Raw genomic sequence first — 57,671 nt, 5'->3', positions numbered from 1 at the left:
CCAACTACCCCGGCCAGGACGACCTGCGGGACCGCCAGGACCGCCTCGCGGAGTCCCTGCAGCAGATCTACGCCCTCCTCGACGAGGACCACCGCCTCGTGCTGGAGTACAAGTTCTTCGAACCCGCCTTCTACTCCACCGACGTCCCCGACTGGGGGACCTCGCTGCTGCACTGCCTCGCACTCGGCGAGAGGGCCAAGGTCGTCCTGGACACCGGGCACCACGCCCCCGGCACCAACATCGAGTTCATCGTCGTCCAGCTGCTGCGTCAGGGCCGCCTGGGCGCGTTCGACTTCAACTCCCGCTTCTACGCCGACGACGACCTCATGGCCGGCGCCGCGGACCCGTTCCAGCTGTTCCGGATCATGTACGAGATCGTCCGCTCCGACGCCCTGCGCCCTGACCCTGCCTGGGATCCCGCTGGTACGGGCGTGAACTTCATGCTCGACCAGTGCCACAACGTCGAGGACAAGATCCCCGGCCAGATCCGTTCCGTCACCAACGTCCAGCAGGCCACCGCCAAGGCCCTGCTCGTCGACCGCGACGCACTGCGCGCCGCCCAGCAGGCCGGCGACGTCCTCGGCGCCAACGACGTGTTCATGGACGCGTACCACACCGACGTCCGCCCCCTCCTCGCCGGACTGCGCGAGGAGATAGGCCTGGACCCGGACCCGATGGCCGCGTTCAAGGCCTCGGGCTACCTCGCACGGATCGCCGCCGAACGCGTCGGGGGCCAGCAGGCTGGATGGGGTGCTTAACCCACCCGCCTGACCCCTCAGGCCCTACCGCCAAGTCAGCACCCCAGCTCCACCCTGTACCCACGGCTTCCGTCGCCCCATTACCGGGCAGGGACGGCGGAAGCCGTGATCGTCATATGTACGTCCTGGCCACCTGTGTCCTGGCCACCTGTGTCCTGGCCACCTGTGTCCTGGCCACCCCGCACCCTCGCCACCCCGCGCTTTCGCTTGCCGCAGCCCTCGATCAAGGACGTGACCAGCCATGTCGAACGACGCCATCGACACCGTCTCAGCGCTCATCGCACGCTCGAACGCCCTGGGGGCCGACCCCCGGTTCACCAACTACGCCGGCGGGAACACCTCCGCCAAGGGCAGCGCCACCGACCCCGTCACCGGCACCGACGTGCAACTGCTGTGGGTGAAGGGCTCCGGCGGTGACCTCGGAACGCTCACCGAGCAGGGCCTCACCGTCCTGCGCCTGGACCGCGTCCGCGCCCTGAAGGACGTCTACCCCGGACTCGAGCGCGAGGACGAGATGGTCGCCGCGTTCGACTACTGCCTGCACGGCAAGGGCGGCGCCGCCCCCTCCATCGACACCGCGATGCACGCCCTGGTCGACGCCGCCCACGTCGACCACCTCCACCCCGACGCCGGCATCGCCCTGGCCTGCGCCACCGACGGGGAGAAGCTCACCGAACAGGTCTACGGCGACAAGGTCGTCTGGGTCCCGTGGCGCCGTCCGGGGTTCCAGCTCGGCCTCGACATCGCCACGATCAAGGACGCCAACCCCCAGGCCGTGGGCACGATCCTCGGCGGGCACGGCATCACCGCCTGGGGCGACACCTCCGCGCAGGCCGAGGCGAACTCCCGCTGGATCATCGAGACCGCTGAGACGTTCCTCGCCGCGAACTCGCGGGCGGAACCTTTTGGGCCGGTCCTGGACGGCTACGGCCCCCTGCCCGAGGCCGAGCGCCGGGCTCGCGCCGCGGCCCTGGCCCCCGTGATTCGCGGGATCGCCTCCCGCGACAAGCCTCAGGTCGGTCACTTCAGTGACGCCGACGTGGTCCTGGACTTCCTCTCCCGCACCGAGCACCCCCGCCTCGCCGCGCTCGGCACGTCCTGCCCGGACCACTTCCTGCGCACCAAGGTGAAACCCCTCCTCCTCGACCTGCCCCCGACCGCCGACCTCGAGACCACGATCACGCGGTTGCAGGAACTCCACGAGGACTACCGGGCCGACTACCAGGCCTACTACGACCGCCACGCCCGCCCGGACTCCCCCGCGATCCGCGGCGCGGACCCCCTCATCGTCCTCGTCCCGGGCGTGGGGATGTTCTCCTACGGCAAGGACGCCCAGACCGCCCGCGTCGCCGGCGAGTTCTACATCAACGCCATCAACGTCATGCGCGGCGCCGAAGGCGTCTCCAGCTACGTCCCCATCGACGAGGCGGAGAAGTTCCGCATCGAGTACTGGGCCCTGGAGGAGGCCAAGCTCCAGCGGATGCCGAGGCCGAAACCCCTGGCCACCCGGATCGCCCTGGTCACCGGTGCCGCCTCCGGCATCGGCAAGGCCATCGCCACCCGCCTGGCCGCCGAGGGCGCCTGCGTCGTCGTCGCCGACCTGGACCTGGCGAAGGCCCAGGCCGCCGCCGCCGAGATCGCGGGCTCCATGGGGACCGATGTCGCCGTGGGGGTCGCCGCCGACGTCTCCAACCCCGAGGCGGTACGCGCCGCGATCGATCAGGCCGTCCTCGCCTTCGGCGGACTCGACCTCGTCGTCAACAACGCCGGCCTCTCCATCTCCAAACCCCTGCTGGAGACCACGGAGAAGGACTGGGACCTGCAGCACGACGTCATGGCCAAGGGCTCCTTCCTCGTCTCCCAGGCCGCGGCCCGCGTGCTGATCGCCCAGGGCCTGGGCGGGGACATCGTCTACATCTCCTCCAAGAACTCCGTCTTCGCCGGTCCCAACAACATCGCTTACTCCGCAGTGAAGGCGGATCAGGCCCACCAGGTCCGCCTGCTGGCCGCCGAGCTCGGCGAGCACGGGGTCAAGGTCAACGGCATCAACCCCGACGGCGTCGTCCGCGGTTCCGGGATCTTCGCCGGCGGCTGGGGCGCGAAGCGCGCCGCGGTCTACGGGGTGCCGGAGGAGGAGCTCGGCGCCTACTACGCCCAGCGGACCCTGCTCAAGCGGGAGGTCCTGCCCGAGCACGTCGCCAACGCCGTCTTCGTCCTCACCGGCGGGGAGCTGTCCCACACCACCGGGCTGCACGTCCCCGTCGACGCCGGCGTCGCCGCCGCCTTCCTGCGATGAGCACCGACGCAGGGACCGCGAAGGGGCCAGGCCCAGCTGAGGCGCCGAAGTCAACAGCTCCCCAAGAAGTGGCCTCTCGGAAGGTAGCGGCCTCCAGCGCCCCGGCGCAGGACGTGTTCGCAGCGGTTGACCTCGGCGCTACCAGCGGACGCGTGATCCTCGGTCACCTCAGCGACCACGCCGAGGGCGTCAGGTTGGCGACGCGTCACGTCGCCCGCTTCGGCAACGGTCCGGTGCGCACCCGCGATGGTCTGCACTGGAACATCCTGGAGCTCTACCGGCAGATCCTGCTGGGCCTGGCCGCGGCGGAGCGGCTCACCCCCGGCCAGATCGCCAGCGTCGGGGTCGACTCCTGGGCGGTGGACTACGCCCTACTGGCCCGTGAGCGGCTCCTGGGGGTTCCTTTCCACTACCGCGACACTCGCACCGAGGCCGGAGTCACCGCCGTCCACGCCAAGATCAGCCCGGGCGAGCTGTATCAGCACAACGGGCTGCAGCACCTGTCCTTCAACACGATCTTCCAGCTCGCCACCGAGGGCGCACTGCTGGAGGTCGCCGACCGCTTCCTCCTCATCCCCGACCTCATCAACTTCTGGCTGACCGGGGTGGCGGTGGCGGAGCGCACCAACGCCTCCACCACCGGCCTGCTGGGCGCCGGCAGCCGAGACTGGAACATCTCCCTGGCCCGCACCCTCGGTATCCGTCCCCACCTGCTACCACCCCTAGTCGATCCCGGCGCCCGGCTAGGCCGGCTCACCCCTGACGTTGCCGACACCGTGGGCCAGACCCTGGACGTCGTCGCGGTGGGCTCGCACGACACCGCCTCCGCCGTGGTCGCCGTCCCCGCCACCGGTGAGGACTTCGCCTACATCTCCTGCGGCACGTGGGGCCTGGTCGGCCTCGAGCTGAAGGATCCAGTCCTCACCGAGGATGCCCGCCGCGCCGGCTTCACCAACGAAGGCGGGGTGGACGGGCGCACCCGTTTCCTGCACAACGTCATGGGCCTGTGGCTGCTGAGCGAGTCGCAGCGACACTGGGACCCCGCCTCCACCGACGCCCAACGCTCCAGCCGACTGTCCGACCTGCTGGACGAAGCCGGTCGAGTGCAGCAACCCGTCGGGATCTTCGACGTCGACGACCCGGCCTTCCTGTCCCCGGGTGACATCCCCACCCGCATCCGCAACTGGTGCCGCGCCCACGGCCAGCCCGTCCCGCAGACCCCGGCGGAAACCGTACGCAGCATCGTGGAAAGCCTCGCCGCGGCCTTCGCCACCGCCGTCGCCGACGCCGCCCGCCTGGCCGACCACGACGTCTCGGTCATCCACCTCGTCGGGGGCGGGTCGCTGAACACCCTGCTGTGCCAGCTCACCGCCGACGCCAGCGGGCTGCCGGTGCTAGCCGGACCGGTCGAGGCCACGGCGATGGGCAACCTACTTATCCAAGCCCGCGCCGCGGGCCAACTCGATCCCGATCTGGAGGACCTGCGCACCGTCGCCCGGCGCTCCTCCGTCATCACCCGCTACGAACCGCGATCCAGGAAGAGCTCATGACCCAGCCCGTGATCCCCTCCCCCCAGTCCCAAGCCCCCACCCCGGCGGCCTCCACGACCGCCTCATCAGTCCCCACCATCACCCCGACCATCACCCCGGCCAGGACGCACCGGGTGAAACGTCAGGTCCCCAACGCCCGCGAGATCCTGGAACTGGTGCAGTTCAAGAAGCCGGAACTCGACGGCCGCAAGCGCCGCCTCGAGTCCGCGCTCACCATCGAGGACCTGCGTCACATCGCCAAGCGCCGGACCCCCCGCGCCGCCTTCGACTACACCGACGGTTCCGCCGAGGGCGAGATCTCCCTCGCCCGCGCCCGCCAGGCGTTCTCCGACGTGGAGTTCCACCCCTCGATCCTGCACGACGTCTCCAGGGTCGACACCTCCACCACGATCTTCGGCGGCCCCTCGGCCCTGCCCTTCGGCATCGCCCCCACCGGCTTCACCCGTCTCATGCAGACCGAGGGCGAGACCGCCGGAGCCGGCGCCGCCGGGGCGGCCGGCATCCCCTTCACCCTCTCCACCCTGGGCACCACCTCCATCGAGCACGTGAAGGCGGCCAACCCCACGGGCCGCAACTGGTTCCAGCTCTACGTCATGCGCCAGCGCGAGATCTCCTACGGCCTCGTCGAACGCGCCGCGAAAGCCGGTTTCGACACCCTCATGTTCACCGTCGACACCCCCATCGCCGGAGCCCGCCTGCGCGACAAGCGCAACGGCTTCTCCATCCCGCCCCAGCTCACCGCCTCCACCATCCTCGACACCATGACCCGGCCCTGGTGGTGGTTCGACTTCCTCACCACCACCAAGCTCGAGTTCGCCTCCCTCACCGAGACCGGCGGCACCGTGGGGGAACTCCTCGACTACGCGATGGACCCCTCCATCGACTACGGCGACCTCGAGACCATCCGGGCCATGTGGCCCGGGAAGCTCGTCATCAAGGGCGTCCAGAACGTCGCGGACGCGAAGAAGCTCGTCGACCTCGGCGTGGACGGGATCATCCTGTCCAACCACGGAGGCCGCCAGCTCGACCGCGCCCCCATCCCCTTCCACCTCCTGCCCGAGGTGGTCCGCGAGGTCGGCCACCACACCGAGGTCGTCATCGACACCGGCATCATGAACGGAGCCGACGTCGTCGCCTCCCTCGCGATGGGCGCGAAGTTCACCCTCGTCGGGCGCGCCTACCTCTACGGCCTCATGGCCGGCGGACGTCAGGGCGTCGACCGCGCGATCCAGATCCTCACCGAGCAGGTCGTGCGGACGATGAAGCTGCTTGAAGTCTCTTCCCTGGAAGAGTTGACCCCCGCCCACGTCACCCAGTTGGAGCGGTTGGCGCCACGCGCGCGCCCTTAACAGCTCGTTCTACTGTGACGCCGAGGGTTTCCGGGAGTAGTTCAGGCTGCACGTCAACTGCAGCAACCCCAGGTGCAGGTCAGCATGGACTTTGTAGTGGATGCGCAGCCACTGGAATTGATGCAACCAAACGAAGATGCGTTCCACGACCCAGCGGGTACGACCCAGTCCTGAGCCGTGAACAACACCGTGTTGGGCGATACGCGAGGCGATGCCGCGCCCGCGCAGGGCGCGGCAGTACACGTCATAGTCGTATCCGCACCCGGTGGTGCCGGCTGACCCCTGCAACCATTCACCGCGGGCCCCTTCCCCTGGCCCTCTCCCTCCTCTCCCTTCCCTTCGTCGGCCGAGGAACGGTGGCGAGAACGAGAGGTCAGGTGACGATCACCTCACGCTCGCGGTCCCAGCTCCACGTCACATCCCCCACCACGGCGTGGACCACGCACAACCCCTCATGACCCCACGGACGGGGACACTGGACCCGGAACCCGTCCACACCGGCCCCGGTCTCCTCACTCAGCCAAGCCGCTTGCGTCCGGGCGGCAGTGGAGCCGTTCACCCCGCCGCGTTGGATGCTCGACTCCGGGAGAGCGTCGAAGGCGTTCAAGGTCCGCAGCGCACCCACGAGACCCGCGGTAGCGCTACCGGGCACGTCAGCGACCCAGCGGGTGGCACCGCACCCGGCGCCGCACCCGGCGTCGCTCCCAGCACCGACAGCTGTCTCGAGGAGGAGAACCGGATGACGGTCGGGAGCCAGATGGGTCGCCGTCACCGTCGTCCCCGCCGACCAGCCCCCGCGTGCTGAGCGCACGACCTCCTCGAAGGAACTCGCGGAGTCCAGGACCCGCCCGTGACGCAGCTTCACGTAGAAGCAGGGGTAGTCCTCGAAGCCGGCGACGTCAGCGGTCGAGGGGGCAGGCGGCCCCGCCGCAGCGATCCGTCGCTGCTGGCGGTTGTCTTGTTCTTGGAGCGGGTCCCAGCGACGCACGAGGCCAGGATGACCCACCTCAGCCGGAGGCAGGCGTCCACCCCAGGCATCCGGGTCTGCTGCACTGATCGGTGACAGGTGGAGCCGTGGTGGTCGGTAGCGTGATCGTCGATCATGGGGGTGGACGGGTTGAAGGAGCACGGCTTGTCACGACAGTGGCGGTCTCGAGTGCTGAGCGTGTCGGTCTCCGGAGTGCTGGCCGCCACATCGCTGGCCGCGTGCAGCTCAGGCGACGACGCGAAGGACTACCACGGGGTGTGTGTGGATGAGAGCACCCGCCAACGCGTCGATGATGACCGCTGCGACGAGAGCGGCACCCGCGTCGGCGGTGTCGGTGGTGTCGGCGGTCTGGGATGGCTCTACTACGGGACAGGGACTCGCGCCCCCGCAATCGGTGAACGGGTCAGCGGCGGCACCGCCACTCCTCCGCAAGGGTCAGCACTCACCCGCGGCGGAGTGCCCGGCGACGGAGCCAGCATCAGCCGCGGCGGCTTCGGTGGCGGCAGCGACACCAGCGTGGGGGGCTAGATGCGCCGCGAGACGTCCCCGGCGCGGGCCGGGTGGCGCGCCACCGTGGAAGCCCAGGGGTTGGCTTACGCCGTGGCCCGCGACGACGACCACGACGACGACAGCCACGACGACGGCGACCGCGGCGACGGAGGTAGCGGCGACGGAGGTAGCGAACGGCTGTACTGGGACGAGTCGGCCGCCTACGTGCTGGACACCCAGGAGGCCGGCGAACTGGAGCGGGTCAGCGAGGAACTGCACGAGATGTCGCTGACCGCGGCACGTCGGGTCCTCACCGATGACCGCTTGTGGGCGAGTCTGGGGCTGCCCGCCCACGCACGCCCGACGTTGCGCCGATCCCTGGACGCCGCGCCCGACGCCGGCCCTGCCGGCGGCTCGCTCTACGGCAGGTTGGACCTGGCCTTCGACGGCAGTGGTCCCCCGCTGCTGCTGGAGTACAACGCCGACACCCCCACCGCGCTGGTGGAGGCTTCGGTGGTGCAGTGGTACTGGCTGGAGGACCTGCACCCAGACTGCGACCAGGTGAACACCTTGCACGAGCGGCTGGTGGCGGCCTGGCAGCAGATGCTGCCGGAGCACGCCGGCGGCCTGGTCCACCTGGCCGCCGGGCAGAGCGAACCCACCGAGGACTGGGTCACTGTCGCCTACCTGCGTGACACCGTGCGCGAGGCCGGGTTCATCGACGTCGGCCTGCGGATGGAGGAGCTGGGCTGGTGGCAGGAGGGCGGGCGCTTCGTCGACCTGCAGAACCGGCCCGTCGACGTCTGCTACCGCCTCTACCCCTGGGACTGGATGTTCGCCGAACGCTTCGGCCCCCTGCTGGACCATCCTTCGGCCGCGGTGCGGTGGGTGGAACCACCGTGGAAGGTGCTGCTGGCGTCGAAGACCCTGCTGGTGGCCCTGTGGGAGGAGTTCGAAGGTCACCCGAACCTGCTGCCGGCGTGGTTGGAGGAACCTCGTCCGGGCAGCGCGGAGGCGCGCCGGGGGTATGTGTCCAAACCCGTCCACGGGTGGGAAGGAGCGGGTGTCCGCATCAGCGCGCCGGGGATCGATGTCCGTAGCGACCCCGCCCACACCGCTGGTCAGACCCTGGTGCACCAGGCGTTCACCGAACTGCCCGATCTTCAGGGCAACTACCCGGTGATCGGTAGCTGGCTGATCGCCGGTGAGTCCGCCGGGTTGGGGTTTCGCGAGTCGACGTCACTGATCACCGACACCGCTGCCCGCTTCGTCCCGCACCGCCTGGATGCGCCCCGCTCCACCCCGGAGCAGGTCCAGACCTGGCTGTCCGGTTGATCCACTGCCCCACCGCTCCACCGCTCCGGCTTCGGCTGAACCGCGACCCGCGACCCGCGACCCGCGACCCGCGACCCGCGACCCGATCTGAGCCGGCTGTCTGAGCGGCTGCGCAACCCCTCACCCGAACCGCCACCCAAACCATCGCCCAACCGTCGTCAAGGAGAAGAAGTGCTCGCTAGCTTGGGACACGCCACCGTCTATTCGCTGGTGGGGATGGCGCTGCTCGCCGTGGGATTCATCGTCCTGGACCTGCTCACTCCAGGGAAGCTGACCGAGCAGATCTGGGTGCACCGCTCCGCCAACGCCGCTGTCGTCGTCGCGTGCGGGTTTTTGGGGCTCGGTCTGGTGGTGTTCACCGCCATCTGGACGAACGGGGAAGCGAGCTTAGGCTCGGCGCTCGGTTGGACGGTGGCGTTCGGTCTGCTGGGGGTGTTCTTGCAGGCTTTGGCCGGTGCCGTACTGGAACTGTTGACCCCTGGACGGATGCGCGACGTGCTCGTCGAGCGGGACCTGCACCCTGCCAGTGTGGTGCTGGGAGCTGCGCAGCTGGCCGTGTCCCTCGTGGTCGTCGCCTCCATCTGGTGAAGGAAGACGATTAGGGAACCTGTCGTCGTGACCACCGGCTGTTCACACCGAGGCCGTGAACGGTCGATCCCGGTGCTGCTCAGGTACCAGCTCAAACACGGCCAAGGAACCTAACTGCTTACCGACTTCGACACTCGGCGCTCTCCTAAGAATTTCAGCAGATTTCGCGGGGGAATTCACGGTACTGCCGAAGAGAACATCACGTCGCAACATCGGCTGAGTACGGGTCGAAATAGTCGAACCCGACCTTACTGACGTTCGCATTCAGATCATTGGATATCTGCCATCATTTGATCCATGGCCAAGCGAACCACCACGCACGTGATCGATGATGTCGACGGTGCCAGTCCCGCGACCGAACGCATCGTCTTCGCCCTCGAGGGCGCCGGCTACGAGATCGACCTCAGTGCCGATCACGCCCACCAACTGCGCGCCGATCTCGACGTGTTCATCCAGCACGCCCGCCGCACCGGGAAGCAGACCATCGGACATCGCGACAACTACAAGCGCACCACTCTCACCCCTGATCACCGCATCATCCGTGCCTGGGCTCTGGACAACGGCCACCCCGTCCCTGGCACCGGCCGCATCAGCCCGGCCGTCCTGCGCGCCTACGAAGACGCCCACTGACCCCCACAGCGGCCCAGTCCTAGCGGGCCTCCGCCTGCGAGCGCCGAGGGTCGAGGGTTGACGGTCTAGGGGTTTGACGGCCCGGGGGCTGGAAGCGTGAAGCTGGCCGACCCGGGAGAGGAGGTGATGGTGACGAGCGGCCGGGCCTGTGGTCGCTACCTCGATCGATGGGCGTGATCGATGACCTGATCACTACGGGCGGACTTCGTCAGCGACGACACAATCGAGCACCTCAGACCGAAACCCATGAGCTCAGGCATTGGCCCCGCCCCCATAGCCCGTGCTCTCAGGGCCGTCGTGTGGCAGGCTCAGTCGACAGCAAAGGCGACAGCTCGCCGACCCCACCGGGTTCAACCCCAGGCCGGGGACACGTAGCTGGTACCGGGAGCAGGCAGGAGTCACGACGTGCCCCGCATCATCATCCGCGGCAGCCGCATCGATGCACGTCGCGCCACCACCGTTGGCCTGGCCTCCTTCGCCACCCTCAGCCTTGTACCGCTGCTCGCCCACGCCAAGCCCAGCGAACGCGTCGTCCTACTCCTGGCTGCGGTCCCCGCCGCCGCGTTCTTCGGCTACCTCGCCGGCTACGCCGCCGGATCGGCCACCCATCTCGAAGCTGCTGCACTACAGACTGCGCAGGTCACAGACCGGCAACTGAGTGTTGCTCAGCTCCAGGCTGCTCAGCCGTCTGCACCGGTCATCAGCATCGTCAGCGAATCCGTCCCCCACCCCGGGACCGGCTCCCCCGTAGGCAGCGGCCACCTCGCCGCTCTCGCCCGACCCCCCGCGAGTCGGCAACACGACGGACTCCACCTGGTGCCCACCCCCAGCCGTGGAACCTCCGCCACTCCTGAGGCTGCCGCAGAGGCTCCTTCGAGTGGACTCAGCGGGCGAGATCCGCGCCTCACCCTCATCGTCACCCAGCACCCCACCAGCTGACACTTCGGCTCAAGGCCAGACGGCACCTGAGCCGGCTCGATCACTGACCGCAGTAGACGCATCACCAGCCCGCCTCAGCGAAGACGCCACGTCCGGCAGGGCACCCAGGGCCCGCAAGCGCGAATCACGCCACTCGCGCGCCCCCACATTTCACCCCGCCCCCTTGGACTCCCTGCACCGGAGGACCCGCCATGACCCAGGCCAGCCACCAGCCCGCGAGCGCCGGTCACACAAACGGAGTCACTGCCCTACCCAACGCCACACCGGATGGTGAGGACCTCGCCACCCGCGCCGCCCGAACCCGCCAGACCAACGCCCACCGCGCCACCTACGCCGCCGAAGTACTGCACCGCCACGGCCAAATCAGCCATAGCGATGCCGACGACATGCAGCAAGCTCTCGTCGAGCTCCTCACCGACCTGCATCACCTCTGCGACGCCTGCGACCTCGACCTTGCTCCCCTGTTCGAAGCCGCTGGCCTCATCCACACCCGCGAGACCCAAGCCGCCTGACCAGACCCACACTTCGCGGCGGCACTCGGCACCCGGCACTACGACGTGTCTGGCCCCTCCTTCGGTTAACTCGCTGATGTTCACACCACCGTGGGTAACCCAGGGGTGGGGCACGTCATGAAGTCGACCAAAGCTGGGGCAGACCCGTCGGATCGCGTAGGACCTCATCGACCGGTGGAGCGGCGCAGCTGAGCGCTGCCTCACCCATGGGACGATGACGCCATGGCACAGAAGCACGTTGTTGAGCTGACAGACGACCTCGACGGTTCCTCAGCGACCGAGACGATCACCTTCTCGATCGACGGTGCGACCTACGAGATCGACCTCAACGACGAGAACGCCACACGCTTCCGCAACAGCCTGGACGCCTTCGTCGACAACGCCCGCACGATCAACGGACCCCGACGTCCGGCCGCGAAGCGGGCAGCCACCAAGACGGCCGCCAAGACGGCCAGCGCCTCCACCGACGCCCACGAGGCACGCTCCTGGCTCCGCGAGCACGGCCACGAGGTCTCCGACCGCGGCCGCATCAAGAACGACCTGATCGCCCTGTTCCAGGAAGCCAACGGCTGAAACCGGCCCCACCCTTGACCTACGAGGCCCGCCGGATCCCCTTCCTGGCGGGCCTCGCTGCGTCTACTCCAACCGCAGCTACTCGAATCGCAGCGCGCGAGCCGCGTCGAGGAACTCCAGCACGACGTCGGGGATGACGTGGGCAGGACCCTGCTCGGTGTCCACTGCGGTGACGGTGACGCCGGCCATCTGCAGATCCAGCGCCATGTCGTTGGGGAGCAGGTCCGTTCCCTCAAGACGCAGTGCCCGTTCACGCGTGGCGTCGTCTGCGTCGAACCACCAGCTCTCGGTGGCCTCTTGCTGTGTCACGTGTTTGCCCTCCATGGCACTCGTTGCTGTTGCAACTAGCCAGTAAGGCAGATGGATAAGCGACACGTGGCGGAGTCACGACAATGGCCCCCCAAAGGGGGCCACCTGGGAACTCTTGGGTGATCCATTGGACGCAACGAGTCACTCAGTTCTTCTAGAAGTCTCGCCAGCTGGAGTTACCCTCAAGCTGACGTGCATAGTCCTCGAAGAACTGACCAGCTCCAGGTGCAGTGGAGTCCCGCAGCTCACCCGGCGAACGCCGCGGCGTACGTTACGTCCACACTCGGCGGCAACTGACCACTGACGCGCAGCAAGACATTGCCGCGCACGTGGTGATACTCACTGCCCAGCAACGTGTTGCCCTTCTGCACGGTGGCGATGTAGTCCGCACGGACCTGAGCATCAGCCTGGGTCGGCCACACCTCCAGGACAGCGCCCAGGTCGATGCCGCCGGTGCCGCCAGGGTCGCTGGCGCGGGAGTCGGTGAGGCTGGCCGCGCCGGTGTAGCCGTTGGGCCGCCCCAGCAGGTCATTGGGATCGGTGGTCTCGTCATAGATGAGCGCGTCGGTGATCTCGGGAACGCCAGCGCGCAACCGCTGCACGAGATCGGGCAGTCGATCGGCAGCGACGACGTCACCGCCGGCACTGGCTGAGCTACTGCCGCCGCTGGAGACCGTCGCTGAGGGGGCCACTGACCCGTTCGCTGCACTCGTCGAGACGGTCGGTACAGGTCCCGCCGGCGAGGTCGAGCTCGCCTCGGGCCCGTCGCTGGCTCCACCACTGCAGCCAGCGAGCGCCGTCATCACCGCGATAGCGCCAGTCAAGTGCAGGAAGGTCGATGCGTGCTTCACGCGCGCAGCATGCCCGCTCCGTTCTCCCACCCAGTCGTCCGACCCAGGCGCCGGTCGCTGTGGGGCCTGGACCGCCCGGGTGGTCTCGGTCAAGACCCGACGGCTATCGACCGACAGGACGATCATGCGGTTCGCGGACATGGGCAAGGCCACCTTGCGCGGCGGGCGGGCCTACTCCGCCGGCGAGGTCGCTCTCCTGGCCGCCCACATCGATCTCACCGAGGCCAAACTGCGTGAGGTCTCGCAGTGGATGGCCCAGGTGGAGTGGGACCGGGCACGGCTGCGCTCCGCGCTCGCGCGGACCGCGGTGGCCGCGATGAGCGCCGGCCCTGGACCTGCTGGTGGGCACGACGTCCTGCACGGCCTGGTGGATCGCTCCAGCACTGTGCGCAGCGAGGTGCTGACCGCCGCCCGTGAGCATGCCGCGGCTTACCCGCGATGAGCAGCGACCTGCATCTCGAGCCCGCACCGGAGAGCAGCGACCTCCACGAGGACCTCGACGGGCCGCCCGGCGAGGTGCCGCTCGAGCACGTGCGACTGCTGCCTACTGACCCCCGTGACATGGTCCCCTCCGCGGTGCGCTGGGCCCGCACGGTCCACGCCTCGATCCGCACCATCCCCCGAGCGCGGCTGCCGCTGCCGTCGCGCACCTCGCTGCAGGCGGTGGTGTGGGTGCTCGCCGCGGCCGCCGACTACGACAACCACATCCCACCCGATCACACCGCCGCCGTCCTCGCCCGCGAAGCCGGTGTCGGGGACCGGGTCTGGCAGAAGCGCACCGCATGGCTGCGGGAGCGGAGCTGGCTCCTCCACGGTCCCAGTGGGCCCAGCGACGGCTGGCAGCTGAGCGCACCGTGACCCCACCCCAGAGCAAGCTGCAGCCTCAAACGGCACTGCAGCCTCGACCACCAAGCCAGGTCCACCAGCCACACCGCTCGCAAGCGCAGCGTCACGCCGACACCGCCGCAACTGCGACCCGACGCACCGCGCCGTGGAGTCCGGCCGAAGACGAGGAACTCGCAGCCTGCGTCAACGCCGACGACCTCGAAGCGTTCGCACTGCGCTGGTCACGGACCTTCCGCGCGGTAGAGCAACGCCGTCGACGTCCCCGCCCAACCCCCAGCGCCGGGATCCCCACCGGCACCGGCTGGATCTAGGACCTTGCCGAAGTCCACCCCGTAGGGCCGATCTCCGGGAGCGGTACTGGTGCACGCAAGGAAGTCAACGCGCTGAGGTCAGTGCGCTGAGGTCAGTGCGGGTACGTCTTCGCACCCCCGTCCGCAGCGGTCGTCCCATCACAGCTCGCCTCACCCGGCGCAACGGTGATCGCCGGCGGGATCCACACCTCCACCTCACCACCGGGCAGACGCCGCCCGAGCAGGCAGTCACTCGTGGGACCCGGAGCCAGGAGACCGACACCGATGGTGCCGTTGACGGTCTTGACGTCGAGGAACACCTCCGGCGGCAGGGTGTTGCCCACCGCCTCCGCGACGTCGGTACCGTCGTCGAAGCGGGTGAGAGCGTCGTTCAGCGTGGCGGCCTCCACCTCGCCCAGGTCGATCGTCGGCGGTGACGTCGGTGGAGGGGCCAGCGGTTGCTTCGGTTTCCCGTCGGCGTCGATGTCGTCGTCGTCGCAGGACGTTCCGGCTTCACGCGTGGTGCCGTAGTAGCTGCGCAGCACGAACGTGTAGCAGCGATGCACCGTCGTCTCCGGCCAGGACTTCCCACCGATGGCGCCGTCGTGGGCGGGTACGTGCCCCGTGATCCGGACATCGATGAGCGCGGGCTCATCGGAGTTGACCTTCCCGGAGGCGCTGAGCAGTTCCACGTTCTCGCGTCCCACGACCTCCGCGCCGGCCACGTCGCGGGCGTCGACGCCGTAGTTGCGTACCCCACGACCCAGGTCACGTTCGAGCTGATCGGCGATGTCGTCAGCCGCATCACGCGCCTCACCTCTCCCGACCCGCTCCGGTGAGGCACACGCCGTCAGCGCCGGCCCCGCAAGCACCAGCACCGAGAGCAGGGCCAAGACGCGACGGTTCACACCGGCCATGATCGCAGGAGCGACGCCAGCGGGTCCTGCGCAACCGCGCCGCCCGGGTGACCTGGGTGGCGGATCGTGAACAGTACCGACCCCCTGGGTCGCGGCTCTCTTCCCGGCCGGCAAGCAGGCGGGCCCTGCAGATCTGGGACAGACTTCTCCTGTGTGTGGTCGCTACGCCCGAGCCCGACCCGAGACCGAACTCGTCGACGTCTTCGGGGTCCGCGATGTCGTCGGTGAGGCCCTGCCGGCCTCTTACAACATCGCCCCCACCCAGGACGCCCGGGTCATCCTCGAACGGAGCCACGAGAAGACCCCGAAGGTGAAGCGACGCGCCAGCTGCGGACTCTTCGCTGGGGTTTGGTCCCCTCCTGGGCCAAGGACCTCAAGATCGGCTCCCGGATGATCAACGCCCGGATCGAGACCGTCACGGAGAAGCCTGCCTTCAAGCGGGCAGCGGCCAAACGCAGGCTACTGGTGCCCGCTTATCTGGTACCCGTCTGAGCTTGTCACTGATGGACCCATGAGGTTCCCACCGGGGCGGGGCCAGGCATGATGATCGGCGTGCCTCACTTCGACCTCGTCATCATCGGCTCGGGTTCCGGCAACAGCATCGTGGACGAGAGGTTCGCCGACCTGAGCGTCGCGATCGTCGAGAAGGGCGTCTTCGGCGGTACCTGCCTCAACGTCGGCTGCATCCCGACGAAGATGTTCGTGCTGCCGGCCGACCTGGCCACGAGCCCGGCCGAGGCCGCGCGGCTCGGCGTCGACCTGGAGTTCAAGGGCGTGGACTGGCCGGCCGTCCGGGACCGGATCTTCGGCCGGATCGACCCCATCTCCGCCGGCGGCGAGCAGTGGCGGGCCGGCAACGACAACGTCACCCTCTACCGGACCCAGGTGCGCTTCACCGGGCCGAAGGAGCTCCTGACCGCCCAGGGCGAGACCCTGACCGCCGACCGGATCGTCATCGCCGCCGGCAGCCGCGCGGTCGTCCCGCCCATCGAGGGGATCGACGCGGTCACGGTCCACACCTCCGACACCGTCATGCGGCTCGACCGGCTGCCGGAGACGATGATCGTCGTCGGTGGCGGGTACATCGCGGCGGAGTTCGCCCACGTCTTCGCCGCCTACGGCACGGCCGTCACGGTGCTGCTGCGCTCGGACGCCATGCTGCGCAACGAGGACGGCGAGGTCTCGCGACGATTCACCGAGCGCATGGCGCAGCGGGTCGACCTGCGCCGCGCGGTCCAGGTGAGCCGGGTCGAACCGCTGCCGGGGGACCGGGTGCGGGCCGTCCTCGACGACGGGACCGTGCTGGAGGCCGACGTGCTGCTGGTGGCGGCCGGCCGGACCCCGAACTCCGACCTGCTCGACCTCGGCACCGCGGGCATCGGGTGCGAGGAGGACGGCCGGATCGAGGTGGACGCCTTCCAGCGCACCACGGTCGAGGGGGTCTTCGCCCTCGGGGACGTCAGTTCCCCCTTCCAGCTCAAGCACGTCGCCAACCACGAGGCGAAGGTGGTGCAGCACAACCTGCTGCACCCGCAGGAGATGATCGAGACCTCGCACCGGTTCGTCCCGCACGCGGTGTTCTCCGACCCGCAGGTCGCCTCGGTGGGGCTGACCGAGGAGCAGGCCCGCGAGATGGGCCTGCCCTACGTCAGCGCCGTCCAGGAGTACGGATCGGTCGCCTACGGGTGGGCGTTGGAGGACCAGCACCACTTCGCCAAACTGCTGGCCGACCCGCAGTCGGGCCGTCTGCTGGGGGCGCACGTCATGGGGCCGCAGGCCTCCTCGCTGCTGCAGCCTCTGATCCAGGCGATGGCGTTCGGCCTAGACGCGCGGACGATGGCCCGGGGGCAGTACTGGATCCACCCGGCCCTGCCGGAGGTCGTCGAGAACGCCCTGCTGGCCCTGCCCTTGAGTTGATCGCGGTGCCCGGTGGGTCCGGGGTCCCCCTGTAGGGTTTCCCGTCGTGGACCTGGGGCTCGCGGGACGTGTGGCGCTGGTGGTGGGTGAAACCGGCCTGATCGGTTCCGCCGTCGTGGAACGGTTGCGCGCCGAAGGGGCCACCGTCGTCGCGGCGTCCCGGCGCACGACCGACGGGTTGGTCCTGGACGGCAGCGACGAGAACTCGGTGCGGGCCGGGGTTTCCGCGGTGCTGGCCGAGCACGGCCGGCTGGACGCGTTGGTGGTCACGGCCGCCCCGTCGGCGCGCACGCTCGACCCGGCCAGGAACTCCGACCCCGCCCAGGTCCTGGCCGCCGTCGAGGCCTTCGCCGGACTCTACGAACTGTGGCCGGACCCGGCCAAGGACGAGAACGACCCCGACCGCTGGCTGTGGACGTTCACCATCCTGGCCACCCAAGCCACCGACGCCCTCGGCCACATCCACGAGCGCACCCCGGTCCTCGTCCCGCCCGACATGCGAGACGACTGGCTGGACCCCCAGCTGACCGACCTGGATCTGGTCCGCCAGGTTCTGGATGCTTTGCCGGAGCCGACGTTGAGCACCCGAGAGGTTTCCCCCGCGGTCAACTCTCCTCGCAATGACTCCCCGGACCTCATCGCTGCTGTCTGACGATCCAGCCCGCAGGAAGTGGAGGTCGACTAGGTCGCCCAGGTCGGACGCGTCAGGTCGGCGATCCGGGCTCGCCGTCTCGTACCGGTTACGTCCCACCGGGCTGGCCGTATGAGGGTTTTCCCCCGGCGGTCACGTCGAGGTGGCCTGCTCTCACGAGCGCCGGCATCGTCGTGTGCGACCCATCAGTCGCCGACGGACTGGTGCGGGTGCGCTGCAGCTGCACTGCGGCGGAGGGCTCGCAACGGGACGGCAGCAGGGTGGCGGCAACACCCGTGCAATGTCAGGGCGACGCCAATGCGACGCCGCGGCGACACCGAGTACCCGCGTCCGTCGAGTGGGTCCTGTCAGAGTGGACGGGTGGCGACAGGGGCGCAGACGGGGACGAGACGACGGCGGAGCAGGTGCCGCCTGATCGGGTTGGCTGCAGCCAGTGTTGTCGTAGCAACCGTGCTCACTGGCTGCACCCCAAGCACCTCATCGACCACGACAGCCAGCCCAGACGTCCCCTCGACGGTCAGCGCTGCACCGAGCGCACCCGCCCCCACCACCTCCTCTGCAGCGCCAACCGAGGCGACCGCGAGCGCCGGGGGTGCGGCTGGCGGGGGTGCGGCTGGCGGGGGTGCGGCTGGCGGGGGTGCGGCTGGCGAGGGTGCGGCTGGCGAGGGTGGCGGTGGTGCGAGAGCTGCGGCGGGTGGTGCACAGGGTCAGACGGCGGTGGCGGTGCTGGCGACGTTGGAGGTGAAGGGCCGGGCAGCGAAGACCGGTTACAGCCGTGAGCAGTTCGGCGACGGCTGGGTCGACACCGACCACAACGGCTGCGACTCCCGCAACGACGTCCTCGCCCGTGACCTCACCGGCGAGACGTTCAAGGCCGGCACCCGCGACTGCGTCGTCGCCACCGGCAACCTGGCCGATCCTTACAGCGGCAAAGCGATCGCCTTCACCCGTGGGCAGGACACCTCCTCCGCGGTGCAGATCGACCACGTCGTCGCGCTCTCCGACGCCTGGCAGAAGGGCGCCCAGCAGTGGGACGCAGCCAAGCGCGTCGCGTTCGCCAACGACGGTCTCGAGCTGCTGGCGGTGGACGGGCCGTTGAACGGGCAGAAGAGCGACGGTGACGCCGCGACCTGGCTGCCTCCGAACAAGGCGTATCGCTGCGCCTACGTCGCCCGCCAAGTCAGGCTGAAGGCCACGTGGGGGTTGTGGGTGACCGCCGCGGAGCGCGACGCCATCGCCGGGGTCCTTGCGTCATGCCCCGATGAGGTCCTGCCCATCGACCCGGCCGCGAGCGCCAGCAGTGGCGGCAGTGCCGGTGCCGGTACAGCGGTCAGTCAGTCCGCGGCGCCTGCTCCCCCGGCTCCCGCTCCTGTCCCGCCGGCTGCGAGCTCCGCTGCTCCAGACCCGGCGCCGGTACCCGCGCCCACGCAGGCAGCCGCGGACGCCGGCACCGATCCCGATATGGGCACCTGCAAGGCCGCGAAGGCCGCCGGCTACGGCCCCTACATCGAAGGTCAGGACCCCGAGTACGCCTACTACCGAGACGCCGATCACGACGGCCAGGTGTGCGAGTGAGTCCCACCTCCAGCCGGGCCGGTGACCGCTCTGGCCCTGACTCTGACGCTGACGTGGTCGGCGCCCGACGCGCCCATCAACCTCGACTGCGCTCGCTCACCCTCAGCGTCGCCGCACTGGCCTGGCTCCTCGCCTACGCCCTACCCATCCTCAACCCCGACCTCAACCCTGCCGCGCGCACCACCTGCACGCTCGTCTCCGCCGCCGTGTGGGCGCTGTTCGCCCTGGACTACGCCTGGCGGTTGCTCCATTCCCAACACCGACTGCACTTCATCTGGACCCACCCCCTGGACTTGGCCTTGCTGGCCCTGCCCGCCCTGCGTCCCTTGCGCCTGCTGCGACTCATCACCGTCCTGCAGGTCCTCAACCGCACCGGTGGCACCTCCCTGCGGGGGCGGGTCAGCATCTACGTCGCTACCGCCACCGCCCTCGTCGGCTTCTGCGCAGCCCTCGCCGTGCTCGACGCCGAACGCGGCGCACCAGAGGCCACCATCACCACGTTTCCCGACGCCTGCTGGTGGGTCCTGACCACCATCACCACCGTCGGCTACGGCGATCGCTACCCCGTCACCGGCACCGGACGCCTGGTCGCGGTCGGACTCATGCTCGCGGGGATCGCCCTGCTCGGGGTGGTCACCGCCTCCCTGGCGTCCTGGCTGATCGAACGCGTCAGTGAGGAGCAGGAACAGAGCACCGCCGCGACCCGCGCCGACGTCAACGCGCTCACCCTCGAGGTGCGCCAGCTACGTGCGGAGTTGCAGGCACAAGGCGAGAAAACTGACACCCCACCCAGCCAGTAACTACTGCTCAACGCGTCGATGAGAAGACTTAACGGGTACCGCCCAGCCCTGTCCTGCTCCCCTTCAGCCTGACCTGCTGCTGCGCAGGTACGACGATCCACGCCGACACCGCTGCACTCACGATGAGAGATGACCACGACGCACTAGCGCCCCTCATCGCGAGAAGGACCAGAGGCACTGCCGTCCCGAGCGCACACCGCCAAAGACGCCGCCGGCGCTCACTGTCGTAGGGGCGTGTGAAGCTGCACGGGTGATGTGGGAACTCGCGCACCGGACAGCCGACGCCGACGAAGCAACGATGGTGCTCATCGAAGCCGACACCAGCGCCGCCGCCATCGAGCAAGTCAGGACACAGATCCCGACCGATCTTATCTGCGGCGCCTTATTGGGTGTTGCTTAGCGGTACAGACGGTCCCATAGGGCCAGCCATCTAATGGTGTGTCGCAAACAGTAGTAATCGCAGGGTTGCACCCCTACGTTGCCTGCATGTATCCGCTGATCTACGCCGCTCGGTACGAGCCGGATCCGGGCCGGACGGGATGGCTGCTAGTTCACCGCGATCAGTCCGGGATGCGGCGGGTGGCAGAGGTCAGCGACTGGTTGAAGGTCACGGCTGTCTCGACATCGTCGCCGAACACACTGAAGTCCCAGGCCGAAGCACTGGCCCTGTGGTGGCGTTGGTGTGTTGAGTCGAAGGTAGACCCGCTGCGCACAGATGCCGTGCGCTTCGCGGGGTTCGTGTCAGCGCTGCAGAGCGTTCCCAAGGGCTTGCCGTTGACGAGTCCAATCCGTGGGCTGCCGGGTGACCCGCGACTGCGTCAGCCCACGACCGTCAGCCAGCGGGTTGTCCACATCAAGGCGTTCTACCGCTGGGCGATGGCCAACGGGCAAATCTCGGCCGTAACCGGGCGGGCGGTCACCGGGTTCAAGACACCCCGCGCTCCAAAGACTATGCGCGCCAGCCGACTGCATCCGCAGCAGGTCAAGGTGCTGCTGGCCGCGCCCTTATCGCCGCGAAACCGCTTGGCGGTCGCGCTCCTATACGACGCCGGACTGCGCGAAGGCGAAGCCTTGGGCCTCAGGATCGAGGACTGGTGCGTGAACCGTGATGTAGCAGCCGTCTTTGGTTGCCGGGTCAGCGGAGGGCCACACCTACATGTGCGGCGCAGACTCAACAGCAACGGGGCGATCGCCAAGTCCTACTACGAGCGGATCGTTCCCATCTCTCCCCGTCTGACAGCGGCCCACCGGGACTGGCAAGCCTGGGCATTCGACCACATCCCGCACAGCGTGGAGTGCCCGTATCTGCTGATCTCCTTGGCCGGTCCGACCCGAGGCCGCGAGTGGTCGATCAGCGGCTTCATCAGCATGTGGCAGGACAAGGTGAAGACCCTCCCCGGCCTGGAAAGGGCAACACCGCATCTACTGCGACACACCTGGGCCTCGGAGCTGATTGATGCTGGGGTGCCCTCGTTCACTGTCCAGGAGCTCCTGGGGCATCGCTCACCGTCCAGTACGGAGGTCTACACCCACGCCCTGAGCGAGACCCTCACTGCGGCCGTTGCTGAGCTGAGCAGCTGGCGGCAACGTGTGCTGGGAGTCACCAGATGAGCACTGCCTCCGTCTCACCGCGAGCTGCGCGCCAGCTGGCTCTGGCGTCCGCGGATCAGATGCCGCCGCCGGTCGTTGTCCTCGGCTTGGGGATCGACCCGGTTCCGCTCTGGGCCCAACGCCTACTCACTCCACCGCTGCTGCTGTGGGTCAGAGAGCGATGGGATCCTGCCACGCGCCGGTTCGAGTTCCTCGCCACCGACAGACTCTCGATGAGCCAGCTCGCCCGGAGGCGTTCGGTCGCAATGGATGGTCCTACGCCTGTGGTGGTCCTTGAGGCGTTGACCTGCATGGCGGTGGATCAAGCAGAGGGCACGATCACCACTGCCACCGCCATCCGAACGCTCATGCGGACCGCGGTCCAGGCGGTGGCCGGGTCTCTGCTTGACCTCGACGACGCCGACTTGGCTCAGAGCCCGGCCATGGTCCTGCGCCGGTGGCGACCGATCCTGGAGATCAGCAGCGCCGATCCCGAACGCGAATGGGACCGCGACGAGATTCGCTTGCCGGTGGTCAAGCCCGGCGCCCGGGCCTTCACGCTGCGGGTCGGAGAGATCACCCAACCGTGGCTGCGGGACTTGCTGATCAGTGTGCTGCGAGTCCGCGTCCACACCCTGTCCAACAACTCCATCGCGAGCTGGGCGCTGGCGGCAATACGCATGTCCCGATTCCTGGACACTCGCTCCGACCACGGTCGCGACCCACGCATGCTCACAGTGACGACCGTGGACCAGTGGACCAGGGCACTTCACGCCGACGGCGACGTCGGTCCGTCCACCCACCGCGGGATGCTGGAAGTCATGTCGGCGGTCCTATCGCAGGCCCGCGCCTTGGGAATCAGCGACCGCGTTGGCCTCACCGCGGGGTTCGCCATCCACCGGGGACACTTCCCCCGCGCCACACCGGTAATCCGGCAGGACCGCGGTTTTCCCGACGCCACGTTCCGCTTTCTCCTCGGCGCCGACGACCTCCTGGGTACCCGGGTGCTTGACCTGGCCCGGACGGTTCCCGGCGATGAGTTCAGCGGTGACGTGTTCATCACCGCGCTGCACCTGGCGGCGAACTTCGGGCGCCGACCCGAAGAGCTGTGCTCGCTCCCTGCCTACCGGCTACGGATCGCCGACTCCGGTGGCGCTGAACTGCTCTACACCAACTTCAAGTCCGGGCGAGACAAGGTGTGGCTTCCGGTCGATGCCCGCACCGGCGAGTTCGTCCAGGACTGGATCGAGCGGGTGCGCTCCCGCTACCCCCAGACACCACTCGAAGACCTGGCACTGCTCCCCGCACCCCACCTCAACCCCTCCGGCACCCGACCGCTACGGCACATGCTGCTGGCCATCTGGTTCCGCAAGTGGGTGACGCTGCTGGAGCAGGCCGTCGTGCTCGCACACCTGCACCAGAGCACCGGTATTCCGATTGCCAAGCTCTGCCTCCTGCGCTGCCGTAGCTTGACTACGCAAGGCCTCCGCATCGACGACATCGAGCACGCACTACCGGCCACGGTGGCCCAGATCGCGCTCGACTACCGCGCTGACGTGACCGCACGGCTGAGCACCAGCCGGTATGCCTCCACCGATGCAGGGACCTTACCCTTGTTCCCCGACGTGTTTTCTCCGCCAGGCATTCAACCCACCAGAGGACAACGTCTGACCGAGTTCATCCCGGTCTCGCCCGAGCGGTTCCACCCACTGGGCCCGGGATGGCTGCCGATCGCGGCGAACTATCCAAGCGGAGGAGTCCCGGGCTTCAACCTAGGACGCACCCGGATCAAGCCCGACGTATTGCAGGTCAGACTTTTCCGCCACACCTACCTCCAGCACCTCGTCAACCTCGGTACCGACATCTTCCTGGTCCAGGAACTCGCCGACCACACCAACGTCCAGACCACGATCGACTCCTACGTCCGGGTCCAGGACGAGAAGCTCCGCGAAGCCGTCGACCTGCTCGCCGCCCACCGGCTGAACACCTACGGACGACCAGCAACCCGGGGGCTGCTGCTGGCCAGTGCGCCGGCCCGAGACATCGGGACGAACGACTGCACCAACCCGCAGGTCCTCGCCTTGGGCCGGGAGGGCTGTGAGTACGACCGCATGTGCTTCAGCTGCGACCACTTCGCCGCGGACCCCAGCAACATCGCCGACATCAAGACCGAGATCCACACCTGCTCGATGACCCTGCAACGCCTGCTGATCGAAGGTGACAGCGAGCTCAAGCCCCACCACGTCGCGGTCCTCAACGCCCGCCGCGACGGATGGCGGCGCATGCTCACTCTCCTGAGCACCCACCTGGAGGCCCTGACCCCGGTGGAGCGTGAACAAGTCGAAACCGCCGCCGCGATCGTGCGTGACTTCCGTACCCGAGTCCGCACCGGTGGCCTCAACCTCGGAGGCGGCGCGATCACGCCCGCCCCGACGGTGCTGTCGTGAGCCCCGACACCCCCACCAGCACCGGGGGGACCAGCAAGGCCGTGGCCGGCGGGGGCCGGGACCCGAGCCGGGCGATCGCAGCCAAGAAGGAGCAGGCCGCCGCCAACCGGAACAGGATCGCCGCTGCGATCGCCGCGCTCCAGCATGGTGGCCGGCCCATCAACGTCCAGTCCGTCGCCCGGACGGCCGGTGTTCACCCGCACACCCTGCGCCGCAACCCCGACCTCCTCCAGGAGGTCCAGCATCTGCGCGAGAACAGTCATCACCACCCACCGCTTCACCAGGCCGACCCCACCGCGGCCGCCGCCTACAGCGCCCTCAAGGCACGCCTCCTGGCTTCCCAAGCCGAGGTAGCCGACCTGCGCCGCGCCCATGCCCAACTCCGCCGCGACGCCCATCAGGTGCTCGGGACCACTCCCGCCCGACTCGATCCGAGCATCGCTGAGGACTTACACCGCGAGCTCGCTGAACTCCGAGTCCAGCTGATGAACGAACGCGACACCACCCGCTCCCTGCAGACGACGATCGCGACCACCAATGAGGACCTGAGCGCCGCGCACGAGATCGCCCGTGACTACCTCCGCGAACTCAACCAGACCCGAGAAGAGCTCCAGCGGACACGTCAGAAGCTCACCAGTCTCCGAACCAGCACGGTCAGACCGACGAATCACTGAGCCACTGACGGCTCGCCGTAGTGGAAGGTGCCGTGGCTGTCCTGGGCGTGACGACCTCGCTAAACCATAGGCGACGAAGCTCACGGCGCAAGCGTCAACTGGTCGCTCGGGTGTTCTCCGCCGTCTCCGCCTGACAGTGGCAGGCTCGAGCGACGGTGCTGCGACACAAGACGCAACCGTGCACCGGCGGAGCAACCAGCGATCGCGTAGTCGCACTCCGTGCGTGCGTACTCAGTGCGTGAGGCGCTGCTGCAACTGTCCGACGCGGGCGGCGATGTCGTCGCGCACCAGCGCCATCCGCTCGGCGCCCTCGATGCCGCGCAGGGACGGTTCGTCGGTCTCCCACACCTCCACCGGGGTGCCACCCACCGGCTCGACGTGGGCTTCAGATCCGAGGACGACGACGAGGTCGGCGTCGCGCACCATGTCCTCGGTCAGCTGCTGGGGGACCTGATCGGAGATGTCCACGCCGACCTCGGCCAAGCTCTGCACCGACTGCGCGTTCAGCGCGGTGCCGGCTTTCGTTCCGGCAGAGGAGACGGCGATGTCGGTGCCGTCGTCACGGACGGCCTGACGCATCAGGCCGGCAGCCATCTGAGACTTCCCGCCGTTCTTCACGCAGACGAACAGCACGTGGGGAGTACTTGGAGAAATGGTCTGCGGGGTGGTCATGACGCGGGGACTCCTCGGAACTCAGGAAGCGGAACGGGCGACGGGAGTGCCAACGGGGGCGGCCAGCACAGCGGCCAGGGCGTTCAGAGCCTCGGGCACGACGGCGAAGTAGGCCCACACCCCGCGCTTGTCCCGGGTCAGCAAGCCGGCCTCGACCAAGACCTTCAGGTGATGGGAGACCGTGGGCTGGCTCAGGCCGAGGGGTTCGGTGAGGTCGCACACGCACGCCTCCCCGCCTTCGTGCGCGGCCACCAGGGACAGCAGGCGCAGGCGGGCCGGATCGGCGACGGCCTTGAGGGTGCGGGCCAGGACCGCGGCGGTCTCCGCGCTGAGCGGTTCCCTGGTCAGCGGGGCGCAGCAGGCGACGTTCGCCGACGTACTGGACCCCGCGCTGGACATGGCGCTGGACCCCGCGCTGGGAGATGCGAGGAGCGGCAGGGTCGCAGTGGACGCGGACGGCATGGGCCGAGTGTGACACCCAACATTCACCTTTGTCGATATTGACAGCCGTCAGTGTCTGCTGCCAGTGTCGTCATCGACAGACGTCGATGGAAGGACCTGCCTGATGAGCGACGTGGTCGCCGAGAACCCCCGCCCCGGATCTGGAGTCGAGACCCCGGTGCTGGCGCGCCTATCGGTCCTGGACCGCTTCCTGCCCGTCTGGATCATCGCCGCGATGGCCCTGGGCCTGGCCCTGGGCCGTCTCATCCCGGGCCTGGACGACGCACTGAGCGCAGTGGAGGTCGGCTCGGTGAGCCTGCCCATCGCGATCGGGCTGCTGCTGATGATGTACCCGGTGCTGGCGAAGGTCCGCTACTCCGAGACCGGACGCATCGCCGCGGATCGCCGCCTCATGGTCAGCTCCCTGATCCTGAACTGGCTGATCGGACCGGCGCTGATGTTCGCCCTCGCCTGGCTGCTACTGCCCGACCAGCCCGAGTACCGCACCGGCCTGGTCATCGTCGGCCTCGCCCGCTGCATCGCCATGGTCCTCATCTGGAACGACCTCTCCTGCGGGGACCGCGAAGCCGCCGCCGTGCTGGTGGCGATCAACTCCGTCTTCCAGGTCTTCGCCTTCGCGGCCCTGGGCTGGTTCTACCTGCAGGTGCTCCCGGGCTGGCTGGGGCTGTCGACCACTTCGGTGGAGTTCTCCGTCGGCGCGATCGTCGTCTCGGTGCTCGTCTTCCTCGGCATCCCGCTGGTCGCCGGGTTCCTCACCCGCACCCTGGGCGAGCGAGCCAAGGGCCGCACCTGGTACGAAGACCGCTTCCTGCCGAAGATCGGGCCGATCGCCCTCTACGGACTGCTCTTCACCATCGTCATGCTCTTCGCGCTGCAGGGTGACGCCATCACCTCCCAGCCGGGCGATGTCGCCCGCATCGCGCTGCCGTTGCTGGCCTACTTCGTGATCATGTTCACCGGATCCTTCACCTTGGGGAAGGCGATCGGACTGAGCTACGCGAAGACCTCCACGTTGTCTTTCACCGCCACCGGCAACAACTTCGAACTCGCCATCGCCGTGGCCATCGGCACCTTCGGCGTCACCTCCGGTCAGGCCTTGGCCGGGGTCGTCGGCCCCCTCATCGAGGTGCCGGTCCTCGTCGCGTTCGTCTACGTCGCCCTGTGGGCCGGGAGGCGCTTCTTCCCCGGCGACCCCACCGTCCCGGCCGCCACCCGCTGATCGTGCTGTCGAAGGAGACCGACATGACCACCACCACCACCGCCACTAGCAGCGCCGGCGCAACTAGCAGCGCCACCAGCGCCGTCACCGACGCGGGGCAGGCTGGCGCTGAGCTACCCGTCATCGTCATCGGCGCCGGACCCGTCGGCCTCGCCGCCGCCGCGCACCTGCTCGAACGCGGCCTGGAACCTCTCGTCCTCGAAGCGGGCGACGACGTCGCCGCAGCGGTGCGCGCCTGGTCCCACATCCGACTCTTCTCCCCCTGGCGTTACAACGTCGACGCCGCCGCCGCCCGCCTGTTGGAACCCACCGGCTGGGAGCACCCGAAGCTCACCGGCCTGCCCACCGGCGCGGACCTCATCGAGCAGTACCTCGCCCCGCTGGCCGCGACCGAGGCTCTCGCCCCGCGGATCCGCACCCGCTCCCGGGTTCTCGCCGTCAGCCGCCTCGGGCTGGACAAGACCCACAGCCGAGGCCGGGAGCAGCGCCCGTTCCTGGTCCGCGTGCAGCACACCGACGCGCAGGGCCAGACGCGCGTCGTCGACCACCACGCCCGCGCCGTCCTCGACGCCTCCGGCACCTTCGAGCAGCAAAACCCCCTCGGCGTCTCCGGGTTGCCCGCGATCGGTGAAGCCGAGGCGGAAGCGTTCATGGCCGGGCCCCTACCCGACGTTTCCGGCCTCGACCGCGACCGCTTCGCCGGCCGCCGCGTTCTCGTGGTCGGCGCTGGACATTCGGCGACGAACACGCTGCTCCACCTGGTGGCCCTGGCGGAGAAAGACCCCGCCGAAGGCACTGGCACCGGGCCGCGAACCCGCATCATCTGGGCCGTGCGCGGCGCCTCGGTCGAACGAACCTTCGGTGGCGGTGACCTCGACGGTCTGCCCGCCCGCGGTGCCCTGGGCTCCCGGCTGCGCCAGGCGGTGGAGTCCGGTCGCATCGAGCTGCACACCGAAGTCGCCATCAGCGCTCTCGAACCCAGCGCCGGTTCTGACGCTTCGGCGAGTGAGGTCACTGTGGTGGCCAAGACACCAGCCGGTGAGCAGCGTCTTGTCGTCGACGCCATCGCCGCGGCCACCGGATTCCGGCCCGATCTGGGCATGCTGCGCGAGCTGCGCCTCGACCTCGACCCCAGTGTGGAAGCACCCTCGCGCCTTGCGCCGATGATCGACCCGGAGTTCCACTCCTGCGGCACCGTCGCCCCCCACGGCGCCGACGTTCTCGCCCATCCCGAGACCGGCTTCTTCATCACCGGGATGAAGAGCTACGGCCGCGCGCCCACCTTCCTGCTGGCCACCGGCTACGAACAGGTCCGCTCCATCGCCGCCCACCTCGCCGGCGACGAACAAGCCGCGGCGGACCTGCAGCTGGACCTGCCCGAGACCGGCGTCTGCTCCAGTTCCACGCCGGTGGTCACGGCGGACGGCAGCGTGGAGATCGACGAGAGCGCGGGCGGTTCGTGCTGCGGCACCAGCGCACCCCAGCCGGTCAGCATCGGCATCGGCCCTGGTGTTGGTGTCGGTGTTGGTGTCGGTGTTGGTGTCGGTGTTGGTGTCGGTGTTGGTGTCGGCGTTGGTGCAGGGCTCGGGTTCTCTACGGGCTTCCTGCACGGCCGCTCCAGTGAAACCGCTCAGCGCTCCAGCAGCTGCTGACCCTCGGACTGCACCCCCCGCCTCGACACCCGCCTGATCAAGGAGACTTTCGTGAGTGACAAGCCCAGTGTGATCTTCGTCTGCGTGCACAACGCCGGCCGTTCGCAGATGGCCGCGGGGTTCATGACGGCCCTGTCGGGCGGGGCCGTCGAGGTCCGCTCGGCCGGCTCCACGCCCGCCGACCAGATCAACCCCACCGCGGTGCGGGCCATGGCCGAGGTCGGCATCGACATCACCGCCGAGCAGCCCAAGGTCCTCACCCCCGAGGCCGTGCAGGCCTCCGACGCGGTCATCACCATGGGCTGCGGCGACGCGTGCCCGTTCTACCCGGGCAAGCGCTACGAGGACTGGGTCCTGGAGGACCCCGCCGGGCAGGGTATCGAGGCGGTCCGTCCGATCCGCGACGAGATCCGCACCCGCGTCCAGGCACTCCTAGCTGACCTGCTGCCCGCCGGTGCCGCGAGCACCACCGCCGCCGGCAGCAGCAGCACGGCTGAGGCGGGCCAGGCGTGATCCCCACCGCCGGGCTCATCACCCTGGGCCAGACAGTGGGTCAAACGTTGAGCTCGAGCACTGAGGACCTCGAAGCGCAGGCTGGCCTCGAACCCGAGAACCAGGACAACAACCAGGTAGACGAGGAGGCGGTGCGCGACGTCGTCATCGTCGGCTCCGGCCCCTCCGGCTACACCGCGGCCATCTACACCGCCCGCGCCGCACTGAACCCCGTCGTCATCGCCGGATCGGTGACCGCCGGCGGAGCGCTGGTGCAGACCACCGAGGTAGAGAACTTCCCCGGCTTCGCCGACGGGGTCATGGGCCCCGACCTCATGGACTCCATGCAGCGCCAGGCCGAACGCTTCGGCGCAGAACTTGTCTTCGACGACGCCGTCGAACTCGACCTGACCGGCCCGGTCAAGGTTGTCCGCGACGGCAGCGGACGCACCTACCGCTCCCGCGCGGTCATCCTCGCCACCGGCTCCGGCTACCGCCGCCTGGATGTCCCCGGGGAGGAACGCCTCACCGGGCACGGAGTGTCCTGGTGCGCGACCTGCGACGGGTTCTTCTTCCGCGACAAGGACGTGATCGTCGTCGGCGGCGGGGACTCCGCCGTCGAAGAGGCCACCTTCCTCACCCGCTTCGCGAAGTCGGTGACCCTGGTTCACCGTCGCGACACCCTGCGCGCCTCGAAGATCATGGTCGAGCGGGCTGAGGCGGACCCGAAGCTGCACTTCGCCTGGAATAGCCAGGTCGTCGAGGTCCTCGGCGAGAACGCCGTTGAGGCAGTGACGTTGCTCGACACCGTCACCGGTGAGCAGCGCCGGGTGCAGACGGCGGGGGTATTCATTGCCATCGGGCACGACCCGCGCAGCGAACTGTTGAAGGGTCAGGTCCGCACCGACTCCGAGGGCTACGTCCTGGTCGATGCCCCCACCACTCACACCAACCTGCCCGGCGTCTTCGCCTGCGGGGACCTGGTGGATTCCCGTTACCGCCAGGCCATCACCGCCGCCGGCACCGGCTGCGCGGCGGCGCTGGATGCTGAGCACTACCTCGCCGGGTTGGTCGACGCGGTCCGCACCGGTGACCCCGTCCAGGCAACCGTGTCCTGAATCGCCGCCACAACGTGAGCCGTGACGTTGACCTTTGAGACAGCCCCGAGCCCGGCGTTGATCGAAAGCCCCGATCAACGCCGGGCTCTACGCCTCGGCCTGATCGCCCTGTGCGTCACCGAGATCATCAGCTGGGGAGTCCTCTACTACGCCTTCCCCGTCGCGCTCTCAGCTATCACCGCCGACACCGGCTGGTCGGCCTCGGCGGCCAGCGCGGCGTTCTCCGCCAGCCTGGTCGTCTCCGCCGTCGTCGGCATCAGTGCTGGGCGACTGCTCGATGCGCGGGGACCGCGCCGGGTGATGACTGCTGGCTCGGTGCTGGCGGTGCCAGCGGTCCTCGGGGTGGCGTTCGCGCCGAACCTGGCGTGGTTCACCGCCGCGTGGGCGGTCGCTGGGGTGGCGATGGCGGGAGTGCTCTACCCACCGGCGTTCGCCGCAATCACCCGCTGGTACGGGGAACAGCGGATGCGGGCCCTCCTGGTGCTGACGCTGGTGGCGGGACTCTCGAGCACGATCTTCGCGCCCCTGACCGCCGCCCTGCTCGACCACCTCTCCTGGCGGGCCACGTTCGTGGTGCTGGCCCTGCTCCTGGGGCTGACCACCGTTCCCCTGCACGCTTTCGCACTACGCCCGGCCTGGCCGGTACTCACCGCCGAGGGAGCTGAGCACCGCCGGGCCTCGGTGGCCCGCGCGGTACGCAGCCCCGGTTTCGTGCTGCTGTGCCTGTCCTTCACCACCTTGGCGTTCGGCTTCTACGTCGCCAGCCTGGGATTGATTCCACTGTTGAGCGAACGGGGTTTCACCCACTCCTTGGCCGCGACCACCTTGGGTCTGCTCGGCGCCGGTCAGCTGCTGGGCCGTCTGGCCTACGGCCCCATGGTGCAGCGTCTGCCCTCCGGGGGGCGGCTGGTGGCGGTCGTGATCGTCGCTGCTGGCTCGGTGGTGGCCTTGGCGCTCCTGCCAGCCGCAGCCGGTGTCCTGATCGGTGCTGCGGTGGTCCTCGGTGCCATGCGCGGCTTGTTCACCCTGCTGCAGGCCGGGGTCATCGCTGAACGCTGGGGCACCGAGGCCTACGGCACGCTGACCGGGATCTTCACGGCCCCGATCACCACCGCCACCGCGCTTGCCCCGTGGGCGGCCGCCGCTGGGGCCGAAGCGGTGGGCAGCTTCCGGGTCCTGTTCCTTCTCCTGGCCGCTCTCACCACGCTCTCGGCTTTCGTCGGTGTCGTGAGCTTCATCGTCGACAAACCAACTCAGGTGCCCAAGGCCCTACGTTGATCGGGACGGACCCGACCAAGTCTCATGACCGATCCACCCGATCAGTCCCCCGACACCAAGGACCCGGCTATGACCCGCCCTGAACCGGCGACGCCTTCCACCACGTCCCCGACCACGGTGTCCCCGACCACGGTGTCCCCGACCACGGTGTCCCCGACCACGGTGTCCCCGAACGTGAGGCCTTCCCTCCCACTGGGCTTGGTGCTGGGCGCGGCGGTGGGGGTGCTCGGCGGGATGATCGGCTTGGGTGGGGCGGAGTTCCGCCTGCCCCTGCTCATCGGGGTCTTCGGCTTCGTGGCCCTCCAAGCGGTCATCATGAACAAGGCGATGAGTCTGCTCGTGGTCCTCACCGCCCTACCTGCACGGCTGGCGTCGGTGCCCTTCGAGCGGGTCGCGGAGCATTGGTCGGTGATCGCCAACCTGCTCCTGGGCAGCCTCGTCGGGGCCTGGCTGGGTGCCTCGTGGGCGACCCGGATGCGCTCCGCGACTCTCTACAAGGTCTTGGCCGTCCTGCTGGTCTTCATTGCCGTGACGCTGGCAGGAACGCACTTCCTGGCGCTGGGCTCACTGGACCTGCAGGCCTGGGTGCGTATCCCCGTCGGTGTCCTCGCCGGGGTGGGCATCGGCATCGTCGCCGCGATCATGGGCGTGGCCGGGGGTGAACTGCTGATCCCCACGATTGTGTTGCTCTTCGCCGTGGACATCAAGACCGCCGGCAGCCTGTCGCTGGCGGTGTCTCTGCCCACGATGCTGGTGGCTTTCGCCCGCTACAGCCGTGATGGCAGCTTCGCGGTGCTGGGCGCCAACCGTGGTTTCGTCGTCGCGATGGCGGCAGGGTCGGTGGCTGGCACCGTCGTGGGTGGCCTGCTGCTGGGGGTGGTGCCTACTGCGGTGCTGATCCCGCTGCTGGTGGTGTTGTTGCTGGCGTCTTCGGTGAAGGTGTGGCGGCACTGAGATCGCGCGGAACTGGCGATGGAGCAGACCCCCAGCGTCGCCCTGAGCTGCGCGAACGCATCCTCACCCTGCGCGACGCACAGACCCCCAGCACCCGCCGGTGACCGGCGGAACCCATCCAGACCGCCACGACAGACACCAGTACCGTCATCCGCACCCTCACGCACCAGATCGCCCAGGAACGGCAACTGCGCCGACGCGAGGTGAGTGAGCTGACCCAAGCCCTAGCCGTAGCCCACGGACGGATACTCGAACTACAACGCCGACATGGCGCCGACACCGCGGGTCGGTGACCTCGACCGCCGCCGTCTCAGCCCAGTTGAGGAGACACAAGCCGCTTACACCGAGACGTTGCGGGCACGGCGGGATGAGCGCGAAGTCAGTTTCCCACGACGTGGGCTTCTAGGGCGTGTCCTGCGGATCTTGTAACCGCGTCATCATGACCTCGTGGGCGGCGTAGGACGTGGTGAGGTCACCGACAAAGCGTGGGCGCAGATCGAGCCACTGCTGCCACCGATGGTGCAACGCGGTGGGCGCTGGCGCGATCACCGCCAGGTCCTCAACGCCATCCTGTGGAAGCTGCGGACCGGCGCACCTTGGCGGGACCTGCCAGAACGCTACGGGCCGTGGAAGACCGCGCACGAGCGGCTGCGGAAGTGGACCGCGGACGGGACGTGGGAGCGGATCCTGGCCGAGGTGATCGTCAAGGACGACTCCATCGGTTCCCTCGATGAGGCGACCGCGGTGGTGGGCAGCATCGACTCCACCCACGTCCGGGCTCACCAGCACGCAGCCGGTGCCCGGAAAAAAGGGGCTGCGCGTCCTGGATCGAAGCCCTCGCCGTCGAGGGAGAGTGCCTCGGGCGTTCCCGCGGAGGACTGACGTCCAAGCTGCACCTGGCCGTCGACGCGTCCGGGTTACCGCTCGCAGTAATCCTCACCCCGGGTCAGGCCGGCGACAACCCGCAACTACTACCACTGCTGGACGCCCTGGCCGCGCTGCGCGGCAGTGGGCATGAGGACAACCGACGCCTGCACGTCGAGCGGGTCATCGCCGACAAGGCCTACACCCACGCCCCCACACGCAAAGCACTGCGGCGCAGACGCATCAAAGCGACCATTCCGGAGAAGAGCGACCAGATCGCCCGGCGCAAAGCCAAGGGCTCCGCCGATGGACGGCCACCCGCCTTCGACTCCGAAATCTATCGTCAGCGCAACGTCGTCGAGCGCTGCATCAACCGACTCAAACAGTTCCGCGCCTTCGCCACCCGCTACGCCAAACGCGCTGCCTACTTCCGCAGCGAAGTGATCCTCGCTTGCATCATGCTGCACCTTCGATGAACCGCGCCACGACGTGAGTCGAACCACCACGGAATCGCGACGGAACCACGGCGGACTCGAGAAGGGTTACGTCCACCCGGTGCGCGTGTCAGGGATCTGCAGTCCCGGCCACCGGAAGTCGATGCTCACCAGCTTCCCCGCCGGCAGCGGCTGCAGCCGGAAAGTCCGTTCTGCGGTTCGCGTCGGGTCGTCGTCGGTCATGTACGAGCCGCCTTCACCGCCGGCCAGTAGGGGCAAGTCGCTGGCCGATGGTGAGGAATGTTCGCTACCACCGCTGGTGGGGGCTTGCCGCTGTAGTGAGGACACGTTGTCCACCGACTGCCCGTCAGAGAAGTTCAACGTCAGTCGTAGCCTCGCTGGGCCGCCTGGATCTTCGCCGAAAGCGCCAGCTTCATCAAACAGGTCAGAGGTGATGTCGTGCGTCGCGGGGCTGGTGTGACGAACGTTCAGCGTGAACGTGGCCTGCGCCGCTTCAACGGAGATCAGGTTCAGGTCGACGGTCGCCACCGGCGACGACCCGATGGTTAAGGACTTGAACACACGACCTCCACCCGTAGACGCACATCGAGGAGTGCTGACGAAGCTACTACTGCGCCAGGGCCCCTCGACCGACGCACTCATGCTCGCACAAGTGTTCGAAGGTGTCAGCGGTTGTTCTCCACCTCACGCAAAGCACGATCACGCCGACTCGACGTCAGTCGTCTTCTTGATCCGCAGGACACGCCCTAGTCAGAGCCCAAGGCTGGACAAGACAAGAGCAGATGATGTTCGAGCTTGCCATCAGGAGCGAACGAGCCGAGCAACGGCGGCTGAAGCTTCTTTGATCTTGGCGTCTGCCTCATCGCCGCCCTGGGCGATGGCGTCGCGCACGCAGTGGGCCAGGTGCTCCTCCAGCAGGCCAAGCGCGACCGCCTCCAGAGCCTTGGTGGCGGCTGAGACTTGGGTGAGGACATCGATACAGTACGAGTCCTCCTCGACCATGCGCTGTAGCCCGCGGACCTGACCTTCGATGCGGCGCAGCCGCTTCAGGTGCGCGGTCTTGGTCTCGACGTAGCCGGGGGCCGGCGTGGCGGTCATCGGTTTCTCCTTTTAGGGCAGCTGGGTTCGCCATCATCGCCGAAGACGGCACAGCTCAGCAGGGGTGGGTCGACCGTCCGGACGCCCTGCGACGACGAGGACCGGACTTAAGACAGGTGCTGTGTCCGCAACCGCAGCGCGTTGGTGATGACGCTGACCGAGGACAAGGCCATCGCGGCCGCAGCGATGATTGGAGAGAGCAGGATCCCGAAGAACGGGTACAGGACGCCGGCGGCGATGGGGATGCCCGCGGCGTTGTAGATGAAGGCGAAGACGAGGTTCTGGCGGATGTTGCGCATCGTCAGTTGCGAGATGCGCCGAGCTCGAACGATCGCGGTCAGGTCGCCGGTGAGCAGGGTCACCCCGGCGCTTTCCATCGCCACGTCGGTGCCGGAGCCCATGGCGATGCCCACGTCGGCGGCGGCCAGGGCGGGGGCATCGTTCACGCCGTCCCCGGCCATGGCCACGACCCGCCCTTCGGCGCGTAAGGCCTTCACGACGTCGCTCTTGTGGTCGGGTAGCACCTCGGCCTCGACGCGATCGATGCCCAGGCCTACCGCGACGGCCTGCGCGGTGACCCGGTTGTCGCCGGTGAGCATCACGATCTCCAGTCCCGCCTCACGCAGCTGGGCCAGCGCGGTCGCAGTGCTCTCCTTGACCTGGTCGGCGATGGCCAGCACGGCCACCACCTGCTCGTCCACGGCGACCAGGACCGCGATGGCACCGGTGGAGCGCACCGCGTCCGCCTGCTCCTGCACGGCACTGGCGTCGATGCCGAGGGAGGACAGCAGTCCGGCGCTGCCGATGGCCACCCGCCGGCCCTCCACGACACCGCTGACCCCACGCCCGGCGGGGGCGGCGAAGTCCTGCACCGCCGGCAGGCGCAGGCCCCGCTCTTCGGCGGAGCGTACGACGGCCTCCCCCAGGGGGTGTTCGGAGGCGCGTTCGACGGCCGCGGCCAAGCGGAGCACCTCAGCCTCGGCGCCGGCGGTGGAGGACACCAGGATGATCTTGTCCAGGGAGGGGCGGCCCTCGGTGAGGGTTCCGGTCTTGTCCACCACCAGGGTGTCGACCTTCTCCAGGCGCTCGAGTGCTTCAGCGTTCTTGATGAGCACCCCGGAGCGGGCGCCGCGACCGACGCCGACCATGATCGACATCGGGGTGGCCAGCCCGAGCGCGCACGGGCAGGCGATGATCAAGACCGCGACGGCCACGATGAGCGCGTGGGCCAGGCGCGGGTCGGGACCGAAGACGGCCCAGATGATGAACGCCACGACGGCGACGCTGATCACAGCCGGGACGAAGATGGCCGCGACCCGGTCAGCGGTGCGCTGGATCGGGGCCCGGGAACGCTGCGCGTCGGCGACCATCGCCACGATGCGCGAGAGCATCGTGTCCCGACCCACCGCATCTGCGGTGATGACCAGGGAGCCGGAGGAGCTGATGGTGCCCCCCAGCACCCGATCCCCCGTGGTCTTGGTGACCGGCAACGACTCACCCGTCACCAGGGACTCATCGACGGAGGAGCGCCCTTCGGTCACGGTGCCGTCGACGGGGACCTTCTCCCCGGGACGCACCCGCAACCGGTCGCCGAGCTGGACCTCCTCGAGGGAGACCTCACGCTCCTGGCCGTCTTCGTCGAGGCGGCGCGCGGTCTTGGGGGTCAGGTCCAGCAAGGCGCGGATGGCGCCGGAGGTCTGCTCACGGGCCCGCAGTTCCAGCACCTGACCCAGCAGCACCAGCACGGTGATGACGGCTGCGGCCTCGAAGTAGACGTCGACGGTGCCGCTCTCGTCGCGGAAGGCGTCGGGGAAGATGCCCGGCGCGAAGGTGGCGACGGTGCTGAACACCCACGCCACCCCGGTGCCCATCGCGATGAGGGTGAACATGTTCAGGTTGCGGGTGCGCAGCGAGGCCCAGCCGCGGACGAAGAACGGCCACCCGGCCCACAGCACCACCGGGGTCGCCAACGCGAACTGGATCCACGTCGAGACCTCAGCCGGGACCGCGTCGTGCACGGCCATGAACAGGTGCCGGCCCATCTCCAGCAGCAGAACCGGCAGCGCTAGGACCAGCCCGATCCAGAAGCGGCGACGCATGTCCACCAGTTCATGGCTGGGCCCGGTGTCGGCCGTCACGACGACCGGCTCCAACCCCATCCCGCAGATCGGGCAGTTGCCCGGACCCTCCTGACGCACCTCCGGGTGCATCGGGCAGGTGTACTCCACGGCCTCACCGGGACCGGCGTGCAGATCGGTGCCCGAACCGTGACCGGCGTGGTGGTGGTGGTGCTCGTGCTGGCTGTGCTCGTGCTGGCTGTGCCCGTGGGACGCACCGTGATTGTGGGACGAATCGTGATCGTGAGCGCTGCCGTGGACGGCGGTTCCTTCACCGGCGCTCGACGCGCCGGCATAGCGCTCAGGGTCGTCGAGGAAGGCGGCCCGGCAGCCATCGGAGCAGAAGTGGTGGGTTCGCCCGTCGTGCTCTGCGGCGACCGTCGTCGCGGGGTCCACCGTCATGCCGCACACCGGGTCTACTGCCGACGGTCGTGTTGCCTGCCGCAGGCCGTCGTTGCGAGTCGTCATGCCTCAACCATACCCCCAGGGGGTACATGCGCAAGAGGTGACGCCACCGGGAAAGGTCGTCACACGGATACGCAACCGCCGGGTGCAGCCGCAGCGCGAAGGCTGCTGGTGCCACTGATGGACGGCGGCCTCGCGCCGCCCACCAGTCGCACCTCGTCAGCTCCTGACCGCGTGGGTCAGCCCATGGCGGTCAGCATCTGGTTCATCTGGTCGATCTCGGCGGTCTGGCTCGTCACGATGGAGTCGGCCAGTTCCATGGCCTGGGGGTTCTGCCCCTGCTGCTGCTCGGTCTGAGCCATCGTCACCGCACCCTCGTGGTGCTCGGTCATCATCTGCAGGAACATTCGGTCGAAGTCAGCGCCGATAGCGTTCTGCAGCTGAGTCATCTGCTCCTCGCTCATCATTCCGGGCATCGAGGAACCACCCATGCTCGAGTCGGTCATGCTCGAGCCGGTCATCGTTGAGCTGGTCATCGCGGGGTCGCTGGAGTGGTCCATGTTCCCCATCGAGGAGTCAGCCGTGACGGGCTCATCCCAGGCGGTGAGCCAGGACGTCATCTCTTCGATCTCGGGCGCCTGGGCCGACTCGATGCTCGCGGCCAGGGTTTTGACCTCCTGACTGGAGGCCTGGGTGGTGGCCATTTGGGCCATCTCCACGGCGCCCTGGTGATGCACGATCATCTGCTGGGCGAACATCACGTCCTGGTCGTTGTGTTCGGCATCAACGGATGCGCCGGCCGCGGGAGCCGAAGACGAGGACGTTGTCGAGGACGACATCGAGGAGTGGTCCATCGAGCCGCTGTCGCTGCCGCCACAAGCGGTCAGGATCAAGGACAGGGCACCAGCGGCCCCGAGGGCGCTGAGGCGGGTGGCAGTGCGGGTGGAAGTGCGCATGAGAGGTACAGCTCCTTGATGAGTCACGGGTGAGTAGGCACGACGAAGCGGCGCGTGGACGGCGGTGGTCCACGACGCACGGAGGGTCGACTTAAACCCGGATCACGCAGAGGGAGATGCGTGGCCAATGCCACGGTGGCGGCCCGCGCCACGGGGTGCTGGTGGTGGCCCTCTTCAGCCACGGATCGGCCGGCCGGTAGGAGGGTCGCAACGCGCGGGCCGCGGCCCAAGCGATCAAGACCACCAGCACGGCGATGCCGGCACTGAGGAAAAGCACGCAGTCGACCGCCGAGTGATGTTCATGATCGCTGGTCTGGGTGGCCGACGTCGGTGACGCTGCGTCTGGTGCAGGAGGCGCGAGGGTGTGCCCGTGGCCACCGGACATGCCGCTCATGGCTGAGCTGGACAGGGTGGCGGGTGACGTCACGTGGGTTTGAGCGTGTTGCTGCCCGACCACACCTGCCAAGACGTGCATCGCCGATAGTCCTACCGCCAGCGCCACGACGAGCAGGAGACGCAGCACGACGGACCGCCCGATCAGTAGGCCGGCGTTCCGTCGCATGCACTCAGGCTAACCCCTAGGGGGTATATCGCCAGTGCGCGCAGCGCTGGGTGCACGACGGAACCAGGCAACCCGGTCTCGAGTGCCAGTCGGCGGTTGTTTGCCCGCGCACACCTTCATCCGGCGGCGAGGAAGCGGACGGGGTGCCCGCGAGTACGCAACGGCGGGAGGCTCACCGGACGCGTTTCGTTCGGCAAGGCAAGGAATCGATGGTGATACCGACCTGAGGACCGAGCGGTGCAGCGGATACACCGCGTGACCGTCCAGATGATCGCCGCGTGATCGCCACGTGACCTGCCTCAGGATTCGGTGCGTGGTCATTACGCGTGACGCCCAATGAACCGTGAGTCAGCGGCTACAGTGCGCCACCAGGACGGTCGACAACACGGCAGGTCCCGCTTCACGTCAGCTTCGCATGATGCGCGCTCAGGGCAAGGAAGACCTGGCGTGAGACCCAGGAACGGTGCACCACTAAAAGATCGACGGTTAGAAGGTCGACGACGACAAGGTCGACGATGACGCAGAACGAGGCACCGGTCAGCAGTCACTGGGCATCAAGCCCCCGATCGCACGGGACGTGAGTGTGTTGGCCTCCTCATCTCAGCGACGCCGCCGGTCTGCGCGCCGCCTATCCCCAGCAGCAGTGCTGGCTCCCGTGGTCCTGACGTTAGGCCTGATCAACGGTGTGGGTGCTGGTGCCGGAGTGGCCGCCGCGGCCACACCTGTCGCCGCACCTGTCGCCGCACCCGCCCCGATGAGGGGAACGGCGGCAAGGCCCGTGAGCGTCGGTGCAGCTGCGCCCCTCAGCGTGACCGCCGCCGTAGCCCAGCCCCCCACTCCCGAAGAGGTCGAGCAGGCGCGCCGCGCCGCGCAGGCCTCGGCCGCGGCGGCCGCGGCGGCTCAGCAGCGTTTAGAGGCTGCGCAAGCCCAGTTGGACGCAGTGGCCTCTGAGGCCAATGAGGCGCTGGAGCGCTACCAGCAGGCGGTCGAGGCTCACCAGGCCGCTCAGCAGCGTGAGGTCGAGGAGCAGACGCGACTGGACGCGGCTGAAACTGCCTTGAGCCGGGGTCAGGACGATCTCGGCCGCTGGGCTTCGCAGGCCTATCGCAGCGCTGAGGTGATGCCGCAGTACACCGGCATGGTGCGACTGCTGCAACGTAGTGCCACCGATGAGACCGCTCAGGCGATGGCCATCGCCCAACGTTTGGGCGCCAGCCGCAACAACGCCGTCACCGACTACGAGATGGCTCAGCGGAGGCAAGCTGAAGCCGCCGAGCGTGCCGTTGAGGCTCGTCAGACCAGTCAGGCCCGCGCTGAGCAGGCCAGCAAGGCCAAGAAGGTGGTCGATGCCTTGGTCGCTCAGCAGAGTGCGCAGGTGAAGGATCTGAGCGCGTTGCAGACCGCTGCGACAGGGGTGGCCCGTGATGACGCGACCCGCGCGGACAACCTGGCCACGGCCCGAGCCGTCGCTGACGCTGAAGCTGCCGCCGCGGCAGCGCGGGCCGCAGCTGAGGCTCAAGCGGCCGCTGAAGCCCAAGCGAGGTCTGCGGCGAGCAGCGCCCTCGACGCCACCAGTGCTGGCGCTGGCCCGAGCACAGGGGGTGATTGTGCGGGAAGCAGCACCGCCGGCTACCCCAACGGCCTCATCCCACGCAGCGCGCTGTGCCCGTTGTGGGGAGCCTCCGGCCACGTGCTGCGCGTCGACGCCGCCGAGGCCTTTAACCGCCTCAGCCAGGCCTACGCGCAGGAGTTCAGTCAGCCGATGTGCGTGACTGACTCCTACCGCACCCTGACTGAGCAGATCGACGTGAAGCGACGTAAACCCGGTCTGGCCGCCACACCGGGCACCAGTCGCCACGGTTTGGGCATCGCCGTCGACCTCGGGTGCGGGGTGCAGAATTTTGGTTCTCCACAGTTCATCTGGCTCAAGCGCAACGCGGCCCTGTTCGGCTGGCTGCATCCGGCCTGGGCAGAGCGTGCGAACGGTCCTTTCGAGCCCTGGCACTGGGAGTACACCGGGTAATACCCCAGCAATCTCAGCCGGTTGCCGGCCGTTACTCCCGTGGCCCCAACACGGTGCCACAGCAGACCGCTGGCAGGAAGAGTCTGACCAGTGAGCGTGAAGTCAGCAGGCCTCGCGTGGAGCCGCGCAGCGTGATGGGATCCGAGGTCTCAACGTTGTCAGTGCTGCCGCTGATGGTGGCCGCGCTGGCGGCGTTCGCACTGGCGGTGGTGTCTGCGGTGGCCGGTTTCGGTGGTGGGGTGCTGCTGTTACCGGTGTTCACCGCCTTGTTCGGGCTGCAGGTCGCGGTGCCGATGCTGACGCTGGCGCAGGTGGCTTCCAACGCCTCCCGGCTCTGGCTGAACCGTCGCGAGCTGGTTTGGTTGCTGATCGGCTGGTTCGCCTTGGGGGCGGTGCCCCTAGCCGCAGCGGGCGGGTTGCTGCTGGGCCACGCACCGCTGGCCGCGCTGCAACGCCTGCTGGGCGTCTTCCTGGTCGTGATGGTGATCTGGCGCAGGGTGCGTCCCCAGCCCCATCGCCCAGGTGAGCGGTCCTTCATAGCGATCGGGGCCGCCTCCGGGATCGGCTCGGCCCTCTTGGGATCGGTGGGGCCGCTGACGGCGCCGTTCTTCCTCGCCTACGGCCTGACCCGGGCGGCCTACATCGGGACCGAGGCGGCTGGGGCGTTGACCCTGCACCTGACGAAGATCGCCGCCTATGGAGCCGGAAACCTGCTGACCTCCACGGTCCTCATTTACGGGCTGGCGCTCACTTTGGCGACGCTGACCGGCGCCTGGGTGGGCAAGAAGATCGTCGGGCGCATCAGCGAGCAGGTCTTCGTCACGCTCATCGAAATCGGCTTGCTGGCCGCAGCGGTGCTGTTCCTGCTGGGGGTTTGAGGTCACCCCTGAGGCGGAGCACGGCAGGCTCAGCGACAGCAGTCGTCGCCACAATCGCATCGCGAGGAAGCGGCGTTCCCGCTAACTCCGCCCTGGTCTTCCAAGGCACCGGCCGCAGCGGATGGGTGTGGCGTGCTGGGGGCGCAGCAACCCTCCCCGCGCCAAGTTTGCCAGCCCTCGCGCACGGCGATGCCGGCGATGACGACCCCGGCGATCGGGTCGGCCCAGGCCCAGCCCAGGACCGCGTTGAGCACCAGCCCGACCAGTAGCACCGCGGAGAGGTAGGTGCACAGCAGGGTCTGCTTGGAGTCAGCGACTGCCGTCGCCGACCCCAGATCCCGACCTGCTCGTCGCTGGGCGGCGGAGAGGAAGGGCATGATCATCACGCTGAGCGCCGCCAGCACGATGCCGACGTGGGACTCCTGTGCCTGGCCGGTGCCCAGTAGGGCACGAACTGACTCAGCGGTGACGTAGGCGGCCAGGACGAAGAAGGACAAGGCGATGATGCGCAGGGTGCGGTGCTCGCGCGCCTCGCGGGTGGCGTGGTCCCGGGCGGAGAACTGCCAGGCCAGGGCGGCGGCGGAGGAAACTTCGATCACGGAGTCCAGCCCGAAGCCGATGAGGGCGGTGGAGTCGGCCCGGCTTCCTGCGACGAGGGCTACGGCGGCTTCGATGACGTTGTAGCTGATCGTGGCAGCGACTAGGAAGCGGATGCGCTGGGTCAGTCGCTCCCGTCGCTGCTCGTTCTGAAGCGTTCGAGGTGTCTGGGGGGAAGACGGCGTCGTGACCGTGAAGGGCAGGGAGTTGCCGGCCATCAGCAGCACCCCCGCCCCGCGAGGGCGGCGTCGCAGACGCTGGAGTCGACGGTGAGCACCGTGCTCAGCAGGTCTTCCAGCGCTTTGCGCAGGCCACCGTCGGCCAGTTCGTAGCGCAGCCGCTTGCCCTCGGGCACGGCTGCGACCAGCCCGCAGCCGCGCAGGCAGGCCAGGTGGTTGGACAAGCTGGTACGTGAGACCCCGAGCTGCTCGGCCAGTTCGGTGGGGTAGGCGCCGGCCTCGCGCAAGGCGATCAGTACCCGGGCCCGGGTCGGGTCCGACAGTGCGTGCCCGAAGCGGGCTAGGACGTCGACATGGCTCAGCGTCTCCATGGCACGAACGCTACAGCTTTTGCTGACGTCAGTAAACAATGAACTATTAGGTCATCGCTCTGGCGAGATCGCGAAGTTTGGCGTGGCTCGGCGACGGTCGATGCACCACTACCCCCGGGTCCGAAGAGCCAACGAAGGTTTGGTGACGCCGGGCTGGACACCTCAGCTCTGACTGCGACTTGTTGCACACGAAGCGACCTGCGGAAACAGTCGATGACCATGGATAACTGAGCACCTCATCCTCTACATCCGCCTCACCGACCGCCAAGCACCTGCCGCCTGAGGTACGGACGCGAGGGATCACCGCATCAGCTGACGCTGCGTAGTCACTCGTTCTACGATGAGGACCAGCTCAGTCGACCTTCTGGAGTGCCGGTGCTCACCTTGCTCAGCGGCGCTCGCACCCCCCTCACCGGTCAACGGCTGACGGTCGCCACCCACCTCGAGGATCGACTGGACCTGCTGGCCCTGCTCGTCGACAAACGCCGCCAGGCCGCCTCCGATGCAGACCTGATCTTCTGGAACGCCCCCGACGACCGCCACGGTGTCCGCCTGCTCAGCTCCGGGCGCCTGCAGCTGGTCTTGACCCGGGTCCCGGCCTCGATCGAGCGCATCATCCTGGCCGCCTCCCGCGACGGTGCCCCCTTCGCCGACCTGGGATCCCTACGCACCACCCTCGGCAGCGACGACGGCTCCCAGGTACTCCTGCAGGCCGACCACCTCAGCTTCGAGACCGTCGTGATCCTGGGCGAGGTCTACCGCCACCAAGGCGCGTGGCGGGTCAGTTCCGTCGGCGCCGGCTACGCCAACGGCCTCGTCGGACTCCTACGCGATCACGGGATCACCGTTGATGACGACGGGACCGAGAACGCAGCCCCGGCCCACGACCCGATCGCGCCCCGAGCAACTGCTCCAACACCACCGCCACCACCGCCACCAGCTGCGACCCCACCGGCCGGGTCCCGCTCCGCACGGCCAACCTCGAACGGTCCTTCGAGCGGGCCCTCGAGTACCCCACCCAGGCCTGCACCTGCACCTCACGGTGGTCCTCCGCCGCCGGCACCGCTTCGCCCCGACCCCGCCCGACAGGGCCAGCGCGGCTACTGCCCCCACTGCAGCACCAAACTGCCCCGCAAGCTGCTGTCCTTCAGCCCCTGCCCCACCTGCACCCCCCTACGTCAGGCGTGGCTGCGCGACTTCGAACGCATCCTGGCCACCTCACCCCCTGCCGGCCTGGACCAGCACTGGCGGCGCCTGCACGAGCTGGGCCTGACCTACCCCCGGATGCGCCCGGACATCGAGCCGATCGCGCTGACGCACCTGCAGACCGTCGTCCACGTCGCCTTCGCCGACTCCATCATCGAACAGCACGAGATCGACGACTTCGACGCCTGGGTCGCGGCCCTCTCCCTGCAAGACCACCCCCAGGTCACAGTGCTGAGAAACCAGCTGCTGCGCGGGCAACAACTCAGCCTCATCCGCTCCGGAGTCCTACCCCGGGTCAACGTGCACGGCCTGCACCTGCAAGCCGATGAAACCCCCCACCTGCAAGCCCCGGCCACCTACGTCAAACGCAACGCCTCCAGCGAGCGCCTGCACTCCGGCCAGCTGCTCATCACCAGCCGCGGCCTCGCCTTCAGCGGGGCCAGTGGGCACCAGTACACCTACAAGCAGGTGCTGCGGGTCGACGCCTTCGGCCCCGACGTCCACATCCAGACCACCCGCGCCGGTGGGGAGTACATCTACCGCGTCGTGGACGCCGACATCGTCGCCGCCACCGCCGAAGGGGCACTGCGCATCGCCAAGCGCCTGGTCATCGCCCCCGGCCAGCGTGACTCCCGCCGCATCCCGCATGCCGTGAAGGTCGCGGTCTACCAGCGCGATGGCGGCAAGTGCGTGCAGTGCGGACGCAGTGAGTACCTGGAGTACGACCACGACATTCCCTGGAGCCTGGGCGGGGCCACCAGCGAGGACAACCTGCGACTGCTGTGCCGGCGCTGCAACCAGGAGAAGGGCGCGCGCATCTGAAGCAGATCCGATGCAGGTGCGTCCGTCTCGACGTCCCCGCAGACATCCCCATGGCCGGCTCGACCGGCCGGGTGGTCTGCTTCAAGACCCGACCACCACCAGCCGAAACGACGATCATGCCGTTCGCGGACACACACCACGATCTCCCCGCGACAAGCAGCGACCTCCGACCGGGCGCACTGGAGAGCAGGGCTCCCCGGACGGCACCAGCAGCACCAGATGAGACACCGCTCGAGCACGTGCGACTGCTACCCACCGACCCCCGCGACATGGTCCCCTCCGCGGTGCGCTGGGCCCGCGCGGTTCACACCTCGATCCACACCATCTCGCGGGCGCAGTTGCCTCCTCCGTCGCGGACGTCGCTGCAGGCGGTGGTGTGGGTGCTCGCCGCGGCCGCCGACTACGACAACCGCATCCCGTCCGATCACACCGCCGCTGTGCTCGCCCGCGAGGCCGGTGTCGGGGACCGGGTCTGGCAGAAGCGCACCGCGTGGCTCCGCGAGCGGAGCTGGCTCATCCACGGTCCCGGTGGGCCCAGCGACGGCTGGCAGCTGAGCACGCCATGACTCCACCCCAGAGCGAGCCGCAGTCCTGGCCGCAGTCGCAGTTACCGAGCCAAGGGCAGAGTCCGCATCCCTATCGGTCGCAGGCGCAGCGTCACACCGACACCGCCGCGCTCGCGACCCGGCGCACCACGCCGTGGAGCCCAGCCGAGGACGATGAACTCGCCGCGTGCGTCAGCGCTGACGAACTCGAAGCGTTCGCAATGCGATGGTCGCGGACCTTCCGGGCAGTAGAGCAACGCCGGCGACGCCCTCGCCCAATCCCTCACGCCGGGATCCCAACCGGTACCGGTTGGGTCCAGAGCAACTTCCGGCCTAGGCGACCGAATCCTGGTCTTCTTCCTCCTTTCAGCGGGCGGCGAAAATGATTGACGCGGCGTCATCCCGTAGCCCGAGGTGTCGAGATGAGTCCACAACGACAAGATCGTCAGGTGGCTGACAACAAGGACCGCCTCATAAGCAGGCCTACCCATGAGGGACTCCCCCGCCGTGCCTGGACGACGATCGCAGTAGTGTTCCTTGGCGCCCTTGGGCTCGCCAGCATCCTGTGGTGGTTCGCACCGATGTGGGCAGTCAACGACGCCGACCACACGCGAATCACCGCCTCCGGACAAGAGGTACCGGACCGCGAGAAGATCGCTGAAGCAGAAGGAGCGGCTCGCACGCCACTCGGTGTCGCCGGCGCTGCCCTGCTGGCTGGAGCTGCCGCAGTCGCGGGGGCGATCGTCAGCAGCCACAACGCTCGGCTAACACGAGAGTCACTGGAGCAGACTCGGGAGTCCAATCGTCTCGCTGCACTGCGCGACAGCGATACGAAGGAGCACAGCTCCCGAGTCCTCACCCATGAGCAAGCTCGCGCTGACGACGACCGGTTCACCAAGGCCATCGATCAGCTCGGGAACACCAGCGCCTCGGTACGCCTGGGGGCACTGCACTCCCTGCATCGCCTGGCTACCCAGCGCACAGAGCGCACCGAAGTCGTCCTTGATGTCTTCTGCGCCTACCTGCGTCAGCCCTTTCATCACCCAGATCACGACCACGAGCCGTCAGAGCCACCAAGCACGGAGGACCCCACTGGCGACGCATGGTGGCCCCGCGACCACAAGGAACGCGATGAGCGAGCCGCCGAAGGCGAAGTACGCCGTACCGCGCTCCGTCTGATCCGCGAGCTACTGCCGCCAGCCCTACCCAGTGACCAGCGGCCAGACTCAGCCCTCAACGACGTCATCCCTCTGGCGCCGGGCGAACAGCGCTTCAACCTCAACCTCAGCGGTGCGGCGCTCGACCACCTCGACCTCCGTGAACGTCAGGTTGGTGTCCTCGCCTTGGAAGGCGCCTACGTTGCCGGAAGGGTGGTGCTGACACAGGCGCAAGTGGATGGCGCACTGCTTCTGGGCGAGGGAACACACATCCGCAAGGACCTGGTCATCGGCTTGGGGGCTCGTGTACTGCAGGTCTACATGGGTCAGGGAACGCGGGTAGACGGAACGTTGAGGATCAGTGGCGGTTCCCGCATCGAAAGAGGGGTGGACCTCGGACCCGATTGCTACGTCGGAGCCATAGAGATCGCAGGGGCGGCGGAGGTTGACCGCCTCGATCTCGGCGCGGGTGTGCGCGTGGCCGGAAACATCACCATCAAGGACGAGGCCCAGGTGCAAAGGGTCTTGAGGGTTGGGCGCGGCACTCGCATCGGCGGGAAGATTGGTCTGTCTCACGGCCGCCTGCATGGCAATCTCTCTGTCGAGCAGGACGTTCACATCGCACAAGGCATCGAGATTGGCTGGGATTCACTTGTGCACGGGGCCGTACAGATCGGACAAAACTCACATCTGCTGGCCCTAGACGTCGACGCAGGAGCCATCATCGATGGCGGCATTATTCTTGACGGGGCTCACATCGAGAACATGATTACGCTCGACGACGGGGCTCAAGTTCATCGCGGAGTGCGCCTATACAGGCGGGCGATCGTAGGCGGCCACCTAGCCCTACGCTCCGGGGCCCGCATCACCGGGATGGTGTACCTCAACACCTCGGTCTTGCGCGGCCTCACCCTGGACGAAGGCGCCCACCTGGAGCTGCTACGAGTGGATGAACAGGGGAGGTTAGAGCTGCTGGATGTGGCCTCACCGACGCAAATCGGTCGGGTCGAGATGCATCGAGAGTCAGATACCCCGATCGACCTGCTGACCGCGAAGGGGCTTGACGTCGACCTATGGCCAGAAACCTAAGGCTCGGAGTGCAGGTAGTCGGCGCAAAGTGACGGGTCTTCGTAGATCACCTAACGCTGGTGTCGGCCATGCGGAAGGAAGGTTGCGCACCGTACCCCGAAACTCCCAGCCCGCTGCTGCTACTGCGTCACCCTGTGGATCAGCCAACCCCTGTGGAGGAGTTCCCTGGAAAAATCAAGATCGCCCTAACCGCAGCCACTCTGCTCCTGCCGAGGGTGCCGCTGGCCTCCGCAGTCTTGGAGCTAAGGACGCTCGGCCGGCCCCTACCGTCACCGTCACCGAGGCCCCCGACGCCCAGCCCGAAGCAGCCACCGGTGAACCGGCCGCCGCGTCGACCTCGAGTGCACCCGCCGCCGCGGCCAGGTACAGCGAGCGTCTCCGGAGGCCGAGCGCACCGACCCCATCGCCGCCACCCCGTCAGCAGTCCCGTCAGCAGTCGCGTCAGCCGCAGCCGCGGAGGTCTCCCCCGCACGGACCTGCACGGCCTGACTCGCGGCCGGCGACAGAGGCAGCCGATTCGGTATGGAGGGTCACCTTCACGGGAGCGGTCAGGACATGACGCCCCTCCTCCTCAGGTCCGCAGAGCTCCACGGTGAGCGTCGCAAGCGTGGTGAGGGCCACAGCCCGGTGAGGTGTGGCGCGGGCATGCGCGCGGTCTCGACGTGGTTGAGTACGGCGCCCTCGTACCCAGACAAACCGTCAGGGCACCGGGCAGACAACGCACCACACAGGGAGAAGAACTGATGGCAACCGACTACGACGCACCGCGCAAGAACGCCGACGACGACGACACCGACTCGATCGAGGAGCTGAAGACCCACCGCACCGACAAGACGTCATCCTCCCGCGTCGATGAGGACGAGACCGACGCCGCCGAGGGCTTCGAGCTACCCGGGGCCGACCTCTCCGGTGAAGAACTGTCGGTGCAAGTCCTGCCGCGTCAGCAGGACGAGTTCACCTGCACCAGCTGCTTCCTGGTCAAGCACCGCAGCCAGCTACACGCCGCGCAGAGCAGGGGCGACGGTCAGCTGATCTGCAACGACTGCGCCGACTGACGCGTCGTCGTAGCAGGCTTGCCCCGGGCTCGCGTCGATCGTCATCGGGTCATGCGACGGCGGCGCGGCTGCGGAGATGAGCGGGGCCCCGGTCTGCTCGAGCCCTCCTGCTCGAAGGGTGCGTGGTGCGCGCTGCCGCCGCACCGTGAGTTCCCCCAGGCGAGACGAACAGGGTTCTCCTGTCGGTAGCGGTTGGTAGCGTCGTGAGTTGTCGATCTTCAGGGCAGGGTCCGGTGAGAAGGAGCGCGGGTGGCGATCACCGATTTCATCTTCACTCCCATCCTCACGTCTGAGGTGGAGTACGACGTCGTGGGTGAGCGCGGTGGCCGGTGGACGTTGTTCCAGCGCGGATGCACCTACGAGGACGCTGTGGTTGCGCTGGAGGAGGCCCGCTCGGGTGGCCCGTCCGCCACCTGGCACCTGGTGCGCCGTACGACCGCGGTGACGGAGGAACTCATGCCCAGCGGCGCGGTTGAGGAACCTGCCTCGGGACGCTAGGTGGTGGAGAAGCGCGTACTTCGTAGGTCGTGCAGCGGGAATCGAGGGAGAGGTGAGGACGTTGGACACAGCACTGCCGGTCTGGCTCTTGGACGTCGACGGCGTGCTCAACGCCTCCCGCCCTGGTTGGGGTGGACCGCCTCGAACCCGCAACGCCGTCTCCAATGGGGTGGGGTACCGCATCCGCTGGTCCCCGGCGCTACTGGACCGGGTCCGGGCTCTGCACCTCTCGGGCCGGGTGGAGATCCGCTGGTGCACGACGTGGTGTCCAGACGCGGACCAGTTGGAGGCACTCTTCGGGCTTCCCTCCCTGCCGCGCGCGTGGTCGATGCCGTTGTTCGATCAGGAGGCCGCCGCGGCGAAGTTGGCGGCGGCGCGGGAGGTGCTGGCCTCTGGGCGGGCGCTGGTGTGGACTGACGACACCGAAGTTCCCTTGGACGGTCCGGTGCGCGAGGAGCTGTTGCGCGCGGGACCGGCGTTGCTGCTCCGTCCGACGCCTGCTCGAGGTCTGCAGCCGGGTGACCTAGACGCCATCGACGTCTTCCTCGACTCTGTTGCCGCAGCCGTTGCCACCGACCACCGCGATCACGCGCCGGAGAACCGTCGCTGATGCAGCCATCGCAGATGGGTCTGCGCCGGTCGGGTGCGTCAGGTCAACGCGTGCAGCTGTACCGCGAGGACGCTGACCCCTCGGGGGCCGGTGCGGCGCACGCGGCCGGTGACCAGCAGCAGCGAGGCCCGATACAGCAGGTGGTGACTGGTGCTCGCCTGCACGTCGGCGAAGACGGTGACATCGACGCAGCCGGTACCGTCCTCCAGGGTCAGGAACACGACCCGGCGTCCTGAGCGCACCGGCGGGGTCTGGGTCGCCACGCGCACGCCGGCGACCAGGACGTCGACGTCGGTGCGCACCTCCAGCAGTCGCTGCGCCGGGGTGAAGCCTCGCCGGCGCAGTTCAGGCAGGTGTGGGGTGAGGACGTGCTGCTGCAGGTCCATCCCCGTGCTGGCCAGGTCGGTGCTCACCTGCTGCTCCGGGGTCGGCGCCAGATGCCCGGCGGCGGCGCTGGCCAGGTCGAGATCACCCAGCGGCAACGCAAGCTGGCCGGAGTGCCAGCCGGCGAACCGACCCGCTGAACGGCCCACTCCCCTGCCCGCTGACTGTCCCGCCGGCTGCACGGCTGACCGTTCTCCTGGCTGGACCGCCGCGGGCGGCACCGCCGAGGACAACCCCGCCGCGGTGCGTGCAGCGGGCGACGCAGTGCGTTGCGGTCTCGCAGTGCCGGTCTCGGTGCGGGTCTCGACGTCGGCGAGGTCGCTGACGAGAGTTTCCGCAGAAGTAGCTGCAGAGATGACTGCAGTATTGGCGGCGAGGGGCGGTGAGGTCGCTGCGGAGATTCGTGGTTGCGGCACCACCCTTTCCCCGGACCTACCCCTGGATTCAGGCCCGGGCGGGCGTCCTGCTCTGGAGCGGGTACTGATCTGTTGCAGGTGGGCCAGCAGGTCCCCACGGGTCAAGACCCGCCTCAGAGCCCGCTCGCTTCCCTCTCCCCCGTCCGGACTGGTGCTGTGGCTTGCGCGGTAGGTGGTTCCTGGCCGAAGGGATGCACCCACCACCGGGTCCAGGCCGGCGAGGTCGTCCAGGGCTCCAAGACGGGCCAGGCGCAGGAGGGTGGGGCGGCGGGGTCTGGCCCGGTCACGGAAGTCGCCGACGTCGAGGAAGGGCTGCGCGGCGACGATGCGTTCCACCTCGACGGCGTGCAGGTCCTTGACCACGGTCAACGGGGGACGGATCCCCCACCGCTGCTCCCCATCAACCGATGGACCAGCGGGAGTCGGAGGCTCGCTGCGCCAGACGTCGGTGGAGGCCTGGACGTCGACGGGCAGGATCGCGATACCCAGACGTCGAGCCTCAGCCACGAGGAGGCGGCGGGGGTACATGCCGGGGTCGTGTTCGAGGAGACCGGTGAGGAACTGCACCGGGTAGTGCGCCTTCAACCAGGCACTCTGGTAGGTGATCGCGGCGAACGCGGCGGCGTGGGCGCGCGCGAAACCGAACCCGCCGTGGGCGGCGATGAGTTTCCACACCGCGTCGACGACGTCGCGGGGGTAGCCGCGGGCGGTGGCTGCGGCGCGGAAGTCGACCTCCACCTCGAGGCGGGCGTCGGGGTCGGAGAGATGGCGGCGCCACACGTCGGCGCGGGCCAGGCCGCAGCCGGTGAAGACGTCGAGGATGCGCATGACCTGCTCGTGGAAGATGACCACGCCGTGGGTCTCGGCCAGGATCGGGGTCAGGTCCGGGTGCGGAAGGCGGCGGGGGCCGCCGGTCGCGACCCAGCCGTGATGGCCCTCCAGGAACGGGGAGATCATGTCCCCGGCCATCGGGCCGGGGCGGAACAAGGCGACGTCGATGACGAGGTCGGAGAACGCCCGAGGCTGGAACTTGCCCAGCAGCTCACGTTGGCCGGGGGACTCGATCTGGAACACCCCAAGGGTGTGGGTGGAGCGGATCAGCTCGAACGTGGCAGGGTCGTCCAGGGGGATGGTGTCCAGGTCTGGCGCGAGGCCAGGAGTAGAGCCACCGACGAGGACTTGTGCCCCGGTAGATGTTTCCCTGGTTGGCGCGACAGGGGCGGGTTCGTCGACCGGGGACTGCGAACCCGTCGCACCCGCGGCGCGGTAGCCGGGGACGAGATGGGCCAGTTCGGGAACTCCGACCGCGGCGGAACGTGGCGCTGGTTGCGTGTTCTCCGGCGCCGCTGCGGTGCGTTCGATCTCGGTGAGGGTGTAGGCGATGGCCGACTGCATCCGCACACCGAGGACGTCGAGTTTCAGCCAGCCCATCGGGTCGATGTCGTCCTTGTCGAACTGGCTCATGGCCATGCCCTCGATCCCGCACGCCTGCACCGGGGTCCGGGCGAGTAGGGACGCGTCGGAGAGGATCACCCCGCACGGGTGCATCGAGAGGTGCCGGGGTAGGCGGTCCAGGGTGGCGGTGACGTCGACGAGCAGGTCGAGCTGCCGGTGACCGCGTACCAGCTCCGCGAGTTCCCGTAGTTCGGGGAGTTCCGTCATCGCTTGCCGGACGCGGGAGGCGGACACCCCGCGCAGGCTGGCCGCGACTTCGTCGACGACTTCGGGTTCCACCCCCAGGGCGAGGCCGGCGGCGCGGACCGCGCCGCGGGCGCGGTAGGCCTGGGTGGTGGCCATCAGGGTTACGCGTTCGGGCCCGAAGCGGTCGCGGATGGCGCGGTAGATGTCGTGGCGGCGGGCGGACTCCACGTCGAGGTCGATGTCGGGAAGGGTCTCGCGTCGATCTGAAATGAAGCGCTCAAAAAGGAGGCCATGGTCCAGGGGGTCCACGTTGCTTACCCCGAGCAGCCACAGCAGGACGCTGCCCACGCCGGACCCGCGGGCGGTGGCGCGCACGCCGAGGCCGTGGATGAGGCGGACGGATTCGTCGACGGCGAGGAAGTAGGTGGCGTAGTTGAGGCGGTCGACGACGGCGAGTTCAGCGTGCACCCGTTCCTGCACCGCCCGCACCCTGGCAGGGTTCGCGCCGGGGTAGCGACGGCCGATACCGGCATTAGCGCGGGCGCGCAGCATCCCGAGTGCGGCGGCGTAACCGTTCGGGTCGTCGGCGAAGGTGGCCGCGGCGTCGATCCCGAGGACCGCCGGTTCCGGCACCCGCGCTCTGCCCCACCCCAGGTCGGTTTCCGGGTCCAGGCGGCACCGCTCGGCCAGGGCGGCGGTGCGTTCCAGCAGTCCGCCGGCGTGGTCGCGGCCGCGGTGCTCCACCCCGGCGGCGGTGGCGATCTCACGGGCCAGGTCCTCCATCAGCTGCGGGGGTTTCAGCCAGGCCTGGGCGTTGGGCGACAGGGCATGTGCGGCGTGTAGCTCCTCCAGGCCGCGCAACGCGGCGACGGCGTCGCCGACGTCGGCGGTCGGAACGTCGCCGGGGCGCAGAAGCCGCACGGCGTTGGTCAGCACGGTGGGGATGCCGACGGCGGACGCGGCCCGCAGCACCCGGGCGGCGGTGCCGACCGAGGCGGGGTGTCCGTCGCGGGTGAGGTGACACACGACCTCCACCGCGAGTGCTGTGGCGGGTAGGAGTCTGGTCCAGGTTTCCCAGGCGTCGATGACGTCGCGGAGGCGTCCGGTGGCGAGGGCTTGGCCCAGGTCGGTGCCGGGGCCGAGGAGGACGGTGGTGGCGTGTTCGTTGCCGGTGGCGGGGGCCAGGGCGGTGGCCAGGGCGTGAGGGGTGAGGGCGGCTGTTGCGGCGCTGGGGCTGGCACCAGAACTGGTGCTGTTGGCGCGGTGAGCGGTGGTGGTGGCTCGGCACAGCGCGGCCCAGCCGGCTCCGTGGGTGCGGCCGTGGGCAAGGACCACGATGCGCCCAGCTCCCGGTCCGGGACCGGCACCTACCGCGGCACCGCCTGCGGCACCGACCGGCGCCGACGGGTGGGCGAAGGTCTGCGTGGCCCCAGGATGCCTGCTCGACTGACCCGGGCGCAGAGCGAGGTCGACACCGGCGATGGGATCGATGCCGACCGACCGGCAGGCACTGACGTGCTGGATCAGCCCAGCCATCTGACCGCGGTCGGTCAGGGCCAACGCGGGAGATCCGGCGCTCGCGGCGGCCGCGGCCAGGGTGGCGGGGTCAGTGGTGCCGTGGTGGTGGGAGTGCCCGCTGGCGACGTGCAGGTGGGTGAACGGGGTGCTCACGACGGTTCACGGTTCCTCGACGCGCAGGACGTGCCAGTCGTCGCCGGCGCGCAGGACCTCGACGCTGATGGTGACCGGCTCGGACCGAGGCTGTTCCCCCGCGAGGTCGTCGAGGTCTTGGGATCCCTCGTCGAAGTCGTCGTTGTGGTCGTCGTTGTAGTCGCCTTTGTCGCCGCAGCCGAAGTCGTCCGCGAAACCCTCCTCGAGGTCAGCCGCGAGTCCGTCGTGTCGGTCCGCGCTGCGCGAGAGATCCCCTCCCTGACGCGGGTACGTGGGGACGGCGCGCAAGGTAGGCGCCGGCGGCGGGACCTCGGCCTGCAGCCGCCAGCGTTCCTGGTCGACCAGGGCTAGGGCCTGGTCGAGATCGAGGCGACGCTGCGAGCGCCACCAGGGGATGACGGGCCGCTCGTGCCAGCGCACTGCGTGGGTGATCGGCAGCAGCATGCCGCGCCAGCGCACGGCAGTGGGACGGCCAGCGTCAACCACCACGAGCACGTCTTCAGCGGCGCTCGCGGAGAGTTGGTCGAGACGTTCTCCCCCGGTGTCGCCGTCGGGGGCGTACTCGCCGATGGTGGCGGCCATGAGCCTCCCTTCGGCCTAGGTCGAACACTTGTTCGATCAGCACTGTAGGGGGTGGACTGTGGTCTGCGTCGAACCGGCGTGGCGCAGGTGGGCTAACGCTTCATCGGCAGCGCCGTCGTCTGGAGCTCTGAGTCGCTGACGGACTCTGCGGTGTCGTCGCGCACAGCTGTGATGTCTCAGGACTTGGTGAGAGTCGATGCGTCAGGACTTCGGTGACCGTCGTAGGTCTGAGCAGGTGCCAGCCGCCGACAACAGCGCGCCCATCACGGGGTGACGGTGAACTGTCGTCGCTCTGGATCCCCGCATCTGCAGCGTTGCGTGGGAGCGTCACCGCCATGGGGCACGACGTGGTGGGTGATGACGAGGTGGGTGATGACGAGGTGGTCTTGACGACGGATCGCCTTCAGCTGCGGCCCTGGCGGGTGAGCGAGGCCGCCGTGATCCGGCGGCTCTGGCAGGAGCGTGACCCCCGGGTACCGCCACACCGACGACTGGACGCCGACGGGCACCCGACGATCGACGACCTCAAGCAGTGGGTCCGCGCTCAGCGCCCCGCGACGCTGGGTTGGCTCGCGATGGAGCGCAGGCTCGAAGGTGACGTCGTGGGCCACTGCGGCCTGATCGTCGGCGAACGTGTGCCCGCGGGGGAACCGGAGATCGCGTTCGAACTGCTGCGCTGCGTATGGGGTCAGGGCTTCGCCACCGAGGCTGCTGCGGCAGTCCTGGAGTGGGCCGGGTCTTCTGGGCATGAGCGTTTGTGGGCGAGCGTCCGGGAGTGGAACACCGCCTCGCGGCGGGTCTTGGCGAAGGTCGGGTTCGTGGAGGCGGACCGGCTCGAACGCGATGAGGTTTACGGCGACACGGTGTTCGTCACGCGCTCCCTGTGATGGATCGACCGCGCATTGAGGAGGCCACTTCGCATGCACTGCAGGGTGACCGTGGGTTCCGCGCGCACCGCGATGATATGTGGGTGATCGGGGACTAACCTCCGGTCTGAGCCTCACCGGCTCGACGTCCTCAGCGTGGAGGCACCCTCATGACCGTTCTGGATCTTCGACTGACCCAAGGACTGACGCCCTCCGGACTGCCCGCCGTGCGCCTGGGTGAGCCCTGGCTGGACGCCTACCTCGACTTCCTCACCGCCCGCTGTCGACCCAACAGCGTCCTGGCCGCCGGCTACGACCTGAAGGTCTTCTTCACCCTCATCGCCAAGACCCCGGCGGAGGTCACCGCCGCCGACGTGCTGGGTTTCATCACCGCCCAGCGAACAGGATCAGCGGAAGTGCTCGGCCCGGTGATCGCCGTCGTCGCCGACGCCGACGCTGCTGGAGGGGTCAGTGCCCGCACCGTTCGACGCCGGTTGTCCAGCATCAACGGTTTCTACACCTTCCTCCTCGCCCGCGGCGACATCACCGCCAACCCCGTCCCCCTCGGCCTGCCGACACGGCGCGAACACGACCAGCCCCGTAGCAGTCGCGGATCGAGAACCCCGCTGGTCCGCTCCCCGCGGACCCTGCCGGTCATCCTGAACCCCGACGAAGCCGACGCTCTCACCGCTGCCCTGCGCACCCACCGCGACCGCGCCATGGTCGCCGCGATGCTGCTCGGGGGTTTGCGTCGCTGCGAGGTCCTGCGCCTGCGCCTGGAGGACCTGAACGTCGGGGCACGGCGGGTGTTCATCGCCGAAGGCAAAGGCGGACACCAACGCCAGATCCCGATCTCTCGACGCTTCTTCACCCATCTCGGCGACTACCTCAGCCTCGAACGCCCAGCCGAAGCCGACCAGTTGGGGCACGGACACGTCTTCTGCGTTCTCAAGGGTCCCCGCCGCGGGCACCCACTGTCGGCCTCGGGACTCGACGAGGTCCTCGACGGAGCACGGCGCCGCGCCGGCCTGGCGCACGTCACCTGCCATCAACTGCGTCACACCTGCCTGACCCGGCTGCGCGAAGCGGGCATGGCCCTGGAAGCGATCCAGGCCCAGGCCGGTCACGCGTCCATCGAATCCACCCGCATCTACCTCCACCTCGGCGATGACTGGCTGGCGGGGCAGTATCGCCGCGCCGCCGAAGCCATCGATGCTCAAGCGTTCGCTGGCCACCGCACTGCTCCACCCACTCCCGAGGTCATCTCACCGATCACGTCAACGGTCATGGGACTGCGAGGTCGGCGATGAAGCAACCCGACCGCTTCCTTAGCTGGGCCGAGATCGACTCTGAGGCAATGGGTGACGCAACAGAGCTGACCGTTCCCATGCACGCCTACCTGAGGCAGATCGCCACCACGCTGCGCTCCGGCAGTGTCCGTAACTCCGACATAGCGCTGCGCTGCTTCACCCAGTTCATGTTCCAGGAACACCCTCAGATCACCCGCTTGGCTGACGTTCGTCGCGTCCACATCGAGGACTACAAGCCCTGGCTGGCCGCCCGCACCAACCAGCGCGGGAAACCCGTCACCGCCGCCACCCGCGCCCACCGCCTGGGCAACCTACGCACCTTCTTCATCCGCATCCGCGACTGGGACTGGCCGCAGGCCCCACCCACCGTCCCCGTCCTCTTCGGTGACCTGCCGCGGCAGGAGAAACCCCTGCCGAAGGCCCTGGACGATGCCGCCGCCGCGAAGTTCCTGCGCGCCGCGCAGACCCGACCGCGTCTGCTCGAGCGGGTCATCTGCGAGGTCCTGATCCGCACCGGACTGCGCGTCGGGGAGTTCACCGGTCTGCGCCGCGACGCGGTCCGCCAGATCGGTGCTGGGCACTGGCTGCACGT

Annotated in this window: 51 protein-coding genes and 2 pseudogenes (2 of these 53 cut by a window edge); 39 read left to right on the top strand and 14 right to left on the bottom strand. The window is 68.6% G+C overall.

Annotated elements, in window-relative coordinates; all coding sequences use genetic code 11:
• The 4 genes from rhaI to SJY07_RS24865 form a co-directional block, all read left to right on the top strand.
• Window positions 1–758 carry the 3' portion of an L-rhamnose isomerase gene (rhaI, locus tag SJY07_RS24880; protein ID WP_380161951.1) on the top strand. Its footprint begins 442 nt before the window's first position, so only the last 758 of its 1,200 coding nucleotides appear in the window; its start codon lies off the left edge, out of view; its stop codon occupies window positions 756–758.
• Between the two features lie 241 nt (window positions 759–999).
• Window positions 1,000–3,054: a bifunctional aldolase/short-chain dehydrogenase gene (locus SJY07_RS24875; RefSeq protein WP_380161950.1), complete on the top strand. Its 2,055-nt coding sequence runs from the start codon at window positions 1,000–1,002 to the stop codon at window positions 3,052–3,054.
• Complete coding sequence (locus SJY07_RS24870; RefSeq protein ID WP_380161949.1) at window positions 3,051–4,604, top strand: rhamnulokinase family protein; 1,554 nt, start codon at window positions 3,051–3,053, stop codon at window positions 4,602–4,604. Before SJY07_RS24875 ends, SJY07_RS24870 begins: the two co-directional genes overlap by 4 nt.
• Window positions 4,605–4,717: 113 nt before the next feature.
• Complete coding sequence (locus SJY07_RS24865; protein ID WP_380162524.1) at window positions 4,718–5,953, top strand: alpha-hydroxy-acid oxidizing protein; 1,236 nt, start codon at window positions 4,718–4,720, stop codon at window positions 5,951–5,953.
• 9 nt (window positions 5,954–5,962) lie between these two features.
• On the opposite strand, the pseudogene SJY07_RS24860 reads toward SJY07_RS24865, so the two are convergent.
• Window positions 5,963–6,313 (bottom strand): annotated as a pseudogene (locus SJY07_RS24860) (transposase); the annotation flags it as partial.
• Between the two features lie 1,156 nt (window positions 6,314–7,469).
• Here SJY07_RS24860 and SJY07_RS24855 point away from each other — a divergent pair.
• The 6 genes from SJY07_RS24855 (at window position 7,470) to SJY07_RS24830 (ending at window position 12,007) form a co-directional block, all read left to right on the top strand.
• Entirely contained in the window at window positions 7,470–8,765 is a 1,296-nt protein-coding gene (locus SJY07_RS24855; protein WP_380161948.1) for a glutathionylspermidine synthase family protein, read from the top strand.
• A 171-nt stretch (window positions 8,766–8,936) separates the two neighbouring features.
• Entirely contained in the window at window positions 8,937–9,353 is a 417-nt protein-coding gene (locus tag SJY07_RS24850; protein ID WP_380161947.1) for a DUF350 domain-containing protein, read from the top strand.
• Between the two features lie 297 nt (window positions 9,354–9,650).
• Window positions 9,651–9,983, top strand: coding sequence for an Lsr2 family protein (locus SJY07_RS24845; protein WP_380161946.1), 333 nt, complete (start codon window positions 9,651–9,653; stop codon window positions 9,981–9,983).
• A gap of 405 nt (window positions 9,984–10,388) precedes the next feature.
• The gene (locus SJY07_RS24840; RefSeq protein WP_380161945.1) at window positions 10,389–10,922 is read left to right on the top strand and encodes a hypothetical protein; all 534 of its coding nucleotides are present in this window, start codon (window positions 10,389–10,391) and stop codon (window positions 10,920–10,922) included.
• Window positions 10,923–11,113: 191 nt separating this feature from the next.
• Window positions 11,114–11,434 (top strand): hypothetical protein, encoded by a 321-nt coding sequence (locus SJY07_RS24835; protein WP_380161944.1) that lies wholly within the window; start codon window positions 11,114–11,116, stop codon window positions 11,432–11,434.
• A 222-nt stretch (window positions 11,435–11,656) separates the two neighbouring features.
• On the top strand, window positions 11,657–12,007 hold the full coding sequence (locus tag SJY07_RS24830) for an Lsr2 family protein (protein ID WP_380161943.1): 351 nt from the start codon (window positions 11,657–11,659) through the stop codon (window positions 12,005–12,007).
• A gap of 78 nt (window positions 12,008–12,085) precedes the next feature.
• On the opposite strand, the gene SJY07_RS24825 is transcribed toward SJY07_RS24830, so the two are convergent.
• On the bottom strand, window positions 12,086–12,316 hold the full coding sequence (locus tag SJY07_RS24825; protein ID WP_380161942.1) for a hypothetical protein: 231 nt from the start codon (window positions 12,314–12,316) through the stop codon (window positions 12,086–12,088).
• 245 nt (window positions 12,317–12,561) lie between these two features.
• Window positions 12,562–13,167: a PGRS-family protein gene (locus SJY07_RS24820; protein ID WP_380161941.1), complete on the bottom strand. Its 606-nt coding sequence runs from the start codon at window positions 13,165–13,167 to the stop codon at window positions 12,562–12,564.
• Between the two features lie 124 nt (window positions 13,168–13,291).
• Between SJY07_RS24820 and SJY07_RS24815 the strand changes: the two genes are divergently transcribed.
• Together SJY07_RS24815 and SJY07_RS24810 are read left to right on the top strand one after the other, a co-directional pair.
• Window positions 13,292–13,609, top strand: a complete 318-nt coding sequence (locus tag SJY07_RS24815; RefSeq protein WP_380161940.1) for a hypothetical protein — start codon at window positions 13,292–13,294, stop codon at window positions 13,607–13,609.
• Window positions 13,606–14,025, top strand: coding sequence for a hypothetical protein (locus SJY07_RS24810; RefSeq protein ID WP_380161939.1), 420 nt, complete (start codon window positions 13,606–13,608; stop codon window positions 14,023–14,025). Before SJY07_RS24815 ends, SJY07_RS24810 begins: the two co-directional genes overlap by 4 nt.
• A gap of 391 nt (window positions 14,026–14,416) precedes the next feature.
• Here the strand turns inward: SJY07_RS24810 and SJY07_RS24805 are convergent, their stop codons facing one another.
• Complete coding sequence (locus tag SJY07_RS24805) at window positions 14,417–15,211, bottom strand: hypothetical protein (protein ID WP_380161938.1); 795 nt, start codon at window positions 15,209–15,211, stop codon at window positions 14,417–14,419.
• Window positions 15,212–15,371: 160 nt separating this feature from the next.
• Here SJY07_RS24805 and SJY07_RS24800 point away from each other — a divergent pair.
• The 9 genes and pseudogenes from SJY07_RS24800 to SJY07_RS24760 all read left to right on the top strand — a co-directional run.
• Window positions 15,372–15,694: pseudogene (locus SJY07_RS24800) on the top strand (SOS response-associated peptidase); the annotation flags it as partial.
• Window positions 15,695–15,772: 78 nt separating this feature from the next.
• Complete coding sequence (locus SJY07_RS24795) at window positions 15,773–17,137, top strand: mycothione reductase (protein WP_380161937.1); 1,365 nt, start codon at window positions 15,773–15,775, stop codon at window positions 17,135–17,137.
• 46 nt (window positions 17,138–17,183) lie between these two features.
• Complete coding sequence (locus tag SJY07_RS24790) at window positions 17,184–17,789, top strand: SOS response-associated peptidase family protein (RefSeq protein WP_380161936.1); 606 nt, start codon at window positions 17,184–17,186, stop codon at window positions 17,787–17,789.
• 723 nt (window positions 17,790–18,512) lie between these two features.
• The gene (locus tag SJY07_RS24785) at window positions 18,513–19,364 is read left to right on the top strand and encodes a DUF1524 domain-containing protein (protein ID WP_380161935.1); all 852 of its coding nucleotides are present in this window, start codon (window positions 18,513–18,515) and stop codon (window positions 19,362–19,364) included.
• A gap of 53 nt (window positions 19,365–19,417) precedes the next feature.
• Window positions 19,418–20,164: a potassium channel family protein gene (locus tag SJY07_RS24780; protein WP_380161934.1), complete on the top strand. Its 747-nt coding sequence runs from the start codon at window positions 19,418–19,420 to the stop codon at window positions 20,162–20,164.
• Window positions 20,165–20,414: 250 nt separating this feature from the next.
• Entirely contained in the window at window positions 20,415–20,564 is a 150-nt protein-coding gene (locus tag SJY07_RS24775; RefSeq protein WP_380161933.1) for a hypothetical protein, read from the top strand.
• A gap of 86 nt (window positions 20,565–20,650) precedes the next feature.
• On the top strand, window positions 20,651–21,775 hold the full coding sequence (locus SJY07_RS24770) for a tyrosine-type recombinase/integrase (RefSeq protein WP_380161932.1): 1,125 nt from the start codon (window positions 20,651–20,653) through the stop codon (window positions 21,773–21,775).
• 212 nt (window positions 21,776–21,987) lie between these two features.
• Complete coding sequence (locus SJY07_RS24765; RefSeq protein ID WP_380161931.1) at window positions 21,988–24,201, top strand: hypothetical protein; 2,214 nt, start codon at window positions 21,988–21,990, stop codon at window positions 24,199–24,201.
• Window positions 24,198–24,875: a hypothetical protein gene (locus SJY07_RS24760; protein WP_380161930.1), complete on the top strand. Its 678-nt coding sequence runs from the start codon at window positions 24,198–24,200 to the stop codon at window positions 24,873–24,875. The genes SJY07_RS24765 and SJY07_RS24760 overlap by 4 nt, the downstream gene beginning before the upstream one ends.
• A 231-nt stretch (window positions 24,876–25,106) precedes the next feature.
• Here the strand turns inward: SJY07_RS24760 and SJY07_RS24755 are convergent, their stop codons facing one another.
• Together SJY07_RS24755 and SJY07_RS24750 are read right to left on the bottom strand one after the other, a co-directional pair.
• Complete coding sequence (locus SJY07_RS24755) at window positions 25,107–25,547, bottom strand: low molecular weight phosphatase family protein (RefSeq protein ID WP_380161929.1); 441 nt, start codon at window positions 25,545–25,547, stop codon at window positions 25,107–25,109.
• Between the two features lie 21 nt (window positions 25,548–25,568).
• Window positions 25,569–26,009, bottom strand: coding sequence for an ArsR/SmtB family transcription factor (locus tag SJY07_RS24750; protein ID WP_380161928.1), 441 nt, complete (start codon window positions 26,007–26,009; stop codon window positions 25,569–25,571).
• A 103-nt stretch (window positions 26,010–26,112) separates the two neighbouring features.
• On the opposite strand from SJY07_RS24750, the gene arsB reads away from it, so the two are divergent.
• From arsB to SJY07_RS24715, 7 genes are all read left to right on the top strand, one after another.
• A complete protein-coding gene (gene arsB, locus SJY07_RS24745) occupies window positions 26,113–27,228 on the top strand; it encodes an ACR3 family arsenite efflux transporter (protein WP_380161927.1) in 1,116 nt (371 codons plus the stop codon).
• Window positions 27,229–27,251: 23 nt separating this feature from the next.
• Window positions 27,252–28,880: an FAD-dependent oxidoreductase gene (locus SJY07_RS24740; protein ID WP_380161926.1), complete on the top strand. Its 1,629-nt coding sequence runs from the start codon at window positions 27,252–27,254 to the stop codon at window positions 28,878–28,880.
• A 51-nt stretch (window positions 28,881–28,931) separates the two neighbouring features.
• Window positions 28,932–29,393 (top strand): arsenate reductase ArsC, encoded by a 462-nt coding sequence (locus SJY07_RS24735; RefSeq protein ID WP_380161925.1) that lies wholly within the window; start codon window positions 28,932–28,934, stop codon window positions 29,391–29,393.
• A gap of 47 nt (window positions 29,394–29,440) precedes the next feature.
• Complete coding sequence (gene trxB / locus SJY07_RS24730; RefSeq protein ID WP_380161924.1) at window positions 29,441–30,490, top strand: thioredoxin-disulfide reductase; 1,050 nt, start codon at window positions 29,441–29,443, stop codon at window positions 30,488–30,490.
• A 57-nt stretch (window positions 30,491–30,547) separates the two neighbouring features.
• A complete protein-coding gene (locus SJY07_RS24725) occupies window positions 30,548–31,768 on the top strand; it encodes an MFS transporter (RefSeq protein ID WP_380161923.1) in 1,221 nt (406 codons plus the stop codon).
• A 234-nt stretch (window positions 31,769–32,002) separates the two neighbouring features.
• Window positions 32,003–32,722, top strand: a complete 720-nt coding sequence (locus SJY07_RS24720) for a sulfite exporter TauE/SafE family protein (protein WP_380162522.1) — start codon at window positions 32,003–32,005, stop codon at window positions 32,720–32,722.
• A gap of 516 nt (window positions 32,723–33,238) precedes the next feature.
• Window positions 33,239–34,062, top strand: a protein-coding gene (locus tag SJY07_RS24715) for an IS5 family transposase (protein WP_380162520.1) whose coding sequence is annotated in 2 segments (ribosomal slippage) — window positions 33,239–33,568 and window positions 33,571–34,062 — 822 coding nt in all. Because the reading frame shifts where the segments join, the coding sequence is not laid out codon by codon here.
• 66 nt (window positions 34,063–34,128) lie between these two features.
• On the opposite strand, the gene SJY07_RS24710 is transcribed toward SJY07_RS24715, so the two are convergent.
• From SJY07_RS24710 to SJY07_RS24695, 4 genes are all read right to left on the bottom strand, one after another.
• Window positions 34,129–34,569: a hypothetical protein gene (locus SJY07_RS24710; RefSeq protein ID WP_380161922.1), complete on the bottom strand. Its 441-nt coding sequence runs from the start codon at window positions 34,567–34,569 to the stop codon at window positions 34,129–34,131.
• 273 nt (window positions 34,570–34,842) lie between these two features.
• Complete coding sequence (locus tag SJY07_RS24705; RefSeq protein ID WP_380161921.1) at window positions 34,843–35,139, bottom strand: metal-sensitive transcriptional regulator; 297 nt, start codon at window positions 35,137–35,139, stop codon at window positions 34,843–34,845.
• Between the two features lie 107 nt (window positions 35,140–35,246).
• A complete protein-coding gene (locus SJY07_RS24700) occupies window positions 35,247–37,724 on the bottom strand; it encodes a heavy metal translocating P-type ATPase (RefSeq protein WP_380161920.1) in 2,478 nt (825 codons plus the stop codon).
• 176 nt (window positions 37,725–37,900) lie between these two features.
• The gene (locus SJY07_RS24695) at window positions 37,901–38,617 is read right to left on the bottom strand and encodes a DUF305 domain-containing protein (protein ID WP_380161919.1); all 717 of its coding nucleotides are present in this window, start codon (window positions 38,615–38,617) and stop codon (window positions 37,901–37,903) included.
• A gap of 1,340 nt (window positions 38,618–39,957) precedes the next feature.
• Here SJY07_RS24695 and SJY07_RS24690 point away from each other — a divergent pair.
• Both SJY07_RS24690 and SJY07_RS24685 read left to right on the top strand, forming a co-directional pair.
• The gene (locus SJY07_RS24690; protein ID WP_380161918.1) at window positions 39,958–41,202 is read left to right on the top strand and encodes a D-alanyl-D-alanine carboxypeptidase family protein; all 1,245 of its coding nucleotides are present in this window, start codon (window positions 39,958–39,960) and stop codon (window positions 41,200–41,202) included.
• A gap of 116 nt (window positions 41,203–41,318) precedes the next feature.
• Entirely contained in the window at window positions 41,319–42,080 is a 762-nt protein-coding gene (locus tag SJY07_RS24685; protein ID WP_380161917.1) for a sulfite exporter TauE/SafE family protein, read from the top strand.
• 29 nt (window positions 42,081–42,109) lie between these two features.
• Here the strand turns inward: SJY07_RS24685 and SJY07_RS24680 are convergent, their stop codons facing one another.
• Together SJY07_RS24680 and SJY07_RS24675 are read right to left on the bottom strand one after the other, a co-directional pair.
• Window positions 42,110–42,895 carry a cation diffusion facilitator family transporter gene (locus SJY07_RS24680; protein ID WP_380161916.1) on the bottom strand — a complete coding sequence of 262 codons (786 nt, stop codon included), beginning with the start codon at window positions 42,893–42,895 and terminating at the stop codon, window positions 42,110–42,112.
• On the bottom strand, window positions 42,895–43,227 hold the full coding sequence (locus SJY07_RS24675) for an ArsR/SmtB family transcription factor (protein ID WP_380161915.1): 333 nt from the start codon (window positions 43,225–43,227) through the stop codon (window positions 42,895–42,897). The genes SJY07_RS24680 and SJY07_RS24675 overlap by 1 nt, the downstream gene beginning before the upstream one ends.
• A gap of 375 nt (window positions 43,228–43,602) precedes the next feature.
• Here SJY07_RS24675 and SJY07_RS24670 point away from each other — a divergent pair, with 375 nt between their 5' ends.
• From SJY07_RS24670 to SJY07_RS24645, 6 genes are all read left to right on the top strand, one after another.
• Window positions 43,603–45,255, top strand: coding sequence for a TerD family protein (locus tag SJY07_RS24670; RefSeq protein ID WP_380161914.1), 1,653 nt, complete (start codon window positions 43,603–43,605; stop codon window positions 45,253–45,255).
• Window positions 45,256–45,494: 239 nt separating this feature from the next.
• A complete protein-coding gene (locus SJY07_RS24665; protein WP_380161913.1) occupies window positions 45,495–45,821 on the top strand; it encodes a hypothetical protein in 327 nt (108 codons plus the stop codon).
• Window positions 45,822–46,249: 428 nt separating this feature from the next.
• Entirely contained in the window at window positions 46,250–48,046 is a 1,797-nt protein-coding gene (locus SJY07_RS24660; protein WP_380161912.1) for a hypothetical protein, read from the top strand.
• 743 nt (window positions 48,047–48,789) lie between these two features.
• The gene (locus SJY07_RS24655; protein WP_380161911.1) at window positions 48,790–49,101 is read left to right on the top strand and encodes a DUF4193 domain-containing protein; all 312 of its coding nucleotides are present in this window, start codon (window positions 48,790–48,792) and stop codon (window positions 49,099–49,101) included.
• 249 nt (window positions 49,102–49,350) lie between these two features.
• Window positions 49,351–49,599 carry a hypothetical protein gene (locus tag SJY07_RS24650; RefSeq protein ID WP_380161910.1) on the top strand — a complete coding sequence of 83 codons (249 nt, stop codon included), beginning with the start codon at window positions 49,351–49,353 and terminating at the stop codon, window positions 49,597–49,599.
• Window positions 49,600–49,660: 61 nt separating this feature from the next.
• The gene (locus SJY07_RS24645) at window positions 49,661–50,209 is read left to right on the top strand and encodes a hypothetical protein (protein WP_380161909.1); all 549 of its coding nucleotides are present in this window, start codon (window positions 49,661–49,663) and stop codon (window positions 50,207–50,209) included.
• A 38-nt stretch (window positions 50,210–50,247) separates the two neighbouring features.
• Here the strand turns inward: SJY07_RS24645 and SJY07_RS24640 are convergent, their stop codons facing one another.
• Window positions 50,248–54,321 carry a PHP domain-containing protein gene (locus SJY07_RS24640; protein WP_380161908.1) on the bottom strand — a complete coding sequence of 1,358 codons (4,074 nt, stop codon included), beginning with the start codon at window positions 54,319–54,321 and terminating at the stop codon, window positions 50,248–50,250.
• 6 nt (window positions 54,322–54,327) lie between these two features.
• Window positions 54,328–54,903: a hypothetical protein gene (locus SJY07_RS24635; protein WP_380161907.1), complete on the bottom strand. Its 576-nt coding sequence runs from the start codon at window positions 54,901–54,903 to the stop codon at window positions 54,328–54,330.
• Between the two features lie 380 nt (window positions 54,904–55,283).
• Between SJY07_RS24635 and SJY07_RS24630 the strand changes: the two genes are divergently transcribed.
• From SJY07_RS24630 to SJY07_RS24620, 3 genes are all read left to right on the top strand, one after another.
• Entirely contained in the window at window positions 55,284–55,790 is a 507-nt protein-coding gene (locus tag SJY07_RS24630; protein WP_380162518.1) for a GNAT family N-acetyltransferase, read from the top strand.
• A gap of 149 nt (window positions 55,791–55,939) precedes the next feature.
• Window positions 55,940–57,079: a tyrosine-type recombinase/integrase gene (locus SJY07_RS24625; RefSeq protein ID WP_380161906.1), complete on the top strand. Its 1,140-nt coding sequence runs from the start codon at window positions 55,940–55,942 to the stop codon at window positions 57,077–57,079.
• Between the two features lie 47 nt (window positions 57,080–57,126).
• Window positions 57,127–57,671, top strand: the start of a protein-coding gene (locus SJY07_RS24620) for a tyrosine-type recombinase/integrase (RefSeq protein WP_380161905.1). The gene runs 691 nt beyond the window's last position; 545 of the gene's 1,236 nt are visible here — the first part of the coding sequence; the start codon lies at window positions 57,127–57,129; the stop codon falls past the right edge of the window.

Source organism: Kineococcus sp. R86509 (genome assembly GCF_042466365.1).
Taxonomy (GTDB): Bacteria; Actinomycetota; Actinomycetes; order Actinomycetales; family Kineococcaceae; genus Kineococcus.
Note: the sequence above shows the minus strand (reverse complement) of the source record. Positions and strands in the feature narration are given on the sequence as shown.

Coding starts and splice junctions, on each gene's coding strand:
- SJY07_RS24875 (WP_380161950.1), top strand. CDS start 1,000: ATGTCGAACGACGCCATCGACACCGTCTCAGCGCTCATCGCACGCTCG.
- SJY07_RS24870 (WP_380161949.1), top strand. CDS start 3,051: ATGAGCACCGACGCAGGGACCGCGAAGGGGCCAGGCCCAGCTGAGGCG.
- SJY07_RS24855 (WP_380161948.1), top strand. CDS start 7,470: ATGCGCCGCGAGACGTCCCCGGCGCGGGCCGGGTGGCGCGCCACCGTG.
- SJY07_RS24845 (WP_380161946.1), top strand. CDS start 9,651: ATGGCCAAGCGAACCACCACGCACGTGATCGATGATGTCGACGGTGCC.
- SJY07_RS24835 (WP_380161944.1), top strand. CDS start 11,114: ATGACCCAGGCCAGCCACCAGCCCGCGAGCGCCGGTCACACAAACGGA.
- SJY07_RS24830 (WP_380161943.1), top strand. CDS start 11,657: ATGGCACAGAAGCACGTTGTTGAGCTGACAGACGACCTCGACGGTTCC.
- SJY07_RS24815 (WP_380161940.1), top strand. CDS start 13,292: ATGCGGTTCGCGGACATGGGCAAGGCCACCTTGCGCGGCGGGCGGGCC.
- SJY07_RS24810 (WP_380161939.1), top strand. CDS start 13,606: ATGAGCAGCGACCTGCATCTCGAGCCCGCACCGGAGAGCAGCGACCTC.
- SJY07_RS24770 (WP_380161932.1), top strand. CDS start 20,651: ATGTATCCGCTGATCTACGCCGCTCGGTACGAGCCGGATCCGGGCCGG.
- SJY07_RS24765 (WP_380161931.1), top strand. CDS start 21,988: ATGAGCCAGCTCGCCCGGAGGCGTTCGGTCGCAATGGATGGTCCTACG.
- SJY07_RS24755 (WP_380161929.1), bottom strand. CDS start 25,547: ATGACCACCCCGCAGACCATTTCTCCAAGTACTCCCCACGTGCTGTTC.
- SJY07_RS24750 (WP_380161928.1), bottom strand. CDS start 26,009: ATGCCGTCCGCGTCCACTGCGACCCTGCCGCTCCTCGCATCTCCCAGC.
- arsB (WP_380161927.1), top strand. CDS start 26,113: ATGAGCGACGTGGTCGCCGAGAACCCCCGCCCCGGATCTGGAGTCGAG.
- SJY07_RS24740 (WP_380161926.1), top strand. CDS start 27,252: ATGACCACCACCACCACCGCCACTAGCAGCGCCGGCGCAACTAGCAGC.
- SJY07_RS24720 (WP_380162522.1), top strand. CDS start 32,003: ATGATCGGCTTGGGTGGGGCGGAGTTCCGCCTGCCCCTGCTCATCGGG.
- SJY07_RS24705 (WP_380161921.1), bottom strand. CDS start 35,139: ATGACCGCCACGCCGGCCCCCGGCTACGTCGAGACCAAGACCGCGCAC.
- SJY07_RS24700 (WP_380161920.1), bottom strand. CDS start 37,724: ATGACGACTCGCAACGACGGCCTGCGGCAGGCAACACGACCGTCGGCA.
- SJY07_RS24695 (WP_380161919.1), bottom strand. CDS start 38,617: ATGCGCACTTCCACCCGCACTGCCACCCGCCTCAGCGCCCTCGGGGCC.
- SJY07_RS24680 (WP_380161916.1), bottom strand. CDS start 42,895: ATGGCCGGCAACTCCCTGCCCTTCACGGTCACGACGCCGTCTTCCCCC.
- SJY07_RS24675 (WP_380161915.1), bottom strand. CDS start 43,227: ATGGAGACGCTGAGCCATGTCGACGTCCTAGCCCGCTTCGGGCACGCA.
- SJY07_RS24655 (WP_380161911.1), top strand. CDS start 48,790: ATGGCAACCGACTACGACGCACCGCGCAAGAACGCCGACGACGACGAC.
- SJY07_RS24635 (WP_380161907.1), bottom strand. CDS start 54,903: ATGGCCGCCACCATCGGCGAGTACGCCCCCGACGGCGACACCGGGGGA.
- SJY07_RS24625 (WP_380161906.1), top strand. CDS start 55,940: ATGACCGTTCTGGATCTTCGACTGACCCAAGGACTGACGCCCTCCGGA.